At 68.6% G+C, this 56,400-nt stretch carries 55 protein-coding genes and 1 pseudogene (1 of these 56 only partly in view); 38 read left to right on the forward strand and 18 right to left on the reverse strand.

Features of this window, described 5'->3' with window-relative positions; genetic code table 11:
• Positions 1 to 126 precede the first annotated feature (126 nt).
• The 5 genes from ectA to HGB39_RS31615 form a co-directional block, all read right to left on the reverse strand.
• On the reverse strand, positions 127 to 639 hold the full coding sequence (ectA, locus tag HGB39_RS31595; RefSeq protein WP_005575162.1) for a diaminobutyrate acetyltransferase: 513 nt from the start codon (positions 637 to 639) through the stop codon (positions 127 to 129).
• A 151-nt stretch (positions 640 to 790) separates the two neighbouring features.
• Positions 791 to 2,890, reverse strand: coding sequence for a RecQ family ATP-dependent DNA helicase (locus HGB39_RS31600; RefSeq protein ID WP_005575160.1), 2,100 nt, complete (start codon positions 2,888 to 2,890; stop codon positions 791 to 793).
• Between the two features lie 56 nt (positions 2,891 to 2,946).
• The gene (locus HGB39_RS31605; RefSeq protein WP_064080188.1) at positions 2,947 to 3,813 is read right to left on the reverse strand and encodes a ribokinase; all 867 of its coding nucleotides are present in this window, start codon (positions 3,811 to 3,813) and stop codon (positions 2,947 to 2,949) included.
• Between the two features lie 9 nt (positions 3,814 to 3,822).
• The gene (locus HGB39_RS31610) at positions 3,823 to 5,292 is read right to left on the reverse strand and encodes an MFS transporter (RefSeq protein WP_005561353.1); all 1,470 of its coding nucleotides are present in this window, start codon (positions 5,290 to 5,292) and stop codon (positions 3,823 to 3,825) included.
• 243 nt (positions 5,293 to 5,535) lie between these two features.
• A complete protein-coding gene (locus tag HGB39_RS31615) occupies positions 5,536 to 6,636 on the reverse strand; it encodes an NADH:flavin oxidoreductase/NADH oxidase (protein ID WP_064080187.1) in 1,101 nt (366 codons plus the stop codon).
• Between the two features lie 114 nt (positions 6,637 to 6,750).
• Between HGB39_RS31615 and HGB39_RS31620 the strand changes: the two genes are divergently transcribed.
• The 12 genes from HGB39_RS31620 to HGB39_RS31675 all read left to right on the forward strand — a co-directional run bounded on the left by HGB39_RS31620 (position 6,751) and on the right by HGB39_RS31675 (position 17,811).
• Complete coding sequence (locus HGB39_RS31620) at positions 6,751 to 8,031, forward strand: glutamate-5-semialdehyde dehydrogenase (protein WP_005261287.1); 1,281 nt, start codon at positions 6,751 to 6,753, stop codon at positions 8,029 to 8,031.
• 63 nt (positions 8,032 to 8,094) lie between these two features.
• On the forward strand, positions 8,095 to 8,976 hold the full coding sequence (locus HGB39_RS31625; RefSeq protein WP_005261286.1) for an AAA family ATPase: 882 nt from the start codon (positions 8,095 to 8,097) through the stop codon (positions 8,974 to 8,976).
• An 11-nt stretch (positions 8,977 to 8,987) separates the two neighbouring features.
• Complete coding sequence (locus HGB39_RS31630) at positions 8,988 to 10,448, forward strand: vWA domain-containing protein (RefSeq protein WP_005261285.1); 1,461 nt, start codon at positions 8,988 to 8,990, stop codon at positions 10,446 to 10,448.
• A 64-nt stretch (positions 10,449 to 10,512) separates the two neighbouring features.
• Complete coding sequence (gene nadD, locus HGB39_RS31635; RefSeq protein ID WP_005261284.1) at positions 10,513 to 11,163, forward strand: nicotinate-nucleotide adenylyltransferase; 651 nt, start codon at positions 10,513 to 10,515, stop codon at positions 11,161 to 11,163.
• Positions 11,164 to 11,198: 35 nt separating this feature from the next.
• Positions 11,199 to 11,624: a ribosome silencing factor gene (rsfS, locus tag HGB39_RS31640; RefSeq protein ID WP_005248044.1), complete on the forward strand. Its 426-nt coding sequence runs from the start codon at positions 11,199 to 11,201 to the stop codon at positions 11,622 to 11,624.
• Positions 11,621 to 12,280 (forward strand): histidine phosphatase family protein, encoded by a 660-nt coding sequence (locus HGB39_RS31645; RefSeq protein WP_005563510.1) that lies wholly within the window; start codon positions 11,621 to 11,623, stop codon positions 12,278 to 12,280. Before rsfS ends, HGB39_RS31645 begins: the two co-directional genes overlap by 4 nt.
• Positions 12,267 to 13,064, forward strand: a complete 798-nt coding sequence (gene octT, locus HGB39_RS31650) for a diglucosylglycerate octanoyltransferase (protein ID WP_005563507.1) — start codon at positions 12,267 to 12,269, stop codon at positions 13,062 to 13,064. The genes HGB39_RS31645 and octT overlap by 14 nt, the downstream gene beginning before the upstream one ends.
• A 4-nt stretch (positions 13,065 to 13,068) precedes the next feature.
• Positions 13,069 to 13,935 (forward strand): DegV family protein, encoded by an 867-nt coding sequence (locus HGB39_RS31655; protein ID WP_005563505.1) that lies wholly within the window; start codon positions 13,069 to 13,071, stop codon positions 13,933 to 13,935.
• A 70-nt stretch (positions 13,936 to 14,005) separates the two neighbouring features.
• The gene (locus HGB39_RS31660; protein WP_005563503.1) at positions 14,006 to 14,869 is read left to right on the forward strand and encodes a ComEA family DNA-binding protein; all 864 of its coding nucleotides are present in this window, start codon (positions 14,006 to 14,008) and stop codon (positions 14,867 to 14,869) included.
• Positions 14,869 to 16,428 carry a ComEC/Rec2 family competence protein gene (locus HGB39_RS31665; RefSeq protein WP_064080300.1) on the forward strand — a complete coding sequence of 520 codons (1,560 nt, stop codon included), beginning with the start codon at positions 14,869 to 14,871 and terminating at the stop codon, positions 16,426 to 16,428. The genes HGB39_RS31660 and HGB39_RS31665 overlap by 1 nt, the downstream gene beginning before the upstream one ends.
• A gap of 52 nt (positions 16,429 to 16,480) precedes the next feature.
• Positions 16,481 to 17,446 (forward strand): LLM class F420-dependent oxidoreductase, encoded by a 966-nt coding sequence (locus HGB39_RS31670; protein ID WP_005560615.1) that lies wholly within the window; start codon positions 16,481 to 16,483, stop codon positions 17,444 to 17,446.
• A gap of 194 nt (positions 17,447 to 17,640) precedes the next feature.
• Positions 17,641 to 17,811, forward strand: a complete 171-nt coding sequence (locus HGB39_RS31675) for a hypothetical protein (RefSeq protein ID WP_005261277.1) — start codon at positions 17,641 to 17,643, stop codon at positions 17,809 to 17,811.
• Between the two features lie 10 nt (positions 17,812 to 17,821).
• On the opposite strand, the gene HGB39_RS31680 is transcribed toward HGB39_RS31675, so the two are convergent.
• Positions 17,822 to 18,550 (reverse strand): GAF and ANTAR domain-containing protein, encoded by a 729-nt coding sequence (locus HGB39_RS31680; RefSeq protein ID WP_005560617.1) that lies wholly within the window; start codon positions 18,548 to 18,550, stop codon positions 17,822 to 17,824.
• Between the two features lie 134 nt (positions 18,551 to 18,684).
• On the opposite strand from HGB39_RS31680, the gene HGB39_RS31685 reads away from it, so the two are divergent.
• Positions 18,685 to 20,235 (forward strand): carboxylesterase/lipase family protein, encoded by a 1,551-nt coding sequence (locus HGB39_RS31685; RefSeq protein WP_005560619.1) that lies wholly within the window; start codon positions 18,685 to 18,687, stop codon positions 20,233 to 20,235.
• A 46-nt stretch (positions 20,236 to 20,281) separates the two neighbouring features.
• Entirely contained in the window at positions 20,282 to 21,391 is a 1,110-nt protein-coding gene (locus HGB39_RS31690) for a carboxylate-amine ligase (protein WP_043786877.1), read from the forward strand.
• Here the strand turns inward: HGB39_RS31690 and HGB39_RS31695 are convergent.
• A complete protein-coding gene (locus HGB39_RS31695) occupies positions 21,384 to 22,139 on the reverse strand; it encodes a hypothetical protein (RefSeq protein WP_005560624.1) in 756 nt (251 codons plus the stop codon). The two genes, HGB39_RS31690 and HGB39_RS31695, sit on opposite strands and share 8 nt — an antisense overlap.
• A gap of 118 nt (positions 22,140 to 22,257) precedes the next feature.
• Here HGB39_RS31695 and holA point away from each other — a divergent pair, with 118 nt between their 5' ends.
• Positions 22,258 to 23,235 carry a DNA polymerase III subunit delta gene (gene holA, locus HGB39_RS31700; RefSeq protein WP_054246743.1) on the forward strand — a complete coding sequence of 326 codons (978 nt, stop codon included), beginning with the start codon at positions 22,258 to 22,260 and terminating at the stop codon, positions 23,233 to 23,235.
• Between the two features lie 70 nt (positions 23,236 to 23,305).
• Here holA and rpsT read toward each other — a convergent pair whose 3' ends face one another.
• Positions 23,306 to 23,566: a 30S ribosomal protein S20 gene (gene rpsT / locus HGB39_RS31705; protein WP_005248015.1), complete on the reverse strand. Its 261-nt coding sequence runs from the start codon at positions 23,564 to 23,566 to the stop codon at positions 23,306 to 23,308.
• A 305-nt stretch (positions 23,567 to 23,871) separates the two neighbouring features.
• On the opposite strand from rpsT, the gene HGB39_RS31715 reads away from it, so the two are divergent.
• The 5 genes from HGB39_RS31715 to HGB39_RS31735 all read left to right on the forward strand — a co-directional run bounded on the left by HGB39_RS31715 (position 23,872) and on the right by HGB39_RS31735 (position 29,038).
• Positions 23,872 to 25,497, forward strand: coding sequence for a circularly permuted type 2 ATP-grasp protein (locus tag HGB39_RS31715; RefSeq protein ID WP_005575138.1), 1,626 nt, complete (start codon positions 23,872 to 23,874; stop codon positions 25,495 to 25,497).
• Positions 25,497 to 26,468, forward strand: coding sequence for an alpha-E domain-containing protein (locus HGB39_RS31720; RefSeq protein ID WP_005248011.1), 972 nt, complete (start codon positions 25,497 to 25,499; stop codon positions 26,466 to 26,468). Before HGB39_RS31715 ends, HGB39_RS31720 begins: the two co-directional genes overlap by 1 nt.
• A gap of 8 nt (positions 26,469 to 26,476) precedes the next feature.
• Complete coding sequence (locus HGB39_RS31725) at positions 26,477 to 27,307, forward strand: transglutaminase family protein (protein ID WP_005261269.1); 831 nt, start codon at positions 26,477 to 26,479, stop codon at positions 27,305 to 27,307.
• A 64-nt stretch (positions 27,308 to 27,371) separates the two neighbouring features.
• Positions 27,372 to 28,145, forward strand: coding sequence for an aquaporin (locus tag HGB39_RS31730; protein ID WP_005575140.1), 774 nt, complete (start codon positions 27,372 to 27,374; stop codon positions 28,143 to 28,145).
• A 131-nt stretch (positions 28,146 to 28,276) separates the two neighbouring features.
• Positions 28,277 to 29,038 (forward strand): SGNH/GDSL hydrolase family protein, encoded by a 762-nt coding sequence (locus HGB39_RS31735; protein WP_043794260.1) that lies wholly within the window; start codon positions 28,277 to 28,279, stop codon positions 29,036 to 29,038.
• Between the two features lie 5 nt (positions 29,039 to 29,043).
• Here HGB39_RS31735 and HGB39_RS31740 read toward each other — a convergent pair whose 3' ends face one another.
• Positions 29,044 to 29,607, reverse strand: coding sequence for a type II toxin-antitoxin system PemK/MazF family toxin (locus HGB39_RS31740; protein WP_005261266.1), 564 nt, complete (start codon positions 29,605 to 29,607; stop codon positions 29,044 to 29,046).
• A gap of 65 nt (positions 29,608 to 29,672) precedes the next feature.
• On the opposite strand from HGB39_RS31740, the gene lepA reads away from it, so the two are divergent.
• Together lepA and HGB39_RS31750 are read left to right on the forward strand one after the other, a co-directional pair.
• Entirely contained in the window at positions 29,673 to 31,565 is a 1,893-nt protein-coding gene (gene lepA / locus HGB39_RS31745; RefSeq protein ID WP_005575144.1) for a translation elongation factor 4, read from the forward strand.
• Between the two features lie 67 nt (positions 31,566 to 31,632).
• Complete coding sequence (locus HGB39_RS31750; protein ID WP_005575146.1) at positions 31,633 to 32,571, forward strand: NAD(P)H-dependent flavin oxidoreductase; 939 nt, start codon at positions 31,633 to 31,635, stop codon at positions 32,569 to 32,571.
• Between the two features lie 25 nt (positions 32,572 to 32,596).
• Here HGB39_RS31750 and HGB39_RS31755 read toward each other — a convergent pair whose 3' ends face one another.
• A complete protein-coding gene (locus tag HGB39_RS31755; protein ID WP_005261264.1) occupies positions 32,597 to 34,552 on the reverse strand; it encodes a glycoside hydrolase family 15 protein in 1,956 nt (651 codons plus the stop codon).
• 87 nt (positions 34,553 to 34,639) lie between these two features.
• Here HGB39_RS31755 and HGB39_RS31760 point away from each other — a divergent pair, with 87 nt between their 5' ends.
• The 8 genes from HGB39_RS31760 (at position 34,640) to HGB39_RS31790 (ending at position 41,912) form a co-directional block, all read left to right on the forward strand.
• Complete coding sequence (locus HGB39_RS31760; protein ID WP_005247996.1) at positions 34,640 to 34,822, forward strand: hypothetical protein; 183 nt, start codon at positions 34,640 to 34,642, stop codon at positions 34,820 to 34,822.
• An 87-nt stretch (positions 34,823 to 34,909) separates the two neighbouring features.
• Entirely contained in the window at positions 34,910 to 35,038 is a 129-nt protein-coding gene (locus tag HGB39_RS40375) for an Ms4533A family Cys-rich leader peptide (RefSeq protein ID WP_368681004.1), read from the forward strand.
• Between the two features lie 181 nt (positions 35,039 to 35,219).
• Complete coding sequence (locus tag HGB39_RS31765) at positions 35,220 to 36,251, forward strand: sulfate ABC transporter substrate-binding protein (protein ID WP_005261261.1); 1,032 nt, start codon at positions 35,220 to 35,222, stop codon at positions 36,249 to 36,251.
• A 7-nt stretch (positions 36,252 to 36,258) separates the two neighbouring features.
• Entirely contained in the window at positions 36,259 to 37,140 is an 882-nt protein-coding gene (gene cysT, locus HGB39_RS31770) for a sulfate ABC transporter permease subunit CysT (protein WP_005247989.1), read from the forward strand.
• Complete coding sequence (cysW, locus tag HGB39_RS31775) at positions 37,137 to 37,943, forward strand: sulfate ABC transporter permease subunit CysW (protein ID WP_005247987.1); 807 nt, start codon at positions 37,137 to 37,139, stop codon at positions 37,941 to 37,943. Before cysT ends, cysW begins: the two co-directional genes overlap by 4 nt.
• On the forward strand, positions 37,940 to 38,953 hold the full coding sequence (locus HGB39_RS31780) for a sulfate/molybdate ABC transporter ATP-binding protein (RefSeq protein WP_005575148.1): 1,014 nt from the start codon (positions 37,940 to 37,942) through the stop codon (positions 38,951 to 38,953). Before cysW ends, HGB39_RS31780 begins: the two co-directional genes overlap by 4 nt.
• Before the next feature lie 25 nt (positions 38,954 to 38,978).
• Complete coding sequence (locus HGB39_RS31785; RefSeq protein ID WP_005575150.1) at positions 38,979 to 40,361, forward strand: sulfatase family protein; 1,383 nt, start codon at positions 38,979 to 38,981, stop codon at positions 40,359 to 40,361.
• Positions 40,362 to 40,418: 57 nt separating this feature from the next.
• Positions 40,419 to 41,912, forward strand: coding sequence for a UDP-N-acetylmuramoyl-L-alanyl-D-glutamate--2,6-diaminopimelate ligase (locus tag HGB39_RS31790; protein ID WP_043794258.1), 1,494 nt, complete (start codon positions 40,419 to 40,421; stop codon positions 41,910 to 41,912).
• 17 nt (positions 41,913 to 41,929) lie between these two features.
• Here the strand turns inward: HGB39_RS31790 and HGB39_RS31795 are convergent.
• A pseudogene (locus tag HGB39_RS31795) lies at positions 41,930 to 42,601 on the reverse strand (Stf0 family sulfotransferase); the annotation flags it as partial.
• Between the two features lie 248 nt (positions 42,602 to 42,849).
• Positions 42,850 to 43,710 carry a universal stress protein gene (locus tag HGB39_RS31800; RefSeq protein WP_005574638.1) on the reverse strand — a complete coding sequence of 287 codons (861 nt, stop codon included), beginning with the start codon at positions 43,708 to 43,710 and terminating at the stop codon, positions 42,850 to 42,852.
• Between the two features lie 150 nt (positions 43,711 to 43,860).
• On the opposite strand from HGB39_RS31800, the gene HGB39_RS31805 reads away from it, so the two are divergent.
• The 7 genes from HGB39_RS31805 to HGB39_RS31835 all read left to right on the forward strand — a co-directional run bounded on the left by HGB39_RS31805 (position 43,861) and on the right by HGB39_RS31835 (position 50,278).
• Positions 43,861 to 44,262 carry a DUF1801 domain-containing protein gene (locus HGB39_RS31805; RefSeq protein ID WP_005574639.1) on the forward strand — a complete coding sequence of 134 codons (402 nt, stop codon included), beginning with the start codon at positions 43,861 to 43,863 and terminating at the stop codon, positions 44,260 to 44,262.
• A gap of 120 nt (positions 44,263 to 44,382) precedes the next feature.
• Positions 44,383 to 44,889, forward strand: a complete 507-nt coding sequence (locus HGB39_RS31810) for a sigma-70 family RNA polymerase sigma factor (RefSeq protein WP_005247969.1) — start codon at positions 44,383 to 44,385, stop codon at positions 44,887 to 44,889.
• Positions 44,886 to 45,644, forward strand: a complete 759-nt coding sequence (locus tag HGB39_RS31815; protein WP_005574640.1) for an anti-sigma factor family protein — start codon at positions 44,886 to 44,888, stop codon at positions 45,642 to 45,644. Before HGB39_RS31810 ends, HGB39_RS31815 begins: the two co-directional genes overlap by 4 nt.
• Positions 45,645 to 45,832: 188 nt before the next feature.
• Complete coding sequence (locus HGB39_RS31820) at positions 45,833 to 47,545, forward strand: thiamine pyrophosphate-binding protein (RefSeq protein WP_005574641.1); 1,713 nt, start codon at positions 45,833 to 45,835, stop codon at positions 47,543 to 47,545.
• The gene (locus tag HGB39_RS31825; RefSeq protein WP_005261250.1) at positions 47,542 to 48,201 is read left to right on the forward strand and encodes a hypothetical protein; all 660 of its coding nucleotides are present in this window, start codon (positions 47,542 to 47,544) and stop codon (positions 48,199 to 48,201) included. The genes HGB39_RS31820 and HGB39_RS31825 overlap by 4 nt, the downstream gene beginning before the upstream one ends.
• A 3-nt stretch (positions 48,202 to 48,204) precedes the next feature.
• Positions 48,205 to 49,227, forward strand: coding sequence for a 3-oxoacyl-ACP synthase III family protein (locus HGB39_RS31830; RefSeq protein ID WP_005574642.1), 1,023 nt, complete (start codon positions 48,205 to 48,207; stop codon positions 49,225 to 49,227).
• Between the two features lies 1 nt (position 49,228).
• Positions 49,229 to 50,278, forward strand: coding sequence for an aminotransferase class I/II-fold pyridoxal phosphate-dependent enzyme (locus HGB39_RS31835; RefSeq protein ID WP_005574643.1), 1,050 nt, complete (start codon positions 49,229 to 49,231; stop codon positions 50,276 to 50,278).
• Here HGB39_RS31835 and HGB39_RS31840 read toward each other — a convergent pair.
• The 6 genes from HGB39_RS31840 to HGB39_RS40380 all read right to left on the reverse strand — a co-directional run bounded on the left by HGB39_RS31840 (position 50,214) and on the right by HGB39_RS40380 (position 55,890).
• Positions 50,214 to 50,969 carry a sirohydrochlorin chelatase gene (locus tag HGB39_RS31840; RefSeq protein WP_043793988.1) on the reverse strand — a complete coding sequence of 252 codons (756 nt, stop codon included), beginning with the start codon at positions 50,967 to 50,969 and terminating at the stop codon, positions 50,214 to 50,216. The genes HGB39_RS31835 and HGB39_RS31840 overlap by 65 nt on opposite strands.
• A gap of 4 nt (positions 50,970 to 50,973) precedes the next feature.
• Entirely contained in the window at positions 50,974 to 52,260 is a 1,287-nt protein-coding gene (locus tag HGB39_RS31845) for a sulfate adenylyltransferase subunit 1 (RefSeq protein ID WP_054246751.1), read from the reverse strand.
• A 2-nt stretch (positions 52,261 to 52,262) separates the two neighbouring features.
• On the reverse strand, positions 52,263 to 53,216 hold the full coding sequence (gene cysD, locus HGB39_RS31850) for a sulfate adenylyltransferase subunit CysD (RefSeq protein WP_005261244.1): 954 nt from the start codon (positions 53,214 to 53,216) through the stop codon (positions 52,263 to 52,265).
• On the reverse strand, positions 53,213 to 53,983 hold the full coding sequence (locus HGB39_RS31855) for a phosphoadenylyl-sulfate reductase (RefSeq protein ID WP_051055396.1): 771 nt from the start codon (positions 53,981 to 53,983) through the stop codon (positions 53,213 to 53,215). Before HGB39_RS31855 ends, cysD begins: the two co-directional genes overlap by 4 nt.
• On the reverse strand, positions 53,947 to 55,668 hold the full coding sequence (locus HGB39_RS31860) for a nitrite/sulfite reductase (protein ID WP_005574645.1): 1,722 nt from the start codon (positions 55,666 to 55,668) through the stop codon (positions 53,947 to 53,949). The genes HGB39_RS31855 and HGB39_RS31860 overlap by 37 nt, the downstream gene beginning before the upstream one ends.
• A 120-nt stretch (positions 55,669 to 55,788) precedes the next feature.
• On the reverse strand, positions 55,789 to 55,890 hold the full coding sequence (locus HGB39_RS40380) for an Ms4527A family Cys-rich leader peptide (protein ID WP_368681006.1): 102 nt from the start codon (positions 55,888 to 55,890) through the stop codon (positions 55,789 to 55,791).
• Between the two features lie 114 nt (positions 55,891 to 56,004).
• Between HGB39_RS40380 and hemW the strand changes: the two genes are divergently transcribed.
• Positions 56,005 to 56,400 carry the beginning of a radical SAM family heme chaperone HemW gene (gene hemW / locus HGB39_RS31865; protein ID WP_043793990.1) on the forward strand. 843 nt of this gene lie beyond the right edge of the window, so 396 of the gene's 1,239 nt are visible here — the first part of the coding sequence; the start codon lies at positions 56,005 to 56,007; the stop codon falls past the right edge of the window.

Raw genomic sequence — 56,400 nt, forward strand, 5'->3', positions numbered from 1 at the left:
GCCTGGCTCACCGGCTACCGGCGCATGACCATCCGCTACGAGCGCCACGGCGAACACTTCGCCGGCTTCCTTCACCTCGCCGCCGCACTCACCTGCTTCAAGAAGCTCCCCACATGAGACACGCTCTTAGCCGATCGTGTACAGATCTTCGGCTTCGTGTCCATCGGGAAAATCGTTTGGGGAGAACAGTTCTTGCTTGTTGATCGCCGTGTCTCGGCGACGCGCCAATGCTGTGAACAGCGCGATCGAGGCCTCGTTGTCGGGGCTGATCGTCGTTTCGAGATGGGTAATCCCTTCGGGTGCAAGTCGGTCGAGCAGCGCGCTCAGCATGCGACCTGCAATTCCCTTGCCGCGCTGGTCTGCGTCTACGGCTACTTGCCAGACGAACAGCGTCGCTGGGGCTTCGGGGCGGATGAACCCTGATACGAAACCCACGACGCGCTCGTCAACGACTGCGACGACCGACGAGCGGCTGAAATCTCTACACCACAACAGGTATGCGTAGCTCGAATTGAGATCGAGCACTTCCGTGTTCCTGGCGATCTCCCAGAGCCGGACTCCGTCAGTGATCTCTGGACTTCTGAACAACACCGCGTCCGGCGCGGTGGTCGGGATGGCACTCTTCTGAACAGGCGTCATTGGAAATTCGAACCTAACAACCATCCCCTTCGATTTCACGTGCCTCGCGAAATTGGACAGTTCAGGTGGCGGAGCCTTGCAGGTGAGACGTGCAAAGTGATGCTCATCACATTATGTAACTTTTGGGTGAATCGCAAGCGACACACTTCGCCTATTTGAGACTCGCGAGCGCGAAGGGGAGGACCGACGCGGCACCCGCCGCGCGCAGCGTCCTGGCGGCCATCGTGAGGGTCCAGCCGGTGTCCGTGAGGGTGTCGACGAGCAGCACCGGACCGGCGCCGTCGGGAAGGCCGGGGACCTCCCAGGCGTCGACGAGCCCGGCCACCCGGTAGGCGGAGTTGGCCGCGGACACCGGCGGATGCTCCGGGCGCAGCCGCAGAACTCCCAGGTCGGTGAGGCGTCCGACGGCGGCGAGTTGCCCCGCGATCGAGGCCGACAGGAGAGGATGGGTGGCGGATTCGACGGCCATGACAGCGGTGGGCCGCTCGGTCCAGTCCCAGGAGGCCAGCACCTGGATGCAGGCCTTCAGGACGGCGTCGGGGGCGGGCCCGTCCGGTTCGTCGAGCAGGGAACGCAGCCGCTGACCCCAGCCCAGGTCGGACAGCCGGCCCAGGACGCGCCCCGGTTCGGGCCCATCCGTGATCTTCCCGGACAGCGTCACGCCGAGCTTCGCGAGGCCCGTGGGCCACTGTTTACGGGGCGCCAGGTCCACGCCTGGGCGCTCGAGGCGCGTTCTGGTCTGTTGCACCGCCTCGGCGTCCACGGTCGCGTCGTGGCGCACTCCGGTGCAGTTGTCGCACCGCCCGCACTCCGAGGCGCCCGCCGCCAGACCCGGATCGTCGAGCTGCTCGCGCAGGAACGCCATCCGGCACGTGGTGATCCGCTGGTAGTCGATCATCGCCTGCTGCTCGGACTCGCGGGCGCGTTCGAGGCGTTCGTACCGGTCGGCGTCGTACGTCCAGGGCTCCCCGGTGCCCACCCAGCCGCCACGCACCCGGCGTACGGCACCGTCCACGTCGAGGACCTTCAGGACCATCTCGAGCCGGGTGCGGCCCAGCTCCACCAGCGGCTCGAGCGCCTGCGTGGACTGCGGCCGCTCGGTGTCGAGGACCTCGATCACCCGCCGCACCACGTGCTCCCGGGGGAACGCCACCGAGGCGAAATAACTCCAGATCTGCCTGTCCTCGGATCCGGGCAGCAGGATGACCTCGGCGCGGTCGGTGGACCGTCCGGCACGCCCGACCTGCTGGTAGTAGGAGATGGGGGACGACGGCGCACCGAGGTGCACGACGAACCCCAGGTCGGGCTTGTCGAACCCCATGCCGAGCGCGGACGTCGCCACGAGGGCCTTGACCCGGTTGCCGAGCAGGTCCTGCTCGAGGGTCTCGCGCTCGGCGGCGTCGGTTTGCCCGGTGTATGCGGCGACCGTGTGGCCCTGCTCGGACAGCAGGCTCGCCAGATCCCGGGCCGCCGACACGGTGAGTGCGTAGATGATGCCCGAGCCGGGCAGGCTGTCGAGCTTCTGGGCGAGCCACGCGGCCCGGGCGGTGGCCTCCGGAATCTGCACGACCGACAGGTGCAGCGACTCGCGTTCGAGGCCGCCGCGGAGGACGAGGGTTTCGGCGCCACCCACCCCGAGCTGCGTGGAGACGTCGGAGACGACGCGGTCGTTCGCCGTGGCCGTGGTGGCCAGGACGGGGATTCCCTCGCCCAGTTCGGCGATCAGCGTGCGGATCCGCCGATAGTCGGGACGGAAGTCGTGACCCCAGTCCGACACGCAGTGCGCCTCGTCGACCACGACGAGGCCCGCGTCGGCGGCGAGGGAGGGGAGCACCTGGTCGCGGAAGTCGGGATTGTTGAGACGCTCGGGGCTGACCAGCAACACGTCGAGTTCGTTGTCCGCGACCCGGGCGTGGATGTCGTCCCACTCGGTGACGTTGCCGGAATTGATGGTGGCGGCGCGCACGCCCGCCCGCTCGGCGGAGGCCACCTGGTTCCGCATGAGGGCCAGGAGCGGCGACACGATGACCGTGGGGCCGTGCCCGTGCGCCCGCAGGAGCTTCGCCGCGATGAAGTAGACCGCCGACTTGCCCCAGCCCGTCCGTTGGACGACCAGCGCCCGTCTGCGGCCCACCACGAGCGCCTCGATCGCCGTCCACTGGTCGTCGCGGAGGGTGGCGTGCTCGCCTGCCAGCTCGCGGAGCAGCCGTTCGGCCTCGTCACGTAGTGCGGGTTCGGTGGCGGTCGTCATGCCCCCATGGTGCCCGACACGGGTGACACGGAGGATCCGGGCGGCGGCAGGAGCGCTCAGCCGGGCAGTGCCGCCTCGATCTCGGCCAGGGTCGGTGACGACGTGGACGCGCCTCGGCGGGTGGTGGCGAGCGCGCCCGCCGTGCATGCGAACGGGACGGCGGCCGCGGGCCCGCGCCGCCACGAGACGGCCAGGGCGCCGGCGAACGCGTCGCCCGCCCCGGTCGTGTCGACGACCTCGACCTCGGGGGAGTCGGCGTGGATCGCGGTGCCGTCGCTGCCCGCGTAGTCCGCGCCGGACGACCCCCGCGTGGTCACGACGTGGGCGACGGCGCCGATGACCTCGGCGCCGAGTTGCCCGGCCTCGGTCTGATTGACGAGGAGTACGTCGACCAGCTCGACGAGTTCAGGCGGAAGTGTCTGCGCCGGTGAGGGATTCAACATCACGACGGTACCGTGTGCCGCGGCGTGCGCCGCCGCGGCCAGCACGGTGCCCAGAGGTATCTCGAGTTGGCAGAGCAGGACGTCGGCGTCCGCGACGGCCGCGAGTTCGGCCGCCGTCAGGTCCACCACGGTGCTGTTGGCGCCCGCAACCACGACGATGCTGTTCTCACCGGCGGCGTCGACGGTGATCGCCGCGATCCCGCTCGGCCCGTCCACTTCGCGCAGGTACCGCGTGTCGACCTCGGCGTCCACCAGGGCCTGCCGCAGGTCGAGAGCGAACACGTCGGAGCCGACGGCGCCGATGAACGTCACGGCGCCACCGGCCCGCGCCGCGGCGATCGCCTGATTGGCGCCCTTGCCACCGGGGGTGGCGGCAAAGGCGTTGCCCAGGATCGTCTCTCCCGGCGCGGGCAACCGCTCGGCCGCCGTCAGCAGGTCCATGTTGATGCTGCCGACCACGGCGACCCTGGGAGCGGACATATCCCGAGACTAACCCGCGTCGGCGGCTGCCGTCTCCTGTGCGGGTGTCGCGGACGCGTCGCCCTTGGTGCGGCGGAGACGCTTCAGGATGCGGCGGGCCTCGGCGTCCGTGGCCACGGCGGGCGGCGAACCCTCCAGCGGCTTCCGGGCGGTCTCGGAGATGAGCAGAACCGCGATACCGCCGATGACGGCCGCGACCATCATGTACATCGGCGCGACGAGGTCACTGCCCGTCGCGTCCTGCAGCGCCGTGAGGACGAGGGGGGTGGTGCCACCGAAGATCGACACCGCGAGGTTGTATCCGATCGCCAGCCCGCCGTAGCGGATTCCGGTGGGGAACAGCGCGGGAAGGACCGACGGGAAGACGCCGACGAACAGCAGCAGCAGCCCGCCGAGCATCGCGAGGCCGACGAAGACGGTGAAGTAGTGCCCGACACCGATCAGCAGGTACGCGGGCAGCGACAGCGCGAAGAATCCGACGAAACCGGCCAGCAGCAACGGTTTACGACCCACCCGGTCGGACAGCTTTCCGACGAAGCTGATGCACACCATCATGATGAGCATCACGATGATCATGAGGACGAGGCCGTGCGACTCGTCGTAGCCGAGCGTGTTCGACAGGTACGTCGGCATGTAGCTGAGCAGGCCGTAGTGCGCGATGTTGTACGTGGCGACCAGGATGACGCACAGCACCAGCGGACGCCAGTTCTCCACCAGGGTCTCGCGCAGTTTGCGTCCCGTGGATTCGTCTGCGAGCGAACGCTCTTCGGCCTGCTCCATCTGCTGGAACGCAGGCGTCTCCTCGAGCCGCAGCCGCAGGTAGAGGCCGATCAGGCCGAGCGGACCGGCGAGCAGGAACGGAATTCGCCACGCCCAGTCCACCAGCGCGTCGGCGCTGACCACGGTGCTGATGACGGTGACCAGGCCCGCGGCCGCGACATACCCCGCGAGGGTTCCGAATTCGAGGAAGCTCGAGAAGAACCCGCGGCGCTTGTCCGGCGCGTACTCGGCGACGAACGTGCTGGCACCGCCGTACTCGCCGCCCGTCGAGAATCCCTGCACGAGCCGGAACAGCACCAGCAGAATCGGCGCCGCGAGCCCGATGGATCCGTAACTCGGGATCAGGCCGATGGCGAACGTGCTGCCCGCCATCAGGATGATCGTGGTGGCGAGCACCTTCTTGCGGCCGATCCGGTCACCGAGCGGACCGAAGAACAGCCCACCGAGGGGACGGACGATGAACGCCGCGGCGAAGATCGCGAACGTCGACAGTAGCTGTGCGGTACCGCTGGCCTCGGGAAAGAACACCTTGCCGATGGTGGTCGCGAGGTAGGCGTACACGCCGAAGTCGAACCACTCCATGGCGTTACCGAGCATGGTGGCCTTGACGGCTCGTTTGACGGAGGCCTCGTCGGTGACCGTGACATCAGGTGATTCGGCCACCTCGGCCGACGTGATCGAGTGATCTGGTGCATTCATGTCGTGCGCTCCCCAGCGCAGTTATCACCCGCGCGGGGCACGTACCTGATGCACGCATCTTTTCGTCGCCCGCACGGCGATTGCTGGTCGGGTTCGGCAACCCACGGCCCTTCGGCGCGATGCGGCCCCCGCCGATCGGCTCTGGCTCGTGGCTCGGTCCCGCCCCACCGTCCGGGGTGCGGGACTACCAGCTGTAAGAGCGATTACCGTAGCAAAGGATGTGCGGGCTTGTCGGCCCGAGCCTCAGTACGCCCGTGCGTACTGCGCCGGAATCTGCGGCGTCACCTGGGCATTCAATACCAGTGCGGCTTTTCGCGGCCAGTACGGGTCGCGCAGCAGTTCGCGCCCGAGGAACACGGCGACGGCTTCTCCCGACTCCACGATCCGCTCGGCCTGCTCCGGCTCGGTGATGAGCCCGACGGCGGCGGCCGGGACCGTGGTCTCGTTCTGGATGCGGCGGGCGAACGGGACCTGGTAGCCGGGCCCGATCGGGATCCGGGCGGACGCGACGCCACCGCTGGAGACGTCGACGAGGTCGACGCCGAGGTCGGCGAGGGCCTGCACGAGGGAAACGGTCTGATCCGGCGTCCAGCTGTCCGCGTCGAGGCCGGGCTCCTCGGACAGCCAGTCGGTGGCCGAGACCCGGACGAAGACGGGCAACTCGGCCGGCCACACCCCGCGTACCGCGTCGACGACCTCGAGCAGGAGGCGAATGCGGCCCGCGAAGCTGCCGCCGTACTCGTCGGTGCGGTGATTGCTGACCGGTGAGAGGAACTGGTGCAGCAGATAGCCGTGTGCCGCATGGATTTCCACCACCTTGAAACCGGCCCGCGACGCCCGCTCGGCGGCGGCGGCGAAATCGGCGACCACCTTCCGGATGTCGGCGGTCGTCGCCGCGGCCGGCGGGGTGTGGTCGCCGAAACCGATCGCGCTCGGCGCCACCGTCTGCCAGGACAGCCGATCGTCGCCGTCGAGGCTTCCGCCCCCGCGCCACGGGACGTGCGCGGAGCCCTTGCGCCCGGCGTGACCGAGCTGGATGCCCGGGACCGCGCCGAAGTACTCGAGCTGTGCGTTGATCTCCGCGAAGGCCTCGGTCTGGGTGTCGTTCCAGATGCCGAGGTCGGCGGGACTGATGCGGCCCTCCGGGCTGACGGCCGTCGCCTCGGTGAGGATCAGGCCGGCACCGCCGATAGCGCGCGTCACGAGGTGGGTCCGGTGCCAGTCGCCCGGCACTCCCACATCGCGGCCCGTCACGTCTGCCGAGTACTGGCACATCGGCGCCATCCACACCCGATTGGGGACGGTGACTCCGCGGAAGGTGATGGGTTCGAACAACACGCTCACTTCAGCACTCCTGCCTCTGATGGTCTCGACCAGTCGCAACCTGCGCGGGGGACCAAATCATTCCCGGTCGTTCCCGCTCCGCGGTGTACAGGCCCCGGTATATAGGCTGTCTTCATGACTGCAGTGACTTCCACCTCGTCGGCCGGTGCCACGGTGGATACCCGTGAAGCCGTCCACGCAGCGGCCCGTCGCGCCCGCACCGCGTCGCGGGTCCTCGCGCTGCTCACCACCGCGCAGAAGGATGCGGCGCTCCATGCGGCGGCCGACGCCGTGCTCGCCGCCTCCGCCGACATCCTCGCCGCCAACGCGGCCGATATCGAGACGGCCCGGGCATCGGGCACCGAGGACTCCCTGCTCGACCGCCTGCGGCTGACCCCGGAGCGGATCGAGGGGATCGCGTCCGGACTGCGCCAGGTGGCCGGTCTGCCCGACCCGGTCGGTGAAGTGGTGCGCGGCTCGACGCTCCCCAACGGTCTCGAACTTCGTCAGCTGCGGGTCCCGCTCGGCGTGGTGGGCATGGTGTACGAGGCCCGCCCCAACGTCACCGTCGACGCGTTCGGGCTGGCACTGAAGTCCGGCAACGCGGCCCTGCTGCGCGGCTCCTCGTCCGCGGCGAAGTCGAACGCGGCGCTGGTGGTGGCGTTGCGGGCCTCGCTGGCGGCGCAGCAGCTGCCGGAGGACGCGGTGCAGTTGCTGCCGAGCGACGACCGCTCCAGCGTGACGCACCTGATCCAGGCCCGCGGCCTCGTGGACGTCGTCATTCCCCGCGGCGGCGCCGGCCTGATCAGCGCCGTGGTGCGCGACGCGACAGTCCCGACCATCGAGACGGGCGTCGGCAATTGCCACGTCTACGTCCACTCGGCAGCCGACCTCGAGATGGCCGAACGGATCCTGCTCAATTCCAAGACGCGGCGACCGAGTGTCTGCAACACCGCGGAGACGGTGCTGATCGACGCCGCGATCGCCGAGACGGCGGTGCCGAAGCTGCTGCAGGCCCTGCAGACGCACAGCGTGACGGTCCACGGGGACCTGCCCGGACTGGTGCCCGCGACCGAGTCGGACTGGTCGGAGGAGTACCTCACCCTGGACGTGGCGCTCAAGGTCGTCGACGACCTGAATGCCGCGGTCGAGCACATCGACCGCTACGGAACCGGCCACACCGAGGCCATCGTGACTTCCGACCTCGCCGCCGCCCGCGAGTTCACCGCCCGGGTCGATGCCGCCGCCGTCATGGTCAACGCGTCCACCGCCTTCACCGACGGCGAGCAGTTCGGATTCGGCGCCGAGATCGGGATCTCCACGCAGAAACTGCACGCGCGTGGCCCGATGGGGCTCCCCGAACTGACCTCCACCAAGTGGATCGTCTGGGGTGACGGGCACACCCGCCCGGTCTAGACCTTCGCCCACCCCCTTTCCCTCAGCCCCCTCTGCCCGTCACCCCTTCTGAAAGGAGCGAGCGTGGATCGCGCACTGCCCACCACGACGCCGTTCTTCGCGAGCGTCGACGACGTCATCGCTCGGCTCGCCGAAACCGGGTACCTGTCCGACAAGGGCACCGCGACCGCGGTGTTCCTCGCGGACAGGCTCGGAAAACCCCTGCTCATCGAGGGTCCCGCCGGAGTCGGTAAGACCGAACTCGCCCGCGCCGTCGCCGAGACCACCGGCGCCGAGCTGGTGCGGTTGCAGTGCTACGAGGGCGTCGACGAGGCACGCGCGCTGTACGAGTGGAACCACGCGAAGCAGATCCTGCGCATCCAGGCGGGCAGCGACCACAGCTGGGACTCCACCAAGGCGGACGTCTTCTCGGAGGAGTTCCTGCTGTCGCGGCCGCTGCTGACCGCGATCCGGCGCGAGGATCCGACGGTGCTGCTGATCGACGAGACCGACAAGGCCGACGTCGAGATCGAGGGCCTGCTCCTCGAGGTGCTCAGCGATTTCGCAGTCACCGTCCCCGAACTGGGCACCATCACGGCTACGCGGAAGCCGTTCGTCGTCCTCACCTCGAACGCCACCCGCGAATTGTCGGAGGCACTCAAGCGCCGCTGCCTGTTCCTGCATCTCGACTTCCCCGACGCCGAACTCGAGCGGCGGATCCTCGCGAGCCGGGTACCGGAGCTGCCCGAGGCTGTGGCCGAGCAGCTGGTCAGGACCATCCGCGTGCTGCGCGGCATGCAGCTGAAGAAGCTGCCGTCGGTCGCCGAGACCATCGACTGGGGTCGCACACTCCTGGCGCTCGGGCTCGACACCCTCGACGACGACGCCGTCCGCGCCACGATGGGTGTCGTCCTCAAACACCAATCCGACCAGCTACGGGCCGCTGCCGAGCTGCGACTGAACTGAAGGACTTCCCCATGGCTGCTGGTGGTCCACTCGCGTCCCGGTCGAAGCCGGGCGGTCCCGCGGCGCCGCACGGGCTGCCGGGGCATCTGGTCGACTTCGTCGAGGCGTTGCGGCGGCGCGGCATCATGGTCGGACCGTCCGAGACTGTCGACGCCGGTCGCGTGATGTCGGTCCTCGACCTGCTCGACCGCGAATCACTGCGCGAGGGTCTCGCGTGCGCGCTGCTGCGGCGACCCACCCACCGGCCCACGTTCGACGCGCTGTTCGAACTCTGGTTCCCGGCGGCTGTCGGAAGCCGGGCGGACGGGGCCATCGACACGAGTCTGCCGCGGAACGCCAAGGGTGAGATCGACTACGAGGCACTGCGCGAGCTGATCGTCGAACTCCTCACCGACGGGTCGCCGGAGGCGATCGAGCTCACCGAACTCCTGACCGCGCAGATGGTCGAGGAACTCGGGCAGTACCAGTCGGCGAACGGCCCGTCGTTCTCCGCGTACCAGGCGCTGCGGGACGTCGCACCGGAAACCCTGCTGAAGAAGATCCTCGACGGACTCCTGGGCAATCAGCAGGACGGCGAAGCCCGAACGACGGAAAGCTACGAATCCGAGGTGGCCAAGCGCACCGCCGCCCAGCGGATCGCCGACTTCCGGAAGATGATCGAGACGGAGACGCGGCGACGGTCGGCCGAGAACCTCGGCAAGGAACGGGTGGCGTCGTACGGCGTGCCCCGGCTGGCCGAGGAAGTGGACTTCCTGCGCGCGTCCGACGCCGAACTGACGGCGCTGAAACGCAACGTCACCCCGCTGGCCCGGTTGCTCGCCAGTCGGCTGGCCGTGCGGCGCAGCCGCAACCGGGCCGGTTCGATCGACTTGCGCCGGACCCTGCGCAAGTCGATGTCCACCGGCGGTGTGCCCATCGACCTCGTCCAGCGCAAGCCCCGGCGGGCGCGCCCCGAACTGGTCGTCATGTGCGACGTGTCGGGTTCGGTCGCGGGTTTCAGCCACTTCACCCTGCTGCTCGTCCACGCGCTGCGCGAGCAGTTCTCCCGGGTGCGGGTGTTCGCGTTCATCGACACCACCGACGAGGTCACCCGCTTCTTCGACGCGGGAGCCGACCTCGGCAGCGCCATGTCGCGGATGATCCGGGAAGCCGACCTGGTCGGCTACGACGGGCACTCCGACTACGGCAACGCGTTCGGGGTGTTCGCCGAACGGTTCACCCAGAGCATCACGTCGCGGACGTCGCTGCTGGTGCTCGGCGACGGCCGCAACAACTACCGCGACCCGAATCTGGAGGCCCTGGCCCGGCTCGTGTCGGTGGCGAAGCACGCGCACTGGCTCAACCCGGAGCCCCGCGGTCAGTGGGGAACGGGCGACTCGGCGGCCAAGGTGTACAACGAGGTCATCAGCATGCACGAATGCCGATCCGCTCAGCAGCTGGCGTCGGTGGTCGCCGGGTTGCTGCCGGTGTGAACACGTAAGCTCGTCACTCGTGGAACAGGGAGCAGCGGGTGCGCGTCGGCGCCGCCTGGGAGTCATGGGCGGCACCTTCGACCCCATTCATCACGGTCACCTCGTGGCAGCCAGTGAGGTGGCAGATCGATTCAGCCTCGACGAGGTCGTCTTCGTGCCCACCGGCCGGCCCTGGCAGAAGCAGGGCAAGGGCGTCAGCCCGGCCGAGGACCGGTACCTGATGACGGTCATCGCCACCGCGTCGAATCCGCGTTTCTCCGTCAGCCGGGTGGACGTCGACCGGGAGAAGGTCACCTACACCGTCGACACTCTGCGTGATCTGCGCAGCTACCACCCGGACGCCGAGCTGTACTTCATTACCGGTGCGGACGCCCTGGCGAGTATCCTGTCCTGGCAGGACTGGGAGGAACTGTTCTCGCTGGCGAAGTTCGTCGGGGTGTCGCGCCCGGGATTCGATCTCAACACCGAACATCTGGCCGGTCACCTGGACGCGTTGCCGGAGGACGCGGTCACGCTGATCGAGATCCCGGCTCTGGCGATCTCCTCGACGGAATGTCGGCGGCGTGCCAGTCGACACCGTCCTGTGTGGTACCTCGTGCCGGACGGTGTGGTCCAGTACATCTCCAAACGGAACCTGTACCGGCCACCGGACTCCGAGCGCCTCGACGGCGCGACGACGATGTCCGAACCGGCCCCGGACAAGACCAAGAGTTAGTCAGCACTTTTCGAACCGAACTGGGAGAACATCGCGTGAGCGCAACGACCGAAGCCATCGAGATGGCACGCATCGCGGCAGTGGCTGCCGACGAGAAGCTGGCCTCCGATGTGGTGGTGCTCGATGTTTCCGAGCAGCTGGTCATCACCGACTGCTTCGTCATCGCCTCCGCCCCCAACGAGCGACAGGTCAACGCGATCGTCGAGAACATCGAAGATCGACTGCGTGAGGCAGGTCACAAGCCGGTGCGGCGCGAGGGCACCCGCGAAGGCCGTTGGGCACTGCTCGATTTCGTGGACGTCGTGATCCACGTCCAGCACAACGAGGAGCGCAACTTCTACGCACTCGACCGGCTGTGGAAGGACTGCCCGACCGTGCCCGTCGAGGGTCTCGGGCTGCACGGCCCGGCCGACGCGAACGGTGCGGGCACCGCCGCCGAGGCGGAGGAGTCCGAGCTGTGACGGATGCCCCCCGCTCCCCGCGACGTCTGATCCTGCTTCGCCACGGGCAGACCGAGTACAACGCCGACAATCGCATGCAGGGTCAGCTCGACACCGAACTGTCGGAGCTGGGGCGGTCGCAGGCCCGCGCCGCCGCCACCGCGCTCGTCGGTCGCAGACCGATCTCCATCGTGTCCTCCGATCTGCGGCGGGCCTACGACACCGCGGTGGAGGTCGGCGACAACGCCGGTCTGCCGGTCCAGATCGACGAGCGCCTCCGCGAGACGCATCTCGGTGACTGGCAGGGGCTCACGCACCTCGACGTCGACGCCCGCGCACCCGGCGCCCGCGCCACGTGGCGCGGCGACGCGACGTGGGCACCGCCCGGCGGGGAGAGTCGCATCGACGTCGCCCGCCGCAGCAAGCCGGTGGTCGCCGAACTCGTCGAGAAGCACGAGGACTGGGCGGAGAAGCCGGTGGTCCTGGTTGCGCACGGCGGTGTGATCGCCGCGCTGACCGCCGCCCTGCTGGATCTGCCCGTCGACCGCTGGCCGGTGCTGGGCGGGCTGGGCAACACCAGCTGGGTGCAGCTGAGCGCATACGGAAACCCCGATTCGCTCAACTGGCGCCTCGACGTGTGGAACGCTTCTGCGAGTGTGGCCAGTGACGTCCTCTGACGTGGATGCCGGCTCGGGGGAACGCCCCGTCCTGCTCGTGCTCGCCGATTCGCTGTCGTACTACGGACCCAAGGGCGGTCTCCCGTCCGACCACCCCGACATCTGGCCCAATATCGTTGCACGTCAACTCGGTTGGGATGTCGAGTTGGTGGCGCGGATCGGCTGGACCAGCCGCGACGTGTGGTGGGCGCTGACCCAGGACCCACGCGTGTGGTCGGCGGTTCCACGCGCCGGTGCCGTCGTGTTCGCGGTCGGCGGCATGGACTCCCTTCCGTCCCCGCTCCCGACGGCGCTGCGGGAACAGTTGCGTTACGTCCGCCCGCCCGCGCTGCGCCGCGTCGTGCGGGCCGGCTACCAGTGGCTTCAGCCCAGGCTGTCCCCGCTGGGATGGCCGGTGGCGTTGCCCCCGCGGCTGAGTGTCGAATATCTGGAGAGCTCACGGGCTGCGCTCGAGTACATGCGGCCCGAGTTGCCCGTCATCGGGACCCTGCCGTCCGTGCATCGCAGCGAGGCCTACGGCAAGGTGCATGCGGGCCGCCCCGGTGCCGTTGCCGCCATCACGGCGTGGTCGGAGGAGAAGAACGTGCCCCTCGTCGACCTGGCGGAGGCGGTGCGCGCCAACGTCTTCAGCGATCAGGGTAATCCGGACGGCATCCACTGGGGCTGGGACGGACACACCGGGGTGGCCGCGGCGATGCTGACCGCGCTCCGCGCGGCGGGAGTCGTTCCCGACTCCGCCGAGGGTGCGGTTTCGGCCGACCCGGTGTCGAGCGGAGCCGAGTAGTCCGATGCCCGTCGTCGTCGTCACCGATTCCTCGGCCTCGATCCTGCCCGAACTCGTCGAGCAGTACGGGATCCAGGTGGTCCCACTCCATGTCCTCAGCGGCGGCCAGGATTTCCGGGAGGGAATCGACGCGCTCCCCGAGGATCTTGCCGGCGTCACCACGTCGGGCGCGTCGCCGAGCGAGCTGTCCGAGGCGTACGCGACAGCGCTGGAGCTGAGTGAGGGCGCAGGCGTTCTCGCGGTGCACATCTCCCGGCAGCTGTCCGGAACGTGGGAGGCAGGTCGTCAGGCGGCACAGGAATTCGACGGCCGGGTGCGGATCGTCGACTCCCAGTCCGCCGGAATGGGATTGGGCTACCCGGTCCTCGAGGCCGCGCGGGCCGCGAAGGACGGTGCGAACCTCGAGACGGCGTACCGGCGGGCGGTCGACGTCGCGAGCCGCGGGCGTTGCCTGATCGTCGTGGACAGGCTCGATCAGTTGCGACGCGGAGGACGCATCGGCACCGCCGCCGCGCTGCTCGGTACCGCACTGGCGATGAAACCGGTGCTGCATCTCGTGGACGGCCGGCTGGTTCTGAAGGAGAAGACGCGCACGTCGACCAAGGCGATGGCCAGGATGGTCGACGCCGCGGTGGAGCTGGCAGGTCTGGACAGGACGGCCGTCGCTGTGCATCACATGCACGCCCGGCAGCGCGCCGAAGCGGTGGCGCAGCAGCTGAAGGACCGGATTCCGCAGGTCAGTGACCTCGTCGTCACCGATTTCAGCTCGGTGATCGGCGCCCACGTGGGCGTGGGCGCCATCGGCATCGTGCTGTGCCCGGAACCCGCCCTGCACCACGAAGACCGCGATTCATCCACAACTTCGCACTGATCCACAGGCCGATTCGGAAAGCCTGGTCGTCGCGGCGATTCTGTGGGCGGCGCACTTTACCGTCGCCTCCATGGGCATCAGGGAAGAACGTTCGAGGGGCCGGACCCGGCTCGCGTTCCTGACGTCGGGGGAACGCGATGCGGTGCCGCCCGACACACCGGCGGCGCCGGAGTGGCTGGCCGAGCCGAGCGGAACCGTCCTCGACGGCGACAAGACGTGGTCCGCCGACCGCCGCCGGGGCGGATTCTCGCTGCCGGACCGGTGGCGGGACGCACGATTCGATCCCGGGCGGACCGGGGCGTTGGTGCTGATCGTGGTGGGAATCGTCGTCGCGACGGCCACCGTGCTCGGCGTGCGCAGCGATCGGCCGGAGACGCAGGCCGTTCCGTCGTTACCCGCCGCCGGAGTGCATTCCCTGACTCCGGCACCGGCGACGACGACTCCCGCCGCGGCGGCGTCGGCACCCGCCCCGGCGGAGGAGATCGTCGTCAGCGTCGTGGGACTGGTGGCGTCGGCCGGTCTCGTCCGGCTGCCACCGGGCTCCCGGGTCGCGGACGCTCTCGCCGCTGCCGGGGGAGTGCGCGACGGCGGTGACACCCTCGGATTGAATCTGGCTCAACGACTTTCGGACGGCGATCAGGTGCTCGTAGGTGCCGCGACCACCCAGGCGCCACCGAGCGCGGTGGGCGGTGCCTCCGCAGGATCACCGGGGCCCGCCGGCGCACCGGCCGCCACGGGCGGAGGGCTCGTGAACCTCAACACGGCGACGGAGACGGAACTCGATGCACTTCCCGGTGTCGGACCCGTCACGGCGGCGGCGATCGTCGCGTGGCGAACGACCAACGGCAAATTCACCGACATCTCGCAACTGGGGGAGGTGGACGGGATCGGGCCGGTGCGGCTGGAGAAACTGCGCGGCCAGGTCACCCTGTGATGCGAAACAACGAACCGCGGCTCCTCGACCTGCGGCTTCTTCCGTTCGCCGGGATGTGCTGGGCGGCAACGCTGATCGGTATCCTCGGAGGCTCCCGGGCGGCGTGGGTCCTCGTGGCGATCCTGTCGGGAGCGGCGGTTCTCCTCGCCGCGGGATGCGCCCTGCGGGGGCCGGGACGGTGGACGGCCGGGACGTTGGCGGTACTGCTGTTCGGGTCCTGCTGCGCTGCAGGGGTGGCCTGGCGGGTTCAGGCCGCGGAACGGCACCCGATGACCGAACTCGCCCGGAACGAGACGTGGGTGACGCTCGTCGTCACCCTTGCCGACGATCCCCGGGAGATCGCCGGCTTCGGACGACACGTCCTCGTGAACGCGAACGTCGTCGAGATCCGCCGGGCCACCGAGACGATCCACTCGGGCGGTGCGGTGGTCGTCCTCGCCCCGGCGGACGGGTGGCTCGGACTGCTGCCGGGACAGGCTGTGGTCCTGCGCGGGCAGGTGAGCCCTCCGCGGCACCGGGACCTGAGCCTGGCCGCGGTCCGGGTGTCCGGACCGCCCGCGGACGTCGGTCCCGCGCCACCGCATCAGCGGTGGGCAGGCGCCCTGCGTGCGCGGTTCGCCGCTGCCGCCGCCGTCCTGCCTGCCGACGAGGCAGGACTGTTGCCGGGGCTGGTGGTCGGCGACACCTCGGCGCTGCCCCGGGAGGTGAAGGACGACTTCACCGCGACCGGACTGACGCATCTCACGGCGGTGTCCGGGGCGAACGTCAGCATCCTGCTGGGAGCGGTGCTGCTCCTGGTCCGAGGGGTGGGACTCGGTCCCCGCGCGGGTGCGGCGCTGGCTGCCGCGGCGCTGATCGCATTCGTGGTGATCGCGCGACCGTCACCCAGCGTGCTGCGCGCCGCGGCGATGGGCTCGGTCGCCCTGCTGGCGCTCGTGACCGGACGGCGGAAACAGGCGATGCCCGCGCTGGCAGCGGGTGTCATAGCCCTGCTGGCGTGGTCACCGGGGTTGGCGGTGGACTTCGGCTTCGTTCTCTCGGCAACCGCCACTGCAGGGCTGATCGTGATCGCGCCGGTGGGGGTCGACGTGCTGGTGGGCCGCGGCTGGCCGCGGGCGGTGGCCGAGACGGTGGCGGTGTCCGTCGCCGCCTTCGCCGTCACCGCTCCGATCGTGGCCGCGATGGCGGGGACGGTGAGCCTGGTGTCCATCTGCGCGAACATCCTGGTCGCCCCCGTGGTCGGCGTGATCACCGTGGCCGGAGCGGTCACCGCGCTGATCGCAGGGGTCAGTGTTCCCGTCGCGGAAGTGGTGGTGCGCGTGACCCAGTGGCCGCTGTGGTGGCTCGTCACCGTGGCCGAGCGGGGCGCGCGGCTTCCGGGTGCCTCGATTCCGGTGCCCTCCGGGCCCGCCGGTGCGGCGATCGTCCTCGGTGCCGTGGTGGCGCTCGGTGTCACGCTACGCAGACGCGGACCCCGGCTGGTGCTGGCGGGAATCGCGATCGGCGTGCTGGTGCTGTGGGCGCCGATCTGGCCGTCGTCGCTGGGTCGCCTTGTGTGAGCGCGCCCGAATCCGGGAAACCTTCGCAGAACTCGAGGAAAGGGACGACGACATGCAGGTGGGGTTCAAGTTGATGGCCGAGACGTTCGATCCGCGGGAGATCGTGCGGCAGGCGGTGGAAGCCGAACGGGCCGGCTTCGACTTCGTCGAGGTGAGCGATCACTATCACCCCTGGCTCTACAGTCACGGACATTCGGGATTCGTGTGGTCGATGCTCGCGGCCGCCGCGGCACGGACCGACCGGATCGGTCTGGCGACCGGTGTCACCTGCCCGTTCGTCCGATATCACCCCGCGATCATCGCGCAGGCCGCGGCCACGACCGCCGTCCTCAGCGAGGGCCGGTTCACCCTGGGACTCGGTTCGGGGGAACGGCTGAACGAGCATGTCGTCGGTGGCGGCTGGCCGTCGGTGACCACCCGGCACCAGATGCTTCGTGAGGCGATCGACATCATCCGCCTGCTGTGGTCGGGCGGCTACCACTCGTACGAGGGCAAGCACCTCACCCTCGACGACGCACGCGTCTTCGATCTGCCCGACGTGCCGCCCACGATCGCGGTCGCTGCGGGCGGCACGGAGGCAGTCGGGATCGCCGCGGAACTCGGCGACGGACTGTTCGCCACCGAAGCGGATCCGGACCTCGTGAAGGCCTATGCCGGGGCCGGTGGGTCGGGGCCCAAGTACGGGGAGGTGCCCCTCGCGTGGGCGCGTGACGAGGAATCCGCGGTCGAGTCGGCGCATCGGTTGTTCCGGTTCGGGTTGACCGGATGGAAGGTTCAAGCGGAACTGCCGAATCCGATCAACTTCGAGGCGGCGGCGTCGTCGATCCGCACCGAGGACGTCCGCGACGCCATGGCGTGCGGTCCGGACGTCCGGCGGCACCTCGAGGTGGCAGGCACTTTCGTCGATGCCGGGTTCGATCATCTGGCGCTGATCAACGCGGGGCCGGACGTCGACGGCTTCTTCGAATTCTTCGCCAACGAGTTGAGTGAGCCGCTGCGGGCGCTGGCAACTTCCTGATATATGTTGTGCCGCTGTCACTTTCGTCTCCGGAGTGCGCCGCGCGGCACGCTCGGTGCGACGGCGGCGGAACGACGTCTGTATCGTTTCGACTTCGATTCCCGATGTGCGTATGCGACACCGAAACACCGACTACCATCCGGTGGCAGATGTTGAGGTGAACGGTCTTGGAACGCACCCGCATTGGAGGGCGAATGTCGGAATCGGAGCGGACAGATCTCGATGTGGACGACGAGCTCGACGCCGGGCAGGTGTGGAGGGCGCAGCGGGTCGTTGCTGCCCAGTCACTCGACGCCGAAGACTGCCGCATGCTCCTGTCCATGCTCGGCATCGCGGGTAACCCCGATGCGCCGGAGGTGGACTGACTGACAGCGGTCAGGTCACCTTCCGGTGATGGTGAGCGACGATTTCCTGCGCCACCTTCGCCAGTTTGAGATTCATGTCCTGCGAGGTGGTGCGGAGAATCTCCATCGCCTGAGTCTCGGGAATGTTGTGGAACGCCATCAGCAGACCCACGGCCTTCCCGATTTCACGGTTGCTGGCCAGGCCGGCCCGCAGTGTCTCGGCCTCGGCGTGCTCGTGGACGGCCGCCAGCGCCACCGCCGCGAACGATGCGAGCATGATGCCCTGCTCGACGGACGTGGTGTTGAGGGCTCCCGCCGTGTCGGAGAACAGATTGAGGGCGCCGACCTTGCGCCCGAGGATGACCATGCGAAATCCGGCCGCACCGCGCACCGGCGTGTGGGCCAGCACCCGCGCCGACAGCCGCGGCCACTGCGACGTGGTGGAGAGGTCCGTCTCGAACTGGGGCGTGTCGCTGACGATGGCATCGACGCACGGTCCCTCGTTCTCGTCGCGCTCGTACTCGTCGACGCGGGCGGCCACGTCGTCGCTGGCCGCGGCCGTCACGTAGCGGGATCCCTCCCGGAGCATCAGGCTCGCGTGGTCACAGCCCTCGACGAGTAGTGGCGCGGCGTCGCAGATGGCTTGGTGGACGTGCCCGAAATCCTGACCCGCGTAGAGAAGATCGGCGAGGGTCGCGAACGTCGCGGCCGACCTGCCGACAGCCTGCGAGCGCGTCGTATCGGGCACTGTGTCTCGCATCGGTTCCTCCAGCGTGCGGGCATGCGCCCGGCTCACTGATTCAGTCTGCCAGAGAGGGCGGTCGCTGCAGGTCCGGGGCCGGAGGAATTCCCGATCGGACTCCGGGGGCGGTCGTCCCGGGCGAAGATGACGGCATGGTTTCGCGCACCGAGGACCCACAGGTGACCATCGGCCAGGGGACGCTGCGGGGTGTCCGCCTCGACGGCGTCCGGTCATGGAAAGGCATTCCCTACGCCGCGCCGCCGGTCGGCGAGTGGCGGCTCCGAGCCCCGCGCGCGCCCGAACCGTTCACCGGGGTGCGCGACTGTTCCCGGTTCGGTTCGATCGCGCCGCAGAACGAGCACGGCCCGCTGCCCATCGACCCCGGTCTGACCATCGACGAGGACTGCCTGACCCTGAACGTCTTCGCCCCCGCGACGGACACGGAGCGAGCGCGGCCGGTGATGGTGTGGATCCACGGCGGGGCGTATTACCTCGGTTCGTCCGGACAGCGCATGTTCGATCCGACTCGTCTGGTCGAACGCGGCGACGTCGTGGTCGTCACGTTCAACTACCGGCTCGGTGCGCTGGGATTCCTGGACTTCTCCTCGTTCTCGACCGAGAAGCATCCGTTCGACACGAACCTGGGCCTACGCGATCAGATCGCGACACTGACCTGGGTCCGCGACAACATCGCGGCGTTCGGCGGCGACCCGGGTGACGTGACGCTGTTCGGGGAGTCCGCCGGTGGCGGCGCGGTCACCACGCTGATGACGTCCCCACCGGCGGAGGGACTGTTCCACCGTGCGATCGCCGAGAGTTCGCCCGCGACGTCCGTGTACGGCAGTGACCGCGCCGCGAGCATCGCCGAATCGTTCCTCGAGCTGCTCGACATCGCGCCCGCCGACGCGAGCCGACTCCGCGACCTGCCCGTCGACGTGCTGACCAAGGCCTGCGTCGAACTCGTCCAGCAGGTGCCCGCACGGGTCCCCGGCACCCTGGCGGTTGCCCCGACCGTCGACGGCGACGTGGTCCCGCACCACCCTGTCGCGGCATTCCGCACAGGCCTCGCACACCGAATTCCGCTGCTGATCGGGACGAACAAGGACGAGGCGTCGATGTTCCGGCTCATGAAGTCGCCCCTGATGCCCATCACCCCGGACGCCGTGCACCAGATGTTCGTGGCGATCGCCGCCGATCACCCCGACCTCCCGGCAGACGAGGAGCACGAGGTGGCGGCCGCATATCCCGACTACCCGAAGAAACGCTCGGCCATGGAGATCTCGCGGGACGCCGCGTTCCGAATGCCGACGCTGTGGATCGCGGAAGCGCACAGCCGCGTCGCCCCGACCTGGCTGTACCGCTTCGACTACGCGACACCGTTCCTGCGCGCCGCGCGGATCGGCGCCACCCACGGCACCGAGGTGCCGTACGTCTTCGGGAACTTCGGCGTGGTCCCGCACGACCCCACGTTCAAGCTCGGTGGGCACCGAACCGCCGGTCACGTGTCGGAGCGGATCCAGCGACGGTGGCTGTCGTTCGCCACCGAGGGCACCCCGGACGGAACGGGAGAGGAGGTCGGCTGGCCGCGGTACGACGAGGCGGATCGCACGACCCTGCTGATCGGCAAGAACGACGCGGTCGTCGCCGATCCCGACCGGGAACTCCGCCGGGCCTGGGGTGAGGAAGTCATCGGTTTCACCTGAGCGGCGGCCCGGTTTCGTATCCGCGGAACGGGGGGATACCTCCTGAATGAGCCCTGCAGCAACGGAATCGGGTCGCGACCTCAGTGTGGGAGTCGAGGAGGAGTTCTTCCTCGTCGACGAGTCCGGTCACCTCTCCGCCGCGGGACCCGACGTGGTGGCCGAGGCCGGCCACGACATTCACGGGCTTCAGCGTGAACTCGCCCGATGCCAGATCGAGACGGCGACGGGTGTGTGCCACACCGGGGAGGAACTGCACGAGGAGCTGCGCAGCCTGCGCCGCCGGCTGGCGAAGGCCGCCGCGGGCCGCGACCTGTTGCTGCTGCCCAGCGGGACGTCCCTGATCGTCGAGGGATTGCCCCCGGCGATCACCCCGAGCCCGCGGTACGAGGAGATGGCCCGTCACTTCGGGTCGATCGTGGACACGGTGACCACGTGCGGCTGCCACGTGCACGTGGGGATCCCGAGCCGCGACGTGGGTGTGCAGGTGAGCAACCTGGTCCGCAGTTGGCTGCCCGTGCTGCTCGCGCTCGCCGCGAACTCCCCGTTCCACAGTGGGCACGACACCGCGTATCACAGTTGGCGGCACATCATGTGGTCGCGGTGGCCGTCGGCGGGACCGCCGCCCCACTTCGATTCCGCGGACCAGTACGAGGCGACGGTCGGCGCCATGATCGGAACCGGTGCCGCCATGGATCGGGGAATGATCTACTGGCACGTCCGGCTCTCCGACAAGCAACCGACCATCGAGGTCCGGATCGCGGACGTCGCCATGACCGCCGCGCACGCGGCGCTCTTCGCGGTGGTCGTGAAGGGGCTCGTCGGGTGGGCGCTGCGGTCGCTGGAGGACGGCCTCACCGTGCCGTGGCTGCGCGGCGAGCTGCTGCGGGCGCAGTTGTGGCGCGCGGCTCGCGACGGACTCGACGGGGAATGCACGAGCCCGGCCGCGGATCGGTCCCAGCCGATCCGCCTGCAGCTGGAAATGCTGAACGAGTACGTGGCCCCGGGGCTCGGCGCGAGTGATCGGGCGTTCCTCGAGTCGGGGCTCGACACCGTATTGCGGGAGGGCACGGGCGCCGAGCGGCAACGGGCCGAGTTCGGGCGCGTCGGCACGCTGGCGGCGGTGGTCGACCTCCTGACGCGCGAAGTGGTCAGCTGACCGGGGGCGGCGGAGTCAGCTCGGTGACGCCGGCGGTGGTGGAGCCGATGTAGCCGGGATGCAGCAGTCCGGCGGGTCCGATGCCCGTGAGCAGGGCGCCTGCGCTGGTGTCCGGTCCGGTGCGCAGCGGACCGGGGTCGTCGATCAACGCCTCCACGGTCGCGGTGTCGACCAGGGTGAGGTCGATGCGCTGCCCGACGGGTTGGTAGACGGCGAGGACGACCGGATCGGGGTAGTGGGCGGCGGTGCGGCGCATGACGTGGAACGCGGGGTCGGTGCCCAGGGCGAGCACGGTGACCTCGGCGAACGACGCGAGCCGGTCGGCGAGCGCCCGGCCGGCGGTGTTGCGCCACGTACGCCCGTACAGGGTGAGCGCGTCGGACAGGTGACGTTGCTCGTTCTCACCTCGCGGGCTGCCGCCCGCCGGGTCGAGCAGGGCCCGCCACCGGTGTTCGTAGAAGTCGCACGCCGCGTCGAAGTCGCCGTCGGAGCCGGCCCCCGCAACGTCGCGATGCGAGGGCGATGCGGGTTCGAGGACGGATCGACCACCCGCGAACAGTGTCTCGGCGTGCCCGGAGGCCGAGCAGCGGGTCACCAGTTGCACCGACCATCGGAGGAGCAGCCCGTCGCGGCAGGTGTACCGGAAACTCAGCTCGTACCGGTGCCCTGCCGCGCGATCGTCGTCGAGGTCGATCATGTGCGCGTAGTCTTCGCGGGTGACGCCGTCCACCTCGGTTTCCGCGGTCATATGATCGAGTGTCCACCGCCGACGCGACCGCTGCGTGGCGATCGCCCGTGTTCGGCCTGCTCGGTCCCGGTTCCGGGGTGTCGGCGACCGTGTCCGCCCCACGTGGCACGATCTTCGCGTGAGCACTCCAACTCAGCTCGAACAGCTCCATCTGGTCCTCGGTGACGAGGAATTCCTCGTCGAACGCGCGGTGGCGCAGGTCATCGGCCACGTCCGCGCGAACGCGGACGTGGCCGCGGGCGCGGAGCTTCCCGTCAACCGGTTGCGGGCGGGTGATGCCGGGGCGGCCGAACTCGCCGAACTGCTCAGCCCCTCGCTGTTCGCCGAAGATCGCGTGGTGGTGCTGGAGGCCGCGGCGGAGGCGGGCAAGGACGCCGTGGCACTGATCCTGGACGCGGCCGGCGACCCGCCACCGGGCGTCGTCCTGGTGGTCCTGCACTCGGGCGGCGGACGTGCGAAAGCGATGACCGGGGCGCTGGAGAAGCTCGGAGCCGTGGTGCACCCCTGCGCCAAACTGAAGTCGGGCGACCTGATCGGGTTCATTCGCGGCGAGTTCCGCACCCTCGGGGTGCGGGTGTCGCCGGAAGTGGTGCAGAGCGTGTTCGAAGGAGTCGGCTCGAATCTGCGCGAACTGGCCGCCGCGTGCTCGCAACTCACCTCCGACACCGGCGGAAAGATCGACGTCGCCGCCGTCCAGCGGTACTACTCGGGCAAGGCCGAGGTGAGCGGATTCGACGTCGCGGACAAGGCCGTCGCCGGCGACACCGCGGGCGCGATCGAGGCGCTGCGCTGGGCGATGCTGCGTGGCGTGCCGCACGTGCTGCTGGCGGACGCGCTGGCAGATGCGGTGCACTCGATCGCCCGGGTGGCCCCGGCGGGGCGGGGAGACCCGTTCCGGATGGCGTCGGAACTCGGTATGCCGCCCTGGAAGATCAAGAAGGCGCAGGCCCTCGCGAAGGGCTGGACACCGACGTCGGTGGGGGAGGCGCTGCGCATCGTGGCCGCCCTGAACGCCGACGTCAAGGGCGCGTCGGCCGACGCGGACTACGCCGTCGAGAGTGCCGTGGGCCGCGTCTCCCGGCTACGACAGGTCTGACGGAGACACGACAACAGCCGCTCGGTCCGAGGATCGAGCGGCTGTTGGAGAGCCTACGACGGAAGAACCGTCAGATCTTGTTGATCGCCTGCGCGAGAGCAGACTTCTTGTTGGCAGCCTGGTTGGCGTGAATGACGCCCTTGCTGGCTGCCTTGTCGAGCTTGCGGCTGGTGGCGACGAGGAGCTCGTTGGCCTTGTCCTTGTCACCGGCCGCCGCAGCCTCGCGGAACGAGCGGATCGCCGTGCGCAGCGAGGACTTCACCGACTGGTTACGGAGTCGGGCCGCCTCGTTGGTACGGATCCGCTTCACCTGGGACTTGATGTTGGCCACGCGTAAAATCCTGTCGTCTTAAGCTGGTTACGGTCGAGAAAGCTCTGGGCGCACACATATGCACCGACAGGCGAGATTACCAGTGATCGGTGTCCGATCTCAAACCGGCGCCGGACGCGCCGACAAATCCTGCGGCTGTGCTGCTGAAGGGGTGTACATGTAGCAGCATGTCTGGGATGACGCCCCCAGCATCGAAGTCGTCAACAGTAACGAAATCGTCGGCAACCTCGAAAGCCCCCGTCCGAAAATCGGGGGGAAGCACGCAGGCGGGTGCGAAGGCATCGGGAACCCAGCCGCGGACGCGGGTGACCGCCCGGCCGCGCAAGCCCGCAGAACCCGCCCACGTGTTCGACGGGTACACCGACATCGGGCGCTACGGGCTGGCGTTCGACGAGATGTTCGACCGCGACGGCACCGTCCGCCCGCCCTACAAAGGCGTCTTCAAGGCGCTCGAGCCCGCGGACCGAGCCGATCTCGCCGCCCGATCCGACGCCCTCGGCCGGGCGTTCATCGACCAGGGCGTGACGTTCTCGCTGTCCGGTCAGGAGCGACCCTTCCCGCTCGATCTGGTTCCTCGGGTCATCGCCGCTGCCGAGTGGACGCGTCTCGAGAAAGGCATCAAGCAGCGCGTGCAGGCGCTCGAGATGTTCCTCGACGACGTGTACGGGGAACAGCGCATCCTGCGTGACCACGTGCTGCCGAAGCGGTTGGTCACCTCGTGCGAGCACTTCCACCGGGCGGCCTCCGGGATCGTCCCGCCGAACGGGGTGCGGATCCACGTCGCCGGAATCGACCTCGTCCGCGACGAGAACGGGGTGTTCCGCGTACTGGAGGACAACCTGCGTTCGCCGTCGGGAGTGTCGTACGTCATGGAGAACCGCCGCACGATGGCGCGGGTGTTCCCCGACCTGTTCATGTCACACCGTGTGCGGTCCGTCGGCGACTACGCCTCCCATCTGTTGCGGGCGCTGCGCGCTTCCGCCGCCCTCAACGAGGCCGACCCGACCGTCGTGGTGCTGACGCCCGGGGTCGCGAACTCCGCGTACTTCGAGCATTCGCTGCTCGCGCGCCAGATGGGTGTCGAACTGGTCGAGGGCCGCGACCTGTTCTGCCGCGACAACATGGTCTACATGCGCACGACCGAGGGCGAACGCCAGGTCGACGTCATCTACCGCCGCATCGACGACGACTACCTCGACCCCATGCACTTCCGCCCGGATTCCGTGCTCGGGGTGGCCGGCGTGCTGAACGCGGCCCGGGCGGGCAACGTCGTCATCTCGAGTGCCGTCGGCAACGGGGTCGGTGACGACAAGCTCGTCTACACCTACGTCCCGCAGATCATCGACTACTACCTCGGTGAGAAGCCGTTGCTCGCGAACGTCGACACATTCCGGTGCTGGCTCGACGAGGAGTGCGAACAGGTCCTGGACCGGGTCGACGAACTGGTGATCAAACCGGTGGAGGGTTCCGGCGGCTACGGCATCGTCTTCGGCCCCGACGCATCACCCAAGGAACTGAACACGATCGCCCGGAAGATCAAGGCGGACCCGCGCGGGTGGATCGCGCAGCCCGTCGTCCAGCTGTCCACGGTGCCCACCAAGGTCGGGGACGAACTGGTTCCCCGGCACGTCGATCTGCGGCCCTTCGCGGTCAACGACGGTGACGACGTGTGGGTGCTGCCGGGCGGGCTCACCCGCGTGGCCCTGCCCGAGGGGTCTCTCGTCGTGAACTCCAGCCAGGGCGGCGGCAGCAAGGACACGTGGGTGCTCGCGAGCAGGAGCTCCGACGAGGAGCGGGAACTCGCAGGTGAGGAGCTCGTGGCCGAGCCTGCGCAGTCCGCCGAGGCCGAGCAGGGACCCGAACTCAGCACGACTCAACTGCAACAACAACAGCAACAGCAGCAGCAACAGGGCCAGGGAGGTGATCGCTGATGCTCGCGAGGAACGCGGAATCGCTGTACTGGATCGGCCGGTACGTCGAGCGGGCCGACGACATGGCCCGCATTCTCGACGTCGCCGTGCATCAACTGCTCGACGACGCCTCGGTGGACCCGGACCGCACGTCCCGGTTGCTGCTGCGGGTGCTCGGCATCGAAGCGCCCGACACCGAACTCGACGTCCGGTCGGTGACGGAACTGGTGGCGTTCAGCCGCAACCAGGTGGGCTCGATCATCGACTCCCTCGCCAGCGCCCGCGAGAACGCGCGGGGTGCCCGGGAGGTCACGTCCAGCGAGATGTGGGAGTGCCTCAACACCACGTACAACGGCCTCGCCGAACGGGAGCGGGCGTCCAAGCGTCTCGGGCCGCACGAGTTCTTCCGGTACGTGGAGGAACGCGCGGCGATGTTCGCGGGTCTGGCCGATTCGACGATGAGCCGCGACGACGGATACCGCTTCCTGCTGCTCGGCCGCTCGATCGAACGCGTCGACATGCTCGCGCGGATGCTGTTGTCCCGTGCGGGCGACCGCCCGTCCTCGCCGGCGTGGGTGACGGTGCTGCGCTCCGCGGGAGCCCACGACACCTACCTGCGCACATACCGCGGCGCGCTGGACGCCAACCGGGTGGTCGAGTTCATCCTGCTGGACCGGCTGTTTCCGCGGTCGGTGTTCCACGCCATCCGGCAGGCGGAGTTGTGCCTCGCCGAACTCGACCACCAGCCCGACAGCCGCGTCGGACCCAGGGCCGAGGCGCAGCGTCTCCTCGGCAGGGCCCGCAGCGAACTCGAGTTCCTGCCGCCCGGCGTGCTCCTCGAGGATCTCCAGGATCGGCTCGCGGGGTTGCAGGAAACTTGCCGCGAGCTCGGAGAAGCCATCGCGCTGCAGTATTTTCACGCCGCGCCGTGGGTGGCGTGGACCGATGCACGGGCCGTCGGCGGCGAAGCCGTCGTGGAGGGAGAGCTGTGAGCTGGCGTATGAGAGTCGTGCACACCACCGGGTATGCCTACGACGCACCGGTCACGTCCTCGTACAACGAGGCGCGACTCACCCCTCGCGGTGACAGCAGGCAGACGGTGATCCTGAACCGGGTCGAAACGACGCCGGCGACGCGGTCGTACCGCTACACCGACTACTGGGGCACCGCCGTCACCGCGTTCGATCTCCATGCGCCGCACAAGGAACTCGAGGTCACCGGGCTGTCCGTGGTCGAGACCGAACCGTTCTGGGAGCCGGAGGAGAAGGTGGACTGGGACGAGCTGGTCAGCCCTCCGCTCACCGACCGGTTCAACGAACAGCTGAGCAACACGACGTTCGTGCCGCGCAGCCGCAAGCTCGACACGATCGCCCGGGACCTCCGCAAGGGCCGCACTCCCGACGAAGCCGTTGTCGCGGCGGCGGACTGGGTGCATCGGGAGATGGATTACGTTCCGGGCACGACGGGCGTCCACACGTCCGCGGTCGACGCCTGGGCCGAGCGGCAGGGCGTGTGCCAGGACTACGCGCACCTGACGCTGGTCCTTCTGCGCAGTATGGGGATTCCGAGTCGCTACGTGTCCGGCTATCTGCACCCGAAACCCGATGCGGCGGTGGACGACACGGTGGCGGGGGAGAGTCACGCGTGGGTCGAGGCATGGACCGGTGCATGGTGGGGATACGACCCCACCAACGCCGTCGCGGTGAACGAACAGCACGTGTCGGTGGGTATCGGACGGGACTACGCGGACGTTCCGCCGCTCAAGGGCATCTTCTCCGGTGGCCGGGCGACAGATCTCGAAGTCGTCGTGGAGATCACACGCCTGGCGTAAAGTGCCAGCCAGATCTCTCTGTGGAAAGCAGGACTAACGATCCATTTCGACGAAGGTGGGTTCAATGTCTCCAACCGCACAGGAATACGTAGAAGTCGAACCGATCTCGGATCTCAAGAAATACGTAGCAGAGGCGGTCGGTACGTTCGTACTCGTCTTCGCGGCGGTGGGTACGGCGGTCTTCGCCGGAGCCAAGGTCGGAAACCTCGGTGTGGCACTGGCATTCGGACTGACGCTCCTCTTCCTCGTCTACGCCATCGGCCCGATCTCGGGCTGCCACGTCAACCCGGCCGTCACCGTCGGACACCTCGCGCTCGGCCGGTTGTCCGTCGCGAAGGCGGGGTTGTACGTCGTGGCACAGGTCATCGGCGGTCTCGTCGCCGGAGTGGTGGTCTATGCGATCGCGCAGAGCCTGCCCTCGTACAACCGGGCCGCCGACGGTCTCGGCGCCAACGGCTGGGGAGCCCACAGCCCGTCCGCCATCAAGGGGCCGCTCGGCGGGGTCATCGAGAACGGGTACGGCATCGGTGCGGCGATGATCATCGAAGTCCTGCTCACCGCGCTGCTCGTGTTCGTGGTCCTCGCATCCACCGACCAGATCTCCGACGTCCCCCTCGCCGGTGTCTCCATCGGATTCACGCTCGCCGTGATCCACCTCGTGTCGATCCCGATCGACAACACGTCCGTCAACCCCGCCCGCAGTCTCGCCGTCGCGCCGTACCAGAACGGCGCGCTCGCTCAGGTCTGGCTGTTCATCGTGTTCCCGTTGATCGGTGGCGCGGTGGGAGCGCTGGTGTACCGGTCGCTGTTCGGCCGGTACGACCGACTGCAGAGCTGAGCACCCACCGACCCGTCCCGGACCGGCGCGCCCTGCGAGCCGCAATCCTCACGTGCGTCGTTCTCGCGCTCACCGGGGTGATCCCGGCGACCGCGACCGCCGAGGACGCGCCGCGGCGGGGACCGACATATGTGGCACTCGGCGACTCCCGGGCGGCCGGGCCGCTCATCGAGTTCTCCGAGCACCGCGACCTGTGCCTGCGATCACCGGACCTGAACTACCCGGCGAAGCTGGCGCGGCTGATCGGCGCGGCCACCGTCGTCGACGTCACCTGTTCCGCCGCGAAACCCGCCCACGTGATCAGCACGCCGCAGTTCGTGGGGACGGGATTCGCTCCGCCGCAGATCGACGCGCTCCGCCCGGACACCGACGTCGTGACGCTCAGCATCGGCGGGGGCGGTTCCAATCACCTGCCCGTGTCGGTGCGATGCGGCGCCGTCGTTCCCGGCGCAGATGCCGGTTGCCGCAACAACCCACGGGCGGAGCAACTCACGGTCGAGGGGATCGCGCAGATGGCGCCCCAGGTCGACGCCGTGGTGGCTGCGATCCTCGCGAAGGCGCCGAACGCCGAGGTCTACCTGATCGGGCACGGCGGCTCCGTCGGACGACGCGGCTGCTGGCCGAACCTGCCCGTGTCCGACGCGGACGCGGTCTGGCTCGAGCAATACTTCGCACGGTTCAACCAGATCTACGCCCAGGCCGCGGCCAGGTACGGCGTGCACTACGTCGACATCGCGACGGCCGCCGTGGACGGTGGGCACGACGCCTGCGCGCCGGCGGGACAGCGATGGTTCGAGGGCATCCTGCCGCAGTCACCCGCCGAACCGGCACACCCCAACGCGCTCGCGATGACCGCGATCGCCGAGATGATCGCCGAAGATCTAGGCCGGTGACCGCGTCACTGCCAGCTGAAGTCCGCCCGCAGACGCCGCGCCACGATCTCGAACGTGTCCCGGGCCATCACGGCACCCTCGCGGCGGATCCCCGCCTCCGGCACGTCCAGCACCCGGTCCAGGCGGATCCAGCTCGGACGGCCCTCCGCATCCCACGCCCCCGTGCCGACCGCGATCCAGTCCCGGTCGCCGTCGTGCTTGCTCTGCGAGGACAGCATCAACCCCATCAGGGTGTCGCCATCGCGTCCGACGACGAGCACCGGGCGGTCCTTGCCCTGGCTCGGATCCTCCTCGTACGCCACCCACGTCCAGACGATTTCGCCGGGATCCGCGCGACCGTCCAGGTCGGGGGAGTACTCCACCCTCCGTGCCCGATGGGCTGTCGGGGCGGAGTTCGCGGTGACCGGACGACCCGGGGCCGGCTTCGGCGCGGCGGCCGTCGACCCGGTCAGGACACCGGCCGCGCGGTCCAGCGCGCCGGACTTCTGCAACTGCTGGAGAAGCTGCGGGCCCTTGTCCCGTGCAAGTCGACCCAACGTCTTCCCGATGCTGCTCCACGTGCTCGCCATGGCCGCCGAGCTTAGTGCGTGTATGCCGCGGCAGCCGCAACGCGGTGGCTTGGATATCCTGACAGGTGACAGTGGTCCGGAACCGGGCCGGTGCCGGTCCAGGTAAGGGGTCCCCCATCAGCAGTTTCGCCGACAAGACGTTCACGGATCCTGCCCGGATCCGGAATTTCTGCATCATCGCGCACATCGATCACGGCAAGTCGACGCTGGCCGACCGCATGCTGCAGCTCACCGGTGTGGTCGAGGAGCGGCAGATGCGTGCCCAGTACCTCGACCGCATGGACATCGAACGCGAGCGTGGCATCACGATCAAGGCGCAGAACGTGCGGCTCCCGTGGAAGGTGGGCGACGAGGAGTTCGTCATCCACCTCATCGACACCCCCGGGCACGTCGACTTCACGTACGAGGTCTCGCGCGCACTCGAGGCCTGCGAGGGTGCGGTCCTGCTGGTGGATGCCGCGCAGGGTATCGAGGCCCAGACTCTCGCCAACCTGTACCTGGCGATGGAGAAGGACCTCACCATCATCCCGGTGCTCAACAAGATCGACCTGCCCGCCGCCGACCCCGACCGGTACGCCGAGGAGATCGCGCACATCACCGGGTGCGAACCGGGGGACGTGCTGCGCGTGTCCGGCAAGACCGGCGTGGGTGTGAAGGAACTGCTCGACGAGGTCGTGCGGCAGATCCCCGCCCCCGTCGGCGACCCCGACGGTCCGGCGCGCGCCATGATCTTCGACTCCGTGTACGACGCCTACCGCGGAGTCGTCACCTACGTGCGCGTCGTCGACGGCCGGATCTCGCCGCGCGAGAAGATCACCATGATGTCGACGGGCACCACCCACGATCTGATCGAGGTCGGCATCATCTCGCCCGAACCGAAGGCCAGTATCGGCCTCGGCGTCGGCGAGGTGGGTTACCTCATCACCGGTGTGAAGGACGTCCGGCAGTCGCGGGTCGGCGACACGGTCACCGCCGCGCGCGGCGGTGCGACGGAACCCCTCGTGGGGTACCGCGACCCCAAGCCGATGGTCTACTCCGGCCTCTATCCGCTCGACGGGTCGGATTATCCGGTGCTGCGCGACGCCCTGGACAAGTTGCGGCTCAACGACGCCGCCCTGGCCTACGAGCCGGAGACGTCGGTGGCGCTCGGGTTCGGTTTCCGTTGCGGATTCCTCGGACTGCTGCACATGGAGATCACCCGCGACCGCCTCGAGCGCGAATTCGGGCTCGAACTGATCTCGACCTCGCCGAACGTGGTGTACCGGGTGGTGATGGAGGACGGCTCCGAGCACGTCGTCACCAACCCGTCGTACTGGCCGGAGGGCAAGATCCGCGAGGTCTACGAGCCGATGGTGAAGTGCACCGTCATCGCGCCGAGCGAGTTCATCGGCGCGATCATGGAGCTCTGCCAGAACCGGCGCGGTGAACTCGGCGGCATGGACTACCTGTCCGAGACCCGGGTCGAGCTTCGCTACGAGATGCCCATGGGCGAGATCATGTTCGACTTCTTCGACGCCCTGAAGTCGCGGACCAAGGGGTACGCCAGCCTCGACTACGAGGAGGCCGGCGAGCAGCAGGCCGACCTGGTGAAGGTGGACATCCTGCTGCAGGGTGAGGCGGTCGACGCGTTCTCGTCGATCGTGCACCGCTCCGCGGCCGGCGCGTACGGCGGACGGATGACGTCGAAGCTGCGTGAGCTGATTCCCCGGCAGCAGTTCGAGGTGCCGATCCAGGCGGCGATCGGCTCGAAGATCATCTCGCGTGAGAACATCCGCGCGATCCGCAAGGACGTGCTCGCCAAGTGCTACGGCGGCGACATCAGCCGTAAGCGCAAGCTGCTCGAGAAGCAGAAGGAAGGCAAGAAGCGGATGAAGACCATCGGCCGGGTCGAGGTTCCGCAGGAGGCCTTCGTGGCCGCATTGTCGTCCGAATCGGTCGGGGACAAGCCGAAGAAGTAGCGCGATCGTGCGCGATCGCTCGGTTGGTTCTCCTCCGTCGACGTCTGATCGAAAGTAGGTGCGGCACGTGGCCCTCGAAACCTGGCTCACCCGGACACTGGGAATCGAGGTACCGATCTTCGGCGCCCCGATGGGCGGACGGGCCGGCGGGGCCCTCGTCGGCGAGGTGTCGAAGGCGGGTGGGCTCGGCCTGCTCGGCGCGGCGCGCTACGCCACCCCGGAGTGGGTGGCGAAGGAGACGGCGGTCGCGCGGAGCATCGGCGGCGACGCCTTCGGTATCGGGTTGATGACCTGGGCGCTCGACGACGACGACGCTCTGCTCGACGCCGCGCTGGCGGAGAACCCGCGGGTCGTGTCGCTGTCGTTCGGTGATCCCGCGCCCTACGTGGAGCGGGTGCACGCCACCGGGGCGCTCGTGATGTCGCAGGTGAACACGGTCGACGATCTGCGGGTCGTGGAGGCGGCGGGCGTCGACTTCGTCATCGCCCAGGGCGCCGAGGCGGGCGGCCACACCGGCCGGATCGGGACGTTGCCGCTGCTGCAGGAGATCCTGGACGCCACCGCGCTGCCCGTGCTCGCGGCCGGCGGCATCGCGACCGGCCGCGGTCTCGCCGCTGTTCTCGCCGCAGGCGCGGAAGGCGCGATGATCGGGACCGCGTTGCTGGCCAGCCCCGAAACCATCGGACCGGAGTACGCCCGCGACAAGCTGATCGCGGCGGGCAGCGCCGACACCGTGTACACGTCGGTGTTCGACCAGGCGCGCAGCCAGCCGTGGCCGGCCCGATGGGGTGGGCGGGCCCTGAGCAACGAGTTCACGTCCCGCTGGCACGGCGCACACGCCCCCGACACCGAACTCGCCGCCGCCTACGACCCCGCGAATCCCGACCTCGGTGTCGTGTACGCCGGGGAGGCGGCTGGTCTCGTCACGTCGGAGCGGCCGGCCGGTGTCGTGGTGCGGCAGATCGCGGCCGACGCGGAGCGGTTGCTACACCGTTTCGCGGAGTAACCGCAGTCGCAGGTCCTCGGCCTGATCACACCGCGTAGTGGGCAGGGTGGAAGCCGCTCGCCGCGGCCTCCTCGGCGCGGATGACGTGAACGACCGCGTTGATCAACGCCAGATGGGTGAACGCCTGCGGGAAATTGCCCAGGTGCCGTCCCGACCCGGGATCGATCTCCTCCGCGTACAACTCGAGGGGGCTGGCGAACCCGAGGAGCCGCTCGCACAGGCGCTTCGCGCGGTCGAGCTCACCGATCTCCACGAGCGCCGACACGAGCCAGAACGAACAGATCGTGAACGTGCCCTCCTTGCCCGTCAGCCCGTCGTCCGTGGTCTCCACCCGGTAGCGCAGCACCAGCCCGCCCTCGGTCAGCTCGTCCGCGATGGCGAGCACGGTCGCGCGGATACGCGGGTCGTCGGCGGGCAGGAACCGCAGGAGCGGAGCGAGGAGGAGTGAGGCGTCGAGTTCGTCGCTGCCGTACCGCTGGGTGAGGACTCCGCGTGCGTCGACGCCGTGCTCGAGAATGTCGGCCTTGATCTCGTCGGCCAGTTCGGCCCACTGGTCCGCGTAACTCGTCTCGCCCTGCTGCTCGGCGAGTTTCGCGCCCCGGTCGAGCGCCACCCAGCACATGATCTTCGACGACGTGAAGTGCTGTGGTTCGCCGCGCACCTCCCAGATGCCGCGGTCGGGGAGCTGCCAGTGCTCGATCGCCTCCTCGACCTGACGTTTGAGCATCGGCCACAGCGTTTCCGGCACCCGCTCGCGCGATCGCACGTGCAGGTACACGGAATCGAGGATCGTTCCCCAGATGTCGTGCTGATCCTGGTCGTACGCGCCGTTTCCGACCCGGACCGGACGCGCGCCGTCGTAGCCGGACAGATGCGGCAGCTCCTCCTCGACGAGGGTCCGCTCGCCGCCGACGCCGTACATCACCTGCAGCGGCCGGTACTTGCCGTCGTCGGCACTGGACACGTCGTAGAGGAACGCGAAGAAATCGTCGGCCTCCCGGTCGAGTCCGAGGCTGTACAGACCCCACAGCGCGAACGTCGAATCGCGGACCCACGCGTAGCGGTAGTCCCAATTCCGTTCACCCCCGGGGGTTTCCGGAAGCGACGTGGTCGACGCGGCGAGCAGCGCGCCGGTGGGGGCGTACGTCAACCCCTTCAGGGCAAGGGCGCTGCGCTGCAGGTAGCCACGCCACTTGTGGTCGGGGAAGCGGCCGGTCGTGATCCATTCCCGCCAGAACTTCGCCGTCTGCCACATCTTCTCGGCAGCCTCGTCGTACGTCTGCGGCGCAGGCAGGTGCGACCAGGACAGTGCCACGAACACGTTGTCGTCCTCGACCATCCGGGTCCGGGCGCGGGCCTCGCGCCCTTCCAGCCCGAGCTTCATGTTGCTGGTCAGCCGGAGTGTCGGGTGGTCGCCCGGGCCGCTCGACGTGCAGGTGGCGGTGGCTTCCTCGTAGACCTTGCCGGTGTACTCCCACACTGCGTCGCCGCGGTGGTAGTCGAACGCGGGCTCGCAGCTCATCTCGAGGTCCACGGTGCCGTTCACGCATTTGACGGTCCGCAGCAGGATGTGTTCGGCATCCCAGTCCGTGGGGGTGCGGCGGCGGGAGCGGGACCGCTGCTCCACGTTGTGCCACGGGCCGAGCACGAGTGCGTCGCGGACGATGAGCCACCCTGTCGGGGTCTGCCACGTCGTCTCGACGATCAGTCCCCCTGGCAGGTAGCGGCGGGCGGCGGGCACGTTCTGCCCGTACGGTGCGATCCGGAAGTGGCCGGCGCTGCGGTCGAGGACGGCGCCGAAGACGCTGGGGGAGTCGGGCCGGGGGATACACATCCACTCGACCGCGCCGTTCCGTGCGATCAGGCACGTGTTCTCGCAGTCCGACAGGAATGCGTAATCGTCGATCGGCGGAAACGCGCGACGGTGACGATGCGCGGCGGAGCGGGGTTGGTCGTCCGAGTGCGCATCGAGAGACACCATCTGCTTATCATCGGCTGTCGTCGTCGCGGCGTCCACCTGTGCGCCGACTCGGTGCCGGCGAACGATAGGGTGGCAACCGTGGACCGGATGGCGAGTTGGTGGGACGGCTTCGAGCTGTGGATCGCCGGGCTCCCGTTCGTTCCGCAGGTCGCTCTCGTGCTGCTGGTGATGGTGCCGGTGTGCCGAGGACTGGCGTGGCTGCTCGATCGTGGCCTGGCCGCAGTCTTCGTCCTGCTCAGGCGGGACGTCTCGAAGGTGGAGGAACCCTGATGCCGCGCTCCCGCGTCACGCTCGCGCTGCTCGCGCTGCTCGTCCTCGTCGTCGTCGCATGGCTGGTCACCCGGTAGATCCCGTTCGATGTGGGCGGTTGGTTCAGCCTCTGCTACAGTCCACGGCGTGTCTGAAGCCGCTGTACACCAGGTCCGCCATGAATTGGCGTTGATCGCTGTCGGCATGCTCGCAGTCGCCGACATCGACTGTTGTTGATTTCTCCTCGCACACAGCAATGCGTGCGGGTGACACCGCACCCGTTCGATCGGTCTCGCGCTGCTGATTTTCGTTCGCATTCCTGATGCCCGCTCGGGCGATCCCTGCGTTCCTCCTCTCGAACCCCCTCCCACGTTTGTGCACCACCCCTCTGTGACAGATCCCCAGGAAGGTTTCTCCCATGAAACGCCGTTCTCGCAGTCTTCTCACGGCCCTCGTGACGCTCGGAGCTGTGGCGCTGACCGCGTGCAGCGGCGGCGCCAGCGACACCGTCGGCAGCGACTCGGCCGGTGCCGACGGCAGTGCGGGCACCATCAACCTGTACGCGTACGCCGTGCCGAAGCCGGGCTTCGACAAGCTGATCCCCGCGTTCAACGCCACCGACGAGGGCAAGGGCGTGGCCTTCCAGCCGTCCTACGGTGCCTCCGGTGACCAGTCCCGCAAGGTCAAGGACGGCGCCGAGGCCGACTTCGTCAACTTCTCCGTCGAACCCGACATCACCCGCCTCGTCGACGCCGGCCTGGTGGACAAGAGCTGGAACCAGGACGCCTACAACGGAATTCCCTTCGGGTCGGTCGTCACCATCGTCGTGCGTGAGGGCAACCCGAAGAACATCCGCGACTGGGACGACCTGTTGCGTCCCGACGTCGAGGTCGTGACCCCCAACCCGTTCAGCTCCGGATCCGCGAAGTGGAACCTGCTCGCACCGTACGCGGCGAAGAGCAACGGCGGTCAGGACCCGGAGGCCGGTCTGGCCTACATCACCTCGCTGGTGAACGACCACGTGAAGATTCAGCCGAAGTCGGGCCGCGAGGCCTCGGAGGCGTTCCTGCAGGGCACCGGCGACGTGCTGCTCAGCTACGAGAACGAGGCGCTGTTCATCGAGGGCAACGGCGACCCCGTCGAGCACGTGACCCCGCCGACCACGTTCAAGATCGAAAACCCGGTCGCGGTGCTGTCGAACAGCAAGAACCTGGAGAAGGCCAACGCGTTCAAGGACTTTCTCTATACCCCCGAGGGGCAGAAGCTGTGGGGCGAGGCCGGATTCCGCCCGGTCGATCCCGCGGTGGCCACGGAGTTCGCCGACAAGTTCCCGGAGCCGGCCAAGCTGTGGACCATCGCCGATCTCGGCGGCTGGTCCAAGGTCGACTCCGAGGTGTTCGCCAAGGACACCGGGTCCATCGCAGTGATCTACGACAACGCAACCAAGTAAGACCGACATGAGCGACACGACGACGGCGACGGGCGGACGCGGCACCACGGTGCCGTCTCCGCCCGTTCCGCCTACGCGCAAGAAGGTCGCCCGGGTCACCGGTGCGGTGGGACCCCTCGGCATCGGCATCGCGACGCTCTGGCTGAGCATCATCGTGGTCCTGCCCCTCGCCGCGCTCACCGTCGCCTCGTTCGGCGACGGAATCGGCGGCTTCGTGGACGCGATCACCTCGCCCGTGGCGGTGGCGTCCCTGCGCGTCACCGTCGTGGTGTCGGTGGTGGTGGCCGTGATCAACGTGATCATGGGCACGCTCATCGCGTGGGTTCTGGTGCGCGACGAGTTTCCCGGCAAGCGGGCCGTCAACGCGCTGATCGACCTGCCGTTCGCGCTGCCGACCATCGTGGCCAGCATCGTGCTGCTGTCGCTGTACGGCCCGGAGAGCCCGATCGGCGTCCACCTCAACGCGACGCAGCCCGGTCTGATCGTGGCACTGGCGTTCGTGACGCTGCCGTTCGTCGTCCGCTCGGTGCAGCCGGTGCTCATCGAGGTGGACCGGGAAGTCGAGGAGGCCGCGGCCTCACTCGGCGCGGACAACGTGACGATCTTCCGGAGAGTCGTGCTGCCCACCCTGACCCCGGCGATCATCAGCGGCGCGGGGCTCGCGTTCGCCCGCGCGATCGGCGAGTACGGATCCGTCGTCCTGATCGGCGGAAACATTCCCCGAGAGACACAGGTCGCTTCCCAGTACATTCAACAGCAGATCGAAATCGATCGGCCGGCCGCCGCGGCGGCCGTGTCGGTGGCTCTCCTGGCCATCGCGTTCGTGACGTTGTTCGCCCTCCGGGTCTTCGCCAGCCGGGGGCAGCGTCGTGAGGAGCAGGCGGAATGAAGCTCTCTGGGTCCACCCGGATCACCCTGCGCGCAGTCGCGCTGCTCTACCTGTTCGGCCTGCTGGTGGTGCCGATCGTCATCATTCTGTTCCGCACGTTCGAGAACGGGATCGGCGCCTTCATCCAGTCGATCAGCACCCCCGCCGCGATCTCCGCGCTCAACCTGTCCCTGCTGATCGTGGCCATCGTCGTCCCGGTCAACGTGGTGTTCGGGATCGTCACGGCACTCGCGCTGGTGAGGGGCCGCTTCCCCGGCCGCGGCCTGGTGCAGGCGGTGGTCGACCTGCCGTTCGCCGTCTCACCCATCGTGGTCGGTGTGTCACTGATCCTGCTGTGGGGTGCCAACGGCTGGTTCGGCGGGCTCGAATCGCTGGGGTTCAAGGTGATCTTCGGGCTTCCCGGCATGGTCATCGCCACCCTCTTCGTGACACTGCCGTTCGTGGTGCGGGAGGTGGAACCCGTCCTGCACGAGATCGGCGAGGAACAGGAACAGGCCGCCGCGACGCTCGGCGCGAGCCGCTGGCAGACGTTCTGGCTGATCACACTGCCCGCCATCCGCTGGGGCCTGACCTACGGTGTGGTCCTCACCGTCGCCCGCTCGCTGGGCGAGTTCGGTGCGGTGATCATGGTGTCCTCGGGCTTCCCCGGGGTTTCGCAGACCCTGACCCTGCTCGTGCATTCGCGCTACATCGACGACCACAACACGTTCGGTGCGTACTCCGCAGCCACCCTGCTGATGGGCATTGCGCTGATCACCCTGCTTCTGATGACTCTGCTCGACCGCAAGAGGAGCACCACATGATTACCGTGACCGGCGCCCGGAAGAACTACGGGTCCTTTGCTGCTCTCGACGACGTCACCATCGACATCCCCTCGGGTTCGCTGACCGCGCTCCTCGGGCCCAGTGGTTCGGGCAAGTCGACGCTGCTCCGGTCCATCGCCGGACTGGAGTCCCTCGACTCCGGCACCGTCGTGATCGGCGGGAACGACGTCACCGACATCTCCCCGCAGAAGCGGGACATCGGCTTCGTGTTCCAGCACTACGCGGCGTTCAAGCACATGACGGTGCGCGACAACGTCGCGTTCGGTCTGAAGATCCGCAAGCGGCCCAAGCCGGAGATCGACAGGAAGGTCAACGAGCTTCTCGAGATCGTCGGCCTCGACGGGTTCCAGCACCGCTATCCGGCGCAACTGTCGGGCGGTCAGCGTCAGCGGATGGCGCTCGCGCGGGCCCTGGCCGTGGACCCGAAGGTGCTTCTCCTCGACGAGCCGTTCGGCGCACTCGACGCGAAGGTCCGCACGGACCTGCGCACGTGGCTGCGCCGGTTGCACGACGAGGTGCACGTGACCACCGTGCTGGTCACCCACGACCAGGAGGAGGCGCTCGACGTCGCCGACCGGATCGCGGTCCTCAACAAGGGCCGGATCGAGCAGATCGGCGAACCGGAGGACCTCTACGATCGTCCGCGCAACGACTTCGTGATGTCGTTCCTCGGGTCGGTGGCCAAGCTCAACGGTCAGCTGGTCCGACCGCACGACATCCGTCTCGGCCGCGATCCCGACCTGGCCCTCGCGCGGGAGGCCGGCACGGCCGAATCGCTCGGCGTCACCCGGGCCACCGTCGAGCGCGTGGTGCACCTGGGATTCGAGGTGCGGGTGGATCTGCGTAACGAGGCGACCGGTGAACCGTTCTCCGCGCAGGTGACTCGCGGCGACAGCGCGGCGCTCGGCTTGCAGGAAGGCGAGACCGTGTACGCGCGGGCGACGCGGGCACCCGAACTCCCGGAGGCCGAAGTTCCGGTCTCCCTGTAACTCCCCGCTGATGTAGGAGGCGACTGTGGCGACCCCGGTGAATCCCGTCCGTGACAACGTTCTGATCGTGCATTGGCACGACCTGGGCCGTCACCTCGGGTGTTACGGCGCGTCGGGGGTGCGGAGTCCGAACCTGGACCGGCTCGCCGCGGAGGGTGTGCTGCTGACGGACGCGCATGCGGCGGCGCCGCTGTGCTCGCCGTCGCGTGGCGCTCTGTTCTCGGGCCGGTACCCGCACAGCAACGGTCTGATCGGCCTCGCACACCACGGCTGGCAGTACCACGACGACGTCCGAACGCTGCCGTCCCTGCTGGCGGAGGCGGGCTGGTACACGGCTCTGTTCGGGATGCAGCACGAGACCGCGTACCCCAAGCGGCTCGGCTTCCACGAGTACGACGTGACGAACTCGTACTGCGAATACGTCACCGATCGGGCGTCGCGGTGGCTGGCGCGGTTCCCTCCGCAACCGTTCCTGCTGACCGCGGGTTTCTTCGAGACCCACCGCCCGTACCCGGTCGACCGGTATGTCCCCGCCGATCCCGAGGGTTTCGACGTTCCGTCGTACCTGCCCGACCGGCCGGAGGTCCGTGCGGATCTGGCCGGATTCCACGGGTCGATCGAGGTGGCCGACGCGGCCGTCGGCAGGTTGCTGCAGACGCTGGACGACGAGGGGCTCGACGACAGCACGTGGGTCGTGTTCCTCACCGACCACGGCGAGGCGTTCCCCGGTGCGAAGTCGACACTGTATGCGCCGGGCACGGGAATTGCGACGATCATCCGGCCACCGCGAAGGCTGCGGGCGACGCCCCGCGTCTACGACGACCTGTTCAGTGGGGTGGATCTGGTTCCCACCCTCCTCGATCTGCTCGGGATCCCGATCCCCGCGGCGGTGGAGGGCGTGTCCCACGCCGGGCAGTTGCTGGGCCGGTCGGAGGCGACGGCGCGCGACGTCCTGTTCACGGAGAAGACCTTCCACGACAGCTTCGATCCCATTCGCGCGGTGCGCACCAAGCAGTTCAGCTACATCGAGAACTACGCACCCCGGCCCAAGCTCGATCTGCCCCTCGACATCGAGAACAGTCTGTCCGGTGCGGCGCTGGGCACCGAGCATCTCGGGCCGCGTCCGAGCCGGGAACTCTACGACCTGGTCGCCGATCCCGGCGAGCGCGACAACCTGGCCGACACCGAGGACCTCGCCGGGACACAGGCCGAGTTGGCGCTGGAACTCGCGACGTGGCGGCGGGCGACGGGCGACTCGATTCCGAGCGAGGCGGAGGGGACGGCCTACGCCCGGAAGGCGATGGAGGAATACCTCGCCACACTCGGCCGGGTGCCGGACGTGCGTTCGGCCTACAGTTCGGCACGCGGAATCCTCACCGAGCCGCGGAGCGACGTAACCGCCGGGTAGCGGCCGGATGATGCGGTTCCGTCGCCGCGACCTGCACGGCAGTGGTGCACTGGAAGCGTGAGCGTCGACTGCCCGCGGTGTACCCCGCCGAAGCTACTGCGCGAGATGGTGCGCCGCCTCGGCCGCTCGGCGACGCTCCGCGGGTCCGGCGAGGCAGCGGTGACGGGTATCAACCAGGACTCTCGGCTCGTCCGGGCCGGCGACGTGTACGCGGCGCTGCCGGGGCGGCACCGGCACGGGATCGAGTTCGCGGTCGAGGCCGCGGCGCGCGGTGCTGTCGCGATGCTCAGCGACCGCGGGTCGGACGTCCTGCCGACGGTCGTGGTGGACGATCCGCGTCGTGTTCTCGGTCCGTTGGCAGCGTGGGTCTACGGCAATCCGTCCGAGGCACTCGACGTCTACGGCGTGACCGGGACGAACGGGAAGACCAGCACCGCGTATCTGCTGGACGCGGGACTGCGCGCGGCAGGTGTCGCCACCGGCATGATGACGGGGATCACCGTCCGGGGACCGAACGGGTCACGCACCGCGACCCGGACGACTCCCGAGGCGTGCGAACTCCAGCAGACCCTCGCCGCGTTCGCCGAGCACCGGATCGGCGCCGTCGCGATGGAGGTGTCGAGCCACGGCCTCGCTCTGCACCGAATCGACGGAACGTCCTTCCGGGTGGGGGTGTTCACCAACCTCGCCCGCGACCATCTGGACTTTCACCCCGACATGGACGCGTACTTCGCGGCGAAGGCCAGATTGTTCGAACCGGGGCATTGCGCCGCGGCAGCCATCGGCATCGACGACGAGTTCGGACGCCGCCTCGCCGCCACCGTCGCCGTGCCCCGCGTGACGTTCTCGTCGAGGACGGCGGCGGCCGACTTCCACGCGGCCGCCGTGCATGCGGACGAGGGCGGCACGTCGTTCACACTTCACGGCGCCGGGGCACGGAAACAGGTGCGGCTCCGGCTACTCGGAGTGCACCAGGTGGACAACGCACTGGCGGCGATCGCCGCCCTCGCGGCTCGCGGTGTGGACCTCGACTCGGCGGTCGGCGGGCTCGAGAACCTCGACACGGTGCCCGGACGCCTGGAGGCGGTGGACGCGGGCCAGCCGTTCCTCGCGTTCGTCGACTACGTGCACAACACGGCCGGTCAGCGACGTCTGTTTCCGTACCTCCGTTCCCTGACACGGGGCCGGGTCATCGCCGTCGTCGGGGCAACCGGTGAGCGCGATCCCGGCAAGCGGGTCCCGCTCGGTGCGACCGCAGCCCGTTTCGCCGACACGGTCATCGTCACCGACGAGAGTCCGTACTCCGACGACGCGCAGCGCCTGCGCGAGGACGTGGCGCGAGGAGCACGCAGTGGTGGCGGCGCCGACGTGCTCGTCCTACCCGACCGCGCCGAGGCGATCGTCGCCGCCGTCACTCTCGCCGCGCCGGGCGACGTCGTGGTGGTCGCAGGCCGTGGGCACGATCGGGTTCAGGCGTACGGACCGCGCCGGCGTGTGTTCGACGACCGGATTGCGCTCCACGAGGCACTCCTCCGGCTCGTCGCAGGCTAGGCCGGCAGCGTCTCGTGCCGGGCGAGTTCGGCGAGAATCCGCGCGACGAAATCGTCGAAACCGATGTCGATGTGGTCGAGTCCCTCGGCCTCGAACCAGTTGCGCCACTGCGCATCTTGATCGCGCAGAATGCGGACGAGGTGCGCGATGCCGCCCGCGTGGTATTCGGCGCCGTCGTGCGGGGCGGGCGGCGTGGCGTCGTCGCGCCACACCTGAGTCTGCACCGCCCGCCACATCGACACCGCCTGCGCGACGACGTCACGCCGGTAGACATGGATGAAGGCGAGGTCGCGGCCCAGGATGTCGTCGAGGGCGGACCGCAGGTCGTCGCCGGACCGGTCCGTAAGTCCGGCGGCGCGGTCGAGGACGAGCGGCACCTGATTCCACATCAGCTTTCCGCCCCACACCCCGTTGGGCGTGCGACCGAGGCTGAGCAGTTGATCGCGCCACTGCTCCGCGGTGCGGGTGTCGGCGGTCCCCGGTTCGAGCGGGGCGAGCAGTGCGAGCACCGTCTCGTCGGTGACGCCCTCGAACCACTGCCGCGGCTGCGGTGATCGATTGGTGGACGGCAGGTACTGGAAGAACTCCTCGGGGTTGCCGGCCACGGTCGTGGCGCGAAGGGATTCGACGAGCAGAGTGCTGCCGCTGCGCTGTGACGCGCACACGAGATATGGGCGTGGCTCCGACATGCCGGAAACTATAAACGCGAAATTCGGTGCCGAAATCTGGAGGAAATCGAATTGGTGTGATTGCAGCACTTGGCATTTTCTGCTGCGTGGGAGTGTCCGATATCAGCGCCGTGATGTTCTGTATGTCAGCAGGTCAGGGCAGTGTTCTGGACAGGAATTCGGGTCGCGCCCCGCCGGGGAAATGGCGCCGCGAAGCGTGAATATGAATCAGGATGATCGAAAAGGGGAGAAACGGATCCTGCCGGTGTTCAGCCTTTTCGGCAGATGAGCACCGGGCACCGGGCGTGGTGGATGAGGCTCTGGCTCGTCGAGCCCACGATCGACGCGGTGAACGGATTTCGCCCGTGACTGCCGACCGCGATCAACTGTGCACCGAACGAGTACTCGAGGAGTACCTTCATCGGCCCACCACGCTCGAGGCAGCGCGTGACCTCGACATCGGGATAGTTCTCGCGCCACCCGGCGAGGCTCTCGGCGAGCCACGCCTCCTCGTGCTGGACCAGATCGGACCAGTCGGTGAAGCGTCTTTCCTCCGAGTACCACGCACCGAGGGTGGAGTGCTCGGCCCAGGTGTGCACCGCGACGAGGGGAGCGCCGAAGAACGCCGCGAACTCGAACGCGTGGGCCACTGCCAGGTCGCTCAGTTCGCTGCCGTCCACCCCCACCACGACGGGCCGGGTTTCGCTGACCTCGTGGCCTTGGATGCCGCGCCAGACGACGACCGGGCATTCGGCTCGATTCGACACCCGCACGACATCGGAACCGGCAACCACCGATTTCATCTCGCTCGTGGCCGCGGGTCCGAGAACCAGCATCCGGGCCGTCTTGGACAATTCCACCAACGCGTGGGCGGGCGGGCCGGGGTGGGTACTGCGCTCCACGTCCAGGTCCCGCTGCCCGTCCAGGACGGTGCGCTCGGCGGCGTCGAGGAACTCGTCCCCTTCGGGGTGACCGTCCGCGGAATTCGGATGCTTGGGTAACACGTGGACGAGGCGCAGCGGCTCCTCGAAGCGCCTCGCCGCGGATGCCGCCCACGCCGCCGCCTCCAGCGCGCCGTCCGATCCGTCGATGCCTGCCACGATGCCGCGTCGAATCCGTGCTGTGCTCATGGGGCTGCTCCTCACCTCCATTCCAGTTTGGTCCAGGACGGCGTCGACGCGCCAGAGGCAAATCGGTCGGTAGCCGATCCCGGCACGATGTGCGAGGGATACTCGAGTGACGGCGAGCGACGACAGCCAGAAGGGGAGCGACGGTCCACCATGAAGAAGCGGACGAGCGGCTCGGACGAGGGAGGCGGAGGCGACTCTCCCTCGCAGTTGATAGATGCGCGCATCGAGGAGCTGGGTGACTGGCGGGGCGAGACGCTCGCCCGGATCCGCGCCCTCGTCACGAAGGCCGACCCCGACATCGTCGAGGAGTGGAAGTGGAGAGGAGTTCCGGTGTGGTCGCACGCCGGAATGATCTGCACCGGTGAGACGTACAAGAATGCGGTGAAGGTGACGTTCGCCAAGGGTGCTTCGCTGGACGACCCGTCCGGACTCTTCAACTCCAGCCTCGAAGGCAACACCCGGCGTGCCATCGATTTCCACGAGGGCGACACGATCGACGAGGAGGCGTTCCAGGCCCTCGTCCACGCCGCCGTGGCACTGAACACCTCCTAATCTACGGGCCAAGGGTTTTCGGCCGCTGCGATCCGGCTCACCTGGGGTTTCCCTGTGTTTCGGTGGGCGGTGAACCGGAGGCGCGGTTGAACCGTGTGTACTGCTGGGAGGTGGTGACCGATGCCGGATGCCCAGACCGAGCTGATGCACGCCCTGTACGAGGAGCATGCCCCCGCAGTGTGGCGATATGCCCTGCGGCTGACCGGCGACCGCGCCCGCGCCGAGGACATCGTGCAGGAGGTACTGCTGCGAGCCTGGAAGCATCCGAACGTGCTCGACCAGTCGGAGTCGTCGGCTCGGGCGTGGTTGTTCACGGTCGCCCGCAACCTCGTGTTCGACGAGCACCGCAGCGCCCGCTCCCAGCGTGAGATCGGGATGAGCTCCACACCCGAACGCGCTGCCCCGGACAGCTCGGACGGCGCTCTCGACGCCTGGATGATGGGTGATGCGCTGGCCCGGCTCAGCCCCGACCATCGTGCGGTCCTCGTGCTCGGCTACTACCGGGGAATGTCGACCAACCAGATCGCCGACGAACTCGGAATACCGGAGGGAACGGTGAAATCCCGCATGCATTACGGCTTGCGGGCCCTTCGATTGGCTCTGCAGGAAATGGGGGTGACCCGATGACGTTCGACGACTTCGAGTCGCACGAGGATCCCTACGTCCGCTGGGACGCCGCATACGTGCTCGGCGCGATGTCCCCGAGCGATCGGCGCGAATACGAGGCCCACCTCGCCCACTGCGCACAGTGCTCGCAGGCCGTGTCCGAACTGGCGGGCATGCCCGGGTTGCTGGCCCTGATCACACCGGACGAGGCGTTCGGCACGTTGCCCGGGAACGCTGCGCCCGAGGACGAGGAGTCGCCCGCACCGCGTGTGCTGACCCAGTTGGTGGGCACGGTGCAGCGGAGCAGACGCTACCGGCGAGCGGCGACGGCCCTCGCAGCGGCGGCCGCCGTGGTCGCCGTCGCCGTCCCCGTCGGGGTGCTGGTGACGCAGGACCACCCACCGGCCGCCCCGGTGACGGCCATGCCCGTCCCGGACCGCGCGAACACCACCGAGACGGTGTTCACGCCCGTGGTCCCGACGACGATCACCGCGAGCGCATCCGTCGCGTCGACGTCCTGGGGCACGGTCATCTTCGTCGAGTGCTCCTACGAGGACACGTGGCCCGGCGACGGTCGCTACGGCGCCGACACCGAGGGGTACGCGCTGACCGTCACCGACCGCTCCGGAGTGGTCACCACACTGGCCACCTGGACCGGTGAGGCCGGCAGGACGGTGCGGCCCACAGCCACCACCAGCCTGCCCGTCGACGCGATCGCGAGCATCGACGTCCGATCCGACGACGACCATCAGGTATTGCTGACCACGGCGTTGTGAGCGGGCCGCCAGGGAGCCGGGTCGGTTTTCATACCTCCTGCTCGCTCCACCGCCGTGTTTCGTTCATCACGAACGTTTTCCGGAAAAATGTTCTGCCACCGGTGAACCCGACCGGTTCGTGGTTCGTGTGTACATCCAGTGGGTGACCGCAGGTCGCCCCGTCCGATCCACGACACGGGGGTCTGCCGATGAATCTCACGGATCACGAGCCACGGAAAACTTGTCGCACCGTGCGCGTCGCCGACTACATCGTCGCGGTGCTGGCCGCGGAGGGGGTCGAGCACGTCTTCGGTGTGGGAGGCGCGAACATCGAGGACCTGTACGACGCGCTGCATCGCTCCCGCGACGTCGAGGGCGTCGTCGCCAAACACGAGTTCTCGGCGACGACGATGGCCGACGGGTATGCCCGGACCTCGAACCGGATCGGGGTGGTCGCGGCGACGTCGGGCGGGGGCGCGCTCAATGTGATCGCCGGGCTCGGTGAGGCATTCGCGTCCCGTATACCGCTTCTGGCGTTGGTCGGGCAACCGCCGACGACGCTCGAAGGGATGGGCGCATTCCAGGACACGAGTGGACTGGCGGGGTCGATCGATGCGACCCGGTTGTTCGGCGAGGTGTCCGTGTACTGTGCGCGTGTCGAGTCGCCGCTCGACCTCGAACGTCAGCTCGCCGAGGCGCTGGCCGCCGCGCGCCGCGGCGGACCGGCGGTTCTCCTGCTGCCGAAGGACATTCAGCAGGCGATCGGCGAGTTCCCGGAACCGCCTCGAACGGTCTCGACGGCACCCCGCACCACCACGACGGACGTCACGCGGCTCGCCGAAGCCCTGCGCGACGACTACGGACGGATCACCGTCATCGCCGGCGACGAGGTCGCGCGAGCCGGCGCGCGAACGGAACTCGCGGAACTCGCGCACGTGCTCGGTGCCCGGGTCGCCGTCACGCCCGACGCGAGGGACGTGCTCGATCCCGGGGCGCCCGGGCGGCTCGGGGTCACCGGCGCGATGGGGAATCCGGATGTGGTCGACGCACTACAGGCTTCCGATGTCTGCCTGCTCGTCGGCACGCGACTGCCGGTGATGGCACGGGGAGGTCTGGATGCCGTGCTCGAGAAGACGCTGGTGTACAGCGTCGGCTCGGCGAAGCCGTATCTGCAGGCCTGTCACGTGCCGACGCGGGATCTGCGGGCGACACTGCGTGGGCTCGTCACCGAAATCGGACCGGCGGCCTCGCGCGCGCCTGTCGCCCAGTGCGATCCGACCCCGATCGACGTGCCGTCGTCCGGCACGTCGGGCCTGCGCTACACGGACGCGGTGAAGGCGCTCTCCGCGGTGATGCCTGCGGGTGCCGACGTGTTCGCGGACGCCGGAAACACGGGTGCCGCTGTGGTGCATCACCTTCCGGTTACTGCCGGAGGCCGGTTCGTGGTGGCGCTGGGAATGGGCGGGATGGGCTACACGTTCGGCGCCGCGATCGGTTCGGCGTTCTCGCGCGGCCGACGCACGTTCGTGATCGCCGGCGACGGTGCGTTCTACGCGCACGGGCTCGAGATCCACACGGCGGTCGAGTACGACGTGCCGGTGACGTTCGTCGTGTTCAACAACAACGCCCACGCGATGTGCCTGACCCGCGAGCAGGTGTACTTCGAGGGCGCTTACACCTACAGCCGGTTTCGTCCCGCCCGCATTGCGGCGGGAGTCGGCGCACTGTTCCCCGGCTTGCCGTCCCACACGGTCGACACGCCCGTCGGCCTGGCCGACTCTCTCCGCGCCACGACCGACTCGGCGGGGCCCGCTGTCATCGAAGTCGCCTGCGACGCCGACGAGTTGCCGCCGTTCCTGCCGTTCCTGCCCGCCCGACAGCCGACCGAGAGATCCGAATCCCGAGAAGGAGTACGCCGATGACCGCCCGAGAGATTGCCCCGCTGCCCGACCTTCCCGCCGACCTGCCCGGCCTCGTCCGAATCGAGACCTCCGACCGTCAGGCGACGACACCGATCATCATGGACATGCTGAGGTCGGTGTATCCGCACGACCAGGTGTTCGGAAAGTACTGCACTGTCAACGAATACATCGACTGCCCGCCGGACGAGGTGTTCCGCTACCTCTCCCACACCCGCAGCCTCGAGGAATGGACGTACAGCCTCCGGGGATTCACCCCGGCCGGGGAACCCGGGCTGTGGCTCGCGTACGACCGCCTGGGCGACACCACCGAGATCTACACGCGCACCGTGGCACACCCGGCCGCGATGACCGTCGACTATCACTGCGCCTGGGACCAGGGCAAACACCTGTGGATGGTGTATCTGATGCGGGTGGTGGACGCGCGCACGGTCCTGGACGTCGACGGATCCGTCGTGTTGTGGACCAACTGCCACCATCCGTTCTACGACGACAATCCCTACCCCGAGACCGCCCCCGCGGACCGGGTTCCGTGGGTGGGCGACTTCTGGGACATGTTCGCCGCCGGACACCAACTGGAGATGAGCAATCTCAAGGCGATCTGCGAATACCGGTGGGCGAACGACCTGCCCGTGACCCCGACCTGGATGAGTGAGTGAGACATGGACACCGTCAGCCTGATCGACATTGCCGGCTACCTACCCGAGAACCGGGTGGGAGCAGACTATTTCGCCCAGTTCGCCGCCTCCGACCGGCTCGCCGAGAACATCATGTTCCGGGCGCCGAAATTCCGCCACCACATCGCGAGCGACGAGAACGCCGTCGACATGGCGGAACGTGCGATCGCCCCGCTGGTCGAGCGGAACGGCTCCGAACTCGTCGCCAACGTGGACATTCTCATCACCCACACCCAGCTGCCCGACGTCCCGATCCTGGGCACCGGCGGAGAACTCGCGCGCCGGATGGGAATCACCCCGGACTGGGTGGTGGACCTGCACAACGGCGGCTGCGCGTCGTTCGTGTACATGATCAAACTGGCCCGTCAGATCATGCAGACCGGCGACGCGTCGACCGCCCTGATCGTGTCGGTGCAGAACAGCGCCGGCCAGATCTTCACGCAATCGGACGTGCGCGCGCTGGCACAGTCGGCGGTGCCCGGTGACGGCGCGGGCGCATGCCTGCTGGTGAAGTCGGAGGCCGCGCCGGTGCTCGGGCTCGAGTGCCGGACCTACCCCGAGTTCGCCGGGGACATGACGGCCGCCGTCGATCCGCCCCGCAGGTACTGGGAGGCGGGCACCGGCCAACTGCACATCGGGTTCACCGAATCGAGGATCGCAAAGGTTTTCGCCCGCGGGAACCGGCTCGTCCCCGAGGTGGCGCTCGCGGTGTGCAAGCAGATCGGCATCACCCCGGACGCGATCGACACCCTGGTCACCAACCAGCCCAACCGGCTGTTCCTCCGCAACTGGCGGGACGCACTCGAGCTACCGGCGGAACGACACCCCGACACGTTCGACGAATGCGGGAACCTGTTCGGCGCCGCGATCCCCGTCACCCTCGACATCGAGAACCGGGCAGGCCGCATCCCCAACGGTTCGCTGGTGATGATGTCCGCGTTCGCGCACGCGGGCGACTTCGCCGGGGCCGGGGCGATTCGATGGGGCGCCGCCCCGGCGGGGGTGTGAGATGACGACGCCGACCGTCGCGGGACCCGGTGTGAAATTCGATCTCGCGCTGAGCGAGAACCCGTTCGCCCCGTTGCCCTCCGTGCTCGACGCGCTCGACGGTGTGATGCGCCGGGCGCATCGGTATCCGGAGTTCCTGCCCGACCGGCTGATCGAGATCATCGCGGATCACGAAGGGCTCGACGCCGATCAGGTGGTGGTGGGCGCCGGTGCCACCGGCGTCGCACTGCAGATCATGCGCTCGGTCGCCGGGCCGGGGGAGCGGATCGTGTTCACCGCCCCGACGTTCGACGGGTACCCGATCATGGCGCGCATCGCGGCACTCGACGCGGTGCCGGTACCGATTCTCCCGGACGGCGGGCAGGATCTGGCCGCGATGGCGGCCGCGATCGACGACCGCACCCGGCTCGTCGTCGTCTGCCGCCCGCACAACCCCACCGGGACGCTCGTCGACACCGCCGAGCTGGCGCAATTCCTCCGTCGTGTGCCGGACCGGGTGATAGTCGTCCTCGACGAGGCCTACGTGGAGTTCGTCGACCGCCGACTGGTCCTGGACGTGCATCGCATCATCGCCGAACACCAGAACGTCGTGTTCCTGCGAACGTTCTCCAAGGCGTACGGTCTGGCCGGGTTGCGTATCGGATTCGGCTTCGCGAATGCGGCTCTGGCGCGGACGATTCGAACGCTGCAATTGCCGTTCGGGATGGGCAGCGCCGCCGTTCCCGCGGTCACGGCGTCGTACGCCGCCGAGCACGAGCTCCGTGCCCGGGTGGCTGCCATCGTCGCCGAACGGGAGGAACTGTGGCGCACGGTGCGGGCGATGGGAATTCCCGTCCCGCGCAGTCGGGCCAACTTCCTGTACATCCCCGGAGAGGAAGTCGGTGACGCACTCGCCCGTGCCGGCATCCACGCGCGCACCTACCCCAATGGCGACGCGCGGATAGCGGTCGGGAGCCGGGACGCCGGGCGTGCGGTGATCGACGCGCTCAGGCCGACAGTGCCCGGTACCGCTGCAGCTCCGTGTGTGTCTGCGAGTACCGGTCGAGCATGACGTCGAGCAGTAGGGGGTGCGGTCCGATGGTGGCCGCGTAGGTGATGCCGGATCCGCAGGATTCCGCCGCACGGCTCAACCGGTCCGTGAGCAGTCCCGGAGCCAGGAACCACGGAGCGATCACGATGCGCGCGGCACCGGCCTGCCGCAGCGTCGAGATCGCCTGCTGCACCGTCGGTTCCGCCGACGTCGCGAAACACGTCACCGCCCCCGACCATCGGGTGCCCGCGGCGACCGATTCGGCCAGCTCGCGGGTTCGGTCGTTCGCGGCCGGGTCGGACGAACCGACCGCGGCGAGGACGATCCCGAGACCGGACTCGTCGACGGAACCGCCGGCCTCGCCGATGCGATGACGGACCGCCTCGACCAGCCGCGCATCGTGCCCGAGAACGTCCGCCTGCCGGACGTGCAGGTGGCGGTGACGGAGGCGGGCGGCGTCCAGGAGCGCCGGAAGGTCGACGCGTGCGTGGAACGCGCTACCCAGAAGCATCGGCACGACCACGGCGGAGGAATGCCCCTCGGCGGCGACCGCGTCGAGCACCTGGTCCACGGACGGCGCGTTGAGGTCGAGGAAGCACAACCGCACGTCGAGGTCCGGTCGCACCGCCCGGAGCGCCGACACGGCAGCCGCCACCACCCGCGCACTGCGGGGGTCGCGACTGCCGTGGGCGACAGCGATCAGCGGGGTCATCGCACTAGACGCGCTCGCCGAGCTCCACCGCTGCGATGGCATCTCCGACGAGGCCGGCCGCGAGCGTGTTGCCGCCGGCCGGGTCGATCAGCAGGAAGCTGCCGGTGTGGCGGTTCACGGTGTAGTCGTCCGCCACGATCGGCTCGGCGACCCGCACCGAGATCTTGCCGATCTCGTTGAGTTCCAACGACTCCGGGCTGGGCTCCGAGGTGAGCTCCTGCTCGTTGAAACGCTCGACGAGTGTGCCGACGATGGCCTGCGTGGTGCGGGTGCCGTGCTTGAGCAGCAGGCGCGCGCCGGGACGCAGTGGCTTCTCGGCCAGCCAGCAGACGGTCGCGTCGAACTCGCCGAGCGGTTCCGGGGCGTCGGCGGGGGAGGCAATGACGTCGCCGCGGGAGACGTCGACGTCGTCGGCCAGCACGAGAGTGACGCTGCGGCCGGCGTGGGCGCTGTCGAGTTCGCCGTCCGCGGTGTCGATGCGGGTGACCGTGGTGCGGACACCGGACGGCAGGATCACCACCTCGTCGCCCGGGGTCACCTCACCCGCGGCGACCTGCCCGGCGTACCCGCGGTAGTCCGGGAACTCCGCCGTTCGCGGACGGATCACGTACTGGACGGGGAAACGGAGACCGACCCGGTGGGGTTCGGCGTCGACGGGCACCGACTCGAGGTGCTCGATGAGCGTGGGGCCGTCGTAGTACGGGGTGTTCTCCGAACGCACCGCGACGTTGTCGCCGTGCAGAGCAGACACCGGGATCTCGACGACGTCCTCGGACGCCCAGCCGAGCGAACTGGTCAGCGAGTTGAACTCCGCCGAGATGTTCGCGAACACGGTGGCCGGATCCTCGACGAGGTCGATCTTGTTGACGGCCAGCACCAGCTTGGGGACGCCGAGCAGCGCGAGAACGGCGGCGTGCTTGCGGGTCTGCGAAATGACACCCTTTCGGGCGTCGACCAGCAGGATGACCATCTGCGCGGTGGACGCGCCCGACACCGTGTTCCGGGTGTACTGCACGTGCCCGGGAGTGTCGGCGAGGACGAACGACCGGCGGGGTGTCGCGAAGTACCGGTACGCCACGTCGATCGTGATGCCCTGTTCACGCTCCGCGCGCAGGCCGTCGACCAGCAGGGACAGGTCGGGAGTGGACAGCCCCTTGTCGACCGACGCCCGGGTGACGGCGTCGATCTGGTCTGCGAGAACCGATTTCGTGTCGTACAGCAGACGGCCGACGAGGGTCGACTTGCCGTCGTCCACGCTGCCGGCGGTGGCAAGCCTCAGAAGGTCGCTCATGATCAGAAATAGCCCTCTCGCTTGCGGTCTTCCATAGCCGCTTCGGAAACTCGGTCGTCGCCGCGGGTTGCGCCGCGCTCGGTCAGCCGGGACGCTGCGACCTCGGCGAGGATCGCCTCGTTGTCGCCGGCCTCGGAAAGAACTGCGCCGGTGGTGGACCCGTCGCCGACGGTGCGGTACCGCACCGACAGCGTCTGCAGGTCCTCACCCTCGGACGGTCCGCCCCACACACCGGGCGTCATCCACATGCCGTCGCGCTGGTACACCTCGCGCTGGTGCGCGTAGTAGATGCTGGCCAGTTCGACGTTGTCACGGGCGATGTACCGCCAGATGTCGAGTTCGGTGAAGTTGCTGAGCGGGAAGACGCGGACCTGCTCACCGGGGGAGTGCTTGCCGTTGTACAGGTTCCACAGTTCGGGGCGCTGCTTCTTCGGGTCCCACTGGCCGAAACTGTTGCGCAGCGAGAAGATGCGCTCCTTGGCCCGGGCACGCTCCTCGTCGCGCCGGGCGCCACCGAAGACCGCGTCGAAACGGTTCTCGGCGATGGCGTCGAGCAGGGGAACGGTCTGGAGGGGGTTGCGAATCCCGTCGGGGCGTTCGGTGAGCCGGCCGTCGGCCAGGTAGTCCTCGACCTTCGCCACGTGCAGGCGCAGGTTGTACTTGGACACGACGTGATCGCGGAAGTCGAGGACCTCCTGCAGGTTGTGTCCGGTGTCGACGTGCAGCAGCGCGAACGGCAGCGGTGCAGGCCAGAACGCCTTGATCGCCAGGTGCAGCAGCACCGTGGAGTCCTTGCCGCCCGAGAACAGGATCACCGGGCGTTCGAACTCGCCCGCGACCTCACGGAAGATGTGGATGGCTTCCGACTCGAGCGCGTCGAGCGTGTCGAACTGCGACCCGTCCAACTGCGGCCGGACGGCGGATTCGGCGAGGGAAGTGGAGATGTCGATGGTCATGAGGCGTGCAACCCGCATTCTGTCTTGGCCTGACCGGCCCAGCGGCCGCTGCGCGGATCGCTGCCGGGGGCTGGCTTGCTGGTGCACGGAGCGCACCCGATGGACGGATATCCCTCGTCGACGAGCGGATTCACCAGAATCGAGTGCTCGTCGATGTAGGACTGCATGTCTTCGTCGGACCACGCGGCGATCGGGTTGATCTTCACCAGACCGAACGCGTCGTCGAACGAGATCAGGGGGGCGTTCGCGCGGGTGGGCGCCTCGACGCGCCGGATGCCGGTCACCCACGCCTTGTAGCCGGAGAGGGTCTTCTTCAACGGGGCGACCTTCCGCAGTGCGCAGCACCGGTTGGGTTCGCGGGCGAACAGGTCTTTGCCCTCCGCCGCATCCTGTTCGGCGACACTCGCCTCGGCCCGCGCGTTGATCACGTTGACGCCGTACACCTGCTCGACGGCGTCGCGGGTGCCGATGGTCTCCGCGAAGTGGTAACCGGTGTCGAGGAACAGCACGTCCACACCGGGATGGACCTGGGCGGCGAGGTGGACCAGAACGCCGTCCTGCATGTTCGACGCGACGATGTAGCTGTTCCGATACCCCGTCGCTTCGCTCGCCCCGGCCCCGAACGTCTCTTCGGTCCACCGCAGCAGTTCGTGCGCGGAGGCACCCTCGAGACTTGCCGCCCCCTGCGCGGCAAGGAGCCGAAGGTCGTCCTGTGTGGCTGTGGCGAGATTCAACGCAAGTCTCCTTCGTCTGCGCGCACGACCCATTCCGCGAAGCGTTCACCCTCGTTGCGGTGCTTCACGAACTGGCGGACGACGCGATCGATGTAGTCACCGAGTTCGGTGCTGGTGACCTTGTGCTGGCGAAGCTTCCGGCCGAAGGCCGAATCGAATCCGAGGCTGCCGCCGAGGTGGACCTGGAAGCCCTCCACCTGGTTGCCCTCGCCGTCGTCGACGAGCATCCCCTTGAACCCGATGTCGGCGACCTGTGAGCGGGCGCAGGAGTTCGGGCAGCCGTTGATGTTGATCGTGATCGGCACGTCGAGCTGCGCGTTGATGTCGGCGAGCCGCTGCTCGAGTTCGGGGACGAGCACCTGCGAGCGCTTCCGCGTCTCCGCGAACGACAGCTTGCAGAACTCGATGCCCGAGCACGCCATCAGGTTCTTGCGCCAGTGCGACGGACGCGCGGGCAGGCCCACCTCGTCCAGGTCGGCGATCAGCTGCTCGAGCTTGTCGTCGGCGACGTCGAGAATGATCAGCTTCTGGTACGGCGTGAAGCGGATCTTGTCGCTGCCCGCCCGCTCCGCGGCGTCCGCGACCTTGGCCAGGATCGTGCCCGACACGCGACCCGCGATGGGGGCGACGCCGACGGCATTGAGACCGTTGCGGGTCTTCTGCACACCGACGTGGTCGATCGGCCGGGTGGGCTTCTCCGGCGCGGGGCCGTCGATGAGCTTGCGCTTCAGGTACTCGGTTTCGAGGACCTCGCGGAACCGCTCGATGCCCCAGTCCTTGACCAGGAACTTCAGGCGGGCCTTGTTCCGCAGCCGGCGGTAGCCGTAGTCGCGGAAGATCGACACGACGGCCTCCCACACGTCGGGAACCTCGTCGAGCGGCACCCAGACGCCGACCCGCTGCGCCAGCATCGGGTTGGTGGACAGCCCGCCGCCGACCCACAGGTCGAGGCCGGGACCGTGCTCGGGATGGTTGACCCCGACGAACGCGACGTCGTTGATCTCGTGCACCACGTCCTGCTGACCGGAGATCGCGGTCTTGAACTTGCGCGGCAGGTTCGAGTACTCGGGCTTGCCGATGTAGCGGCGGACGATCTCGTCGATCGCGGGAGTGGGGTCGAGGACCTCGGTCAGCGACTCGCCTGCCAGCGGTGAACCCAGGACGACGCGGGGGCAGTCACCGCACGCCTCGGTGGTCTTGAGGCCGACGCCTTCGAGGCGCTTCCAGATCTCGGGGACGTTCTCGACCTCGATCCAGTGGTACTGGACGTTTTCGCGGTCCGACAGGTCGGCGGTGTCACGCGCGAACTCGGTGGAGATGCCGGCGATGGTGCGCAGCTGCTCGACGTTGAGGGCGCCGGCGTCGCAGCGGACCCGCATCATGAAGTACCTGGCCTCGAGCAGGTCGATGTTCTCGTCACCGGTGAAGGTGCCGTCGTAACCCTGCTCGCGCTGGGTGTAGAGACCCCACCAGCGCATGCGGCCACGCAGGTCGCCTTTGTCGATGCTGTCGAAGCCCTGCTTCGAGTAGATGTTCTCGATGCGGGCCCGGACGTTGAGCGGGTTGTCGTCCTTCTTGGCCTGCTCGTTGGCGTTGAGGGGCTCGCGGTAGCCGAGGGCCCACTGGCCTTCGGCGCGTCGCCGGGCCGGCTTCGCCGTGCGCGTACGCGCGGGTGCTGCATCGACGGCAGCGGGGGAGGCGTCGGTGGTCGACGTCATGGAGCACTCCTGAATCTCAAGATGCACCGGCTGAGGCCGAGGAGGAGGGCTGGTCCTCGCTCGGGGCATTCGAATCCGGCCGGAAGTCGAGAAGAATGATGAACGGGCTGACAGGCTGAATTACTGCGCGATACAGGGCAGACAACAACAGCTGCAGACACGCTTGAGATCGACGTGACGACGCGCCACAAGTCGCACTCCGGGTCCGGTCATGCCGACCATTGTGCCACGTCAGATCGTTCACGCAGAGCCGGGCACCGATTTCCACCATTCTTGCGGGAAATATCACGAGGAGGGGCCCGCGACGGTCGGGTGGACACCGGAGGTGAGCCGACCATGGACACTGTAAGGGTGAACGGAACGAGCACTCCCACGGTCGGACGCGACGAGGCGGCGGCATTCGCGCTGCCCGGGAGTGCGCTGGCGGGGGTGGGGAGCCGCCCGTTCGGGATCTACGTGCACGTGCCTTTCTGCGCCACACGCTGCGGATACTGCGATTTCAACACCTACACGGCAGGCGAGCTGGGGACGTCGGCGTCGCCGCAGTCGTGGATGGAGGGGTTGCGCCGCGAACTCGACCTCGCCGCGCAGATGACGGGCGCCCCGGCCGTCGACACGGTGTTCGTCGGCGGTGGCACACCGTCACTCCTCGGCGGCGACGGACTGGCGGACGTTCTCGGTGCGGTCCGCTCGAGCTTCGGCCTCGCGAAGGGCGCCGAAGTGACCACCGAG

The organism is Rhodococcus opacus (assembly GCF_012396235.1).
GTDB classification, from domain to species: domain Bacteria; phylum Actinomycetota; class Actinomycetes; order Mycobacteriales; family Mycobacteriaceae; genus Rhodococcus_F; species Rhodococcus_F opacus.

Bases quoted from the DNA above. Each gene is read 5' to 3' on its own strand.
- HGB39_RS31810 (WP_005247969.1), top strand. From the start codon at position 44,383: ATGCCGGATGCCCAGACCGAGCTGATGCACGCCCTGTACGAGGAGCAT.
- HGB39_RS31690 (WP_043786877.1), top strand. From the start codon at position 20,282: ATGAGCCCTGCAGCAACGGAATCGGGTCGCGACCTCAGTGTGGGAGTC.
- nadD (WP_005261284.1), top strand. From the start codon at position 10,513: ATGGGCGGCACCTTCGACCCCATTCATCACGGTCACCTCGTGGCAGCC.
- HGB39_RS31820 (WP_005574641.1), top strand. From the start codon at position 45,833: ATGAATCTCACGGATCACGAGCCACGGAAAACTTGTCGCACCGTGCGC.
- HGB39_RS31800 (WP_005574638.1), bottom strand. From the start codon at position 43,710: ATGAGCACAGCACGGATTCGACGCGGCATCGTGGCAGGCATCGACGGA.
- HGB39_RS31670 (WP_005560615.1), top strand. From the start codon at position 16,481: ATGCAGGTGGGGTTCAAGTTGATGGCCGAGACGTTCGATCCGCGGGAG.
- HGB39_RS31610 (WP_005561353.1), bottom strand. From the start codon at position 5,292: ATGAATGCACCAGATCACTCGATCACGTCGGCCGAGGTGGCCGAATCA.
- HGB39_RS31835 (WP_005574643.1), top strand. From the start codon at position 49,229: ATGACGACGCCGACCGTCGCGGGACCCGGTGTGAAATTCGATCTCGCG.
- cysT (WP_005247989.1), top strand. From the start codon at position 36,259: ATGAGCGACACGACGACGGCGACGGGCGGACGCGGCACCACGGTGCCG.
- HGB39_RS31695 (WP_005560624.1), bottom strand. From the start codon at position 22,139: ATGACCGCGGAAACCGAGGTGGACGGCGTCACCCGCGAAGACTACGCG.
- HGB39_RS31730 (WP_005575140.1), top strand. From the start codon at position 27,372: ATGTCTCCAACCGCACAGGAATACGTAGAAGTCGAACCGATCTCGGAT.
- cysW (WP_005247987.1), top strand. From the start codon at position 37,137: ATGAAGCTCTCTGGGTCCACCCGGATCACCCTGCGCGCAGTCGCGCTG.
- HGB39_RS31765 (WP_005261261.1), top strand. From the start codon at position 35,220: ATGAAACGCCGTTCTCGCAGTCTTCTCACGGCCCTCGTGACGCTCGGA.
- HGB39_RS31655 (WP_005563505.1), top strand. From the start codon at position 13,069: ATGCCCGTCGTCGTCGTCACCGATTCCTCGGCCTCGATCCTGCCCGAA.
- HGB39_RS31760 (WP_005247996.1), top strand. From the start codon at position 34,640: ATGGCGAGTTGGTGGGACGGCTTCGAGCTGTGGATCGCCGGGCTCCCG.
- HGB39_RS31665 (WP_064080300.1), top strand. From the start codon at position 14,869: ATGCGAAACAACGAACCGCGGCTCCTCGACCTGCGGCTTCTTCCGTTC.
- HGB39_RS31630 (WP_005261285.1), top strand. From the start codon at position 8,988: ATGGCTGCTGGTGGTCCACTCGCGTCCCGGTCGAAGCCGGGCGGTCCC.
- HGB39_RS31605 (WP_064080188.1), bottom strand. From the start codon at position 3,813: ATGTCCGCTCCCAGGGTCGCCGTGGTCGGCAGCATCAACATGGACCTG.
- HGB39_RS31675 (WP_005261277.1), top strand. From the start codon at position 17,641: ATGTCGGAATCGGAGCGGACAGATCTCGATGTGGACGACGAGCTCGAC.
- HGB39_RS31840 (WP_043793988.1), bottom strand. From the start codon at position 50,969: ATGACCCCGCTGATCGCTGTCGCCCACGGCAGTCGCGACCCCCGCAGT.
- HGB39_RS40375 (WP_368681004.1), top strand. From the start codon at position 34,910: ATGTGGGCGGTTGGTTCAGCCTCTGCTACAGTCCACGGCGTGTCTGAA.
- HGB39_RS31725 (WP_005261269.1), top strand. From the start codon at position 26,477: ATGAGAGTCGTGCACACCACCGGGTATGCCTACGACGCACCGGTCACG.
- ectA (WP_005575162.1), bottom strand. From the start codon at position 639: ATGACGCCTGTTCAGAAGAGTGCCATCCCGACCACCGCGCCGGACGCG.
- HGB39_RS31825 (WP_005261250.1), top strand. From the start codon at position 47,542: ATGACCGCCCGAGAGATTGCCCCGCTGCCCGACCTTCCCGCCGACCTG.
- HGB39_RS31830 (WP_005574642.1), top strand. From the start codon at position 48,205: ATGGACACCGTCAGCCTGATCGACATTGCCGGCTACCTACCCGAGAAC.
- HGB39_RS31805 (WP_005574639.1), top strand. From the start codon at position 43,861: ATGAAGAAGCGGACGAGCGGCTCGGACGAGGGAGGCGGAGGCGACTCT.
- HGB39_RS31780 (WP_005575148.1), top strand. From the start codon at position 37,940: ATGATTACCGTGACCGGCGCCCGGAAGAACTACGGGTCCTTTGCTGCT.
- HGB39_RS31845 (WP_054246751.1), bottom strand. From the start codon at position 52,260: ATGAGCGACCTTCTGAGGCTTGCCACCGCCGGCAGCGTGGACGACGGC.
- HGB39_RS31685 (WP_005560619.1), top strand. From the start codon at position 18,685: ATGGTTTCGCGCACCGAGGACCCACAGGTGACCATCGGCCAGGGGACG.
- HGB39_RS31720 (WP_005248011.1), top strand. From the start codon at position 25,497: ATGCTCGCGAGGAACGCGGAATCGCTGTACTGGATCGGCCGGTACGTC.
- HGB39_RS31620 (WP_005261287.1), top strand. From the start codon at position 6,751: ATGACTGCAGTGACTTCCACCTCGTCGGCCGGTGCCACGGTGGATACC.
- cysD (WP_005261244.1), bottom strand. From the start codon at position 53,216: ATGACCATCGACATCTCCACTTCCCTCGCCGAATCCGCCGTCCGGCCG.
- HGB39_RS31815 (WP_005574640.1), top strand. From the start codon at position 44,886: ATGACGTTCGACGACTTCGAGTCGCACGAGGATCCCTACGTCCGCTGG.
- HGB39_RS31660 (WP_005563503.1), top strand. From the start codon at position 14,006: ATGGGCATCAGGGAAGAACGTTCGAGGGGCCGGACCCGGCTCGCGTTC.
- HGB39_RS31740 (WP_005261266.1), bottom strand. From the start codon at position 29,607: ATGGCGAGCACGTGGAGCAGCATCGGGAAGACGTTGGGTCGACTTGCA.
- HGB39_RS40380 (WP_368681006.1), bottom strand. From the start codon at position 55,890: ATGGTCGGCATGACCGGACCCGGAGTGCGACTTGTGGCGCGTCGTCAC.
- HGB39_RS31600 (WP_005575160.1), bottom strand. From the start codon at position 2,890: ATGACGACCGCCACCGAACCCGCACTACGTGACGAGGCCGAACGGCTG.
- HGB39_RS31860 (WP_005574645.1), bottom strand. From the start codon at position 55,668: ATGACGTCGACCACCGACGCCTCCCCCGCTGCCGTCGATGCAGCACCC.
- HGB39_RS31755 (WP_005261264.1), bottom strand. From the start codon at position 34,552: ATGGTGTCTCTCGATGCGCACTCGGACGACCAACCCCGCTCCGCCGCG.
- HGB39_RS31855 (WP_051055396.1), bottom strand. From the start codon at position 53,983: ATGGGTCGTGCGCGCAGACGAAGGAGACTTGCGTTGAATCTCGCCACA.
- HGB39_RS31680 (WP_005560617.1), bottom strand. From the start codon at position 18,550: ATGCGAGACACAGTGCCCGATACGACGCGCTCGCAGGCTGTCGGCAGG.